Below are 57,671 nucleotides of genomic sequence, written 5' to 3'. Positions count from 1 at the left end.
AATCAAGGGTCCGCAGCGGGATCGGGCGGAGCGCTTCAACCAGGTCGACCGCGGTCCGGCTGCGCGGGACGGCCAGGGTCTCGGTCGTCGATCCGGCCTCGACGATCCGGCCGGAGTCCAGCACGACCAGCCGGTCCGTCACCTCGATCATCGCCTCCAGGTCATGGCTGATCACGAGCAGCGTCAGCGAACGCTGCCGTCGGATGGCGGCGAGTTCACCGAGCACCGCTGCGCGGCTCACCTCGTCCAAACCGGCCAGCGGTTCGTCGAGGATCAGCACCGCCGGATCACGTACCAGCGCACGCGCGAGAGCGACTCGTCGACGTTGCCCGCCGGAGATCTCGTGCGGATGCCGGCGCAGGAAATCACGCTCGGCGGGCAGGCCGACCGCCGCGAGTGCATCCCGGACCTCGCGGCCGGTACGGCTCCGATGCCCCAGCGGCTCGGAGACCAGTGCCGAAATCGACATGGTGGGCGTCAACGCGGAAGCCGGGTCCTGGCCCAGCCAGGCGATCTGTGACCGCCGGAACAGGCGTCGGGCTCGGGGTCGCATGCCCAGCGGATCCAGTCCTGCCACCGACACGTTCCCGGCGATCTGACGCAGCCCGGGCCGTACTTCGCCGAGCAGACTCAGTGCCAGCGTCGTCTTGCCCGAGCCGGAGGGTCCGAGGACACCGAGCCCGGTCCCCCGCTGGACACTGACGTCAACGCCGTCCAGCACGCGATGGCCGGTTCGATCCGCGATGGTGAGAGCTTCGACGCGGATCATCGGATCGGGACCGTTCATCGGCGTGCCGCCCACCGGTCGGCCAGCAGATTGACACCCACGCCGAGGACTCCGATGCCCACCGCGGGGGCGATAACCGCGGCGGGGTTCACCGTGATTCCGGCGAGGGAGTCCGTGATCATCGACGCCCAGTCGGCGCCGTCACCGAGGGACGCGATGCCCAGGAACCCGGCCGTCACCAGGATGTACAGGGCGATCACGAAGCGGTTTCCCAGCTCGCCGAGCAGCGGAGCCCACAGGTTGGGCAGGATCTCGCTGATCGCGATCGCGACCCGACGCTCGCCTTCGACCAGGCTGACCTCGACAAACCCGGCGTCGAAGTAGCCGTCCGCCAGCGTTCGTACGAAGCGGGCCGTGAACGGGGTGTTGATCATGACCGCGATCAGTATCAGCGTCCAGATCCCCGGCGGCAGCACGTACCCGAGCACGATCATGCTCAGGATCGGCGGCACCACCAAGAAGACGTCCAACACCTGCACGGCCTGTCTCCCTCGACCCCGACGAGCCACCAACAGCAGCCCGATACCCACTCCTGCAACGGCCGCCAGGACGACTGCGATCAGCGGCACGACCAACAGCGGCCAGCCATAGCTGAGCAGCCGGCTCAGCACATCGCGGCCCACGGCATCGGTGCCGAGGGGGAAAGTCCCGCCGGGCGGCAGAAACGCCGCGGCCACCGACTGCTGCGGGTCATGCTGCGCGATCAACGGACCCACGATCACGATCACGGCGACGCCGCCAACCAAGATCACCGGGATCAGGGCTCCGGGGTCGACTCTCTTGCTGATCATGAAACACTCCGCCGGAACGGATCGGCCACCCGGGACAGCACATCCGACAGGGCGTACCCGATGATCGTGACCACGCTGAGCAGCAGCACGATGGCCATCACCACCGGCTGGTCCCGCCCACCGACCGCCGTGATCAACATCCGGCCCAGCCCGGGATACCCGAACAGTTGCTCGACCACCACCGCGCCACCGACCAGGTACGGGATGATGATCACGACCGCGCTGATCATCGGCCCGATCACCTGCGGCAGGACGTGCACACCCAGCACCCGGATCCGTCCGATGCCGTCGAGCAGTGCCGCCTCGACGTTCGGCCGCGCAGCCGCCGCGGCGACGATCCCGCGAACCAGCCGAAAGACGTAGCAGCCGGCGACGACCGCCAGCGTCGCCGCGGGCAAGATCAGAATGTCGGGCCGGTCGGCCAGCTGACCAGACGACGGCAGCAGCGAAACAGCCGGCACCGCCTTCAGCCACAGTGCGAACACCAAGATCAGGAAGATCCCGACGACGAACTCGGGCGTCGACAGCACCAGCAGCGCCGCCGCCGACAAGGCCCGGTCAGTCTTCCCGGCCGCGCGGTAGCCGGCTCGCACGCCGCCGCCGACACCGATGATCAACACACCGACAAAGGCCAAAGCGGCCAGGACGGCGGTGCGGTAGGAGGGCGCGGCCAACAGGTCCCCGACTGGTCTCCCCGAGACCAACGAGTGGCCGAAATCTCCGGTGGCGACCCCGCCGACCCAATCCAGGTAGCGCGACCAGGCCGGCCGGCTCAGCCCAAGCTCCTCCCGTAACGCCGCGAGCCGCTCGGGCGTGGCCCGCGGTCCGAGGAACTGAGTCGCCGCATCCCCGGGCGCGGCCTCCAGCAACGCGAACACCAGCACGCTCACAGCGACCGTGACGAGTCCCATCACACCGACCCGGATCAGGACGAACCGACCTAGTGACGCGTGGCCTACCAGCGTGCGATCAGGCGCACCCCCTGCGATGCCGTACATGACTAACCGAGGGTGGCCGAGCCGAACAAAGGCATGCCTTGATTCAGAACCACACCGCTGAACCCCTCGACTGCCCCGGACAGCTGGTTGCGGTAGCCCCAGATCAGGTAGCCGCCGTCCTCCCACTGCAGCCGCTGAAGTTGCTCCAGCGCCAGGGCACGCTCGGCTTCGTTGGCGCTGCCGCGGGCCACAGCGGCCAGCCGGGTGAACTCCTTCGGATCCCATCCGGTCTGCGCATAGGGATTGTCGGCTCCGTACCAGGCCTCGAGCCCCGCCAAGGGTCCCTGGTTGGCCGCGTACCACGCGATGACCTGTGACTCGTGCAGCCGATCCGGATCCGTGAAGAAGCTACTGGGATCCACCTCATTCAGCGTCACGGTCACGCCGACCTCCTGGAGCTGCTGCGCCAGTAGCTCAGCGGAAACCGTCAGGCCCGGGATCGACTCCGAAACCAGCACCGTCAATTCGGTGACGCCGGCAGCCCGCAGGATGCGGCGCGCCTCCGCCACGTCACGCTCCCGCTGCTCGAGTTCGCCGAGGTAGCCGGGCTGCCCCTTGCCGAACAGATCATTCCCGGTCTCTCCGTAGTCGCCGAGGACGACGCCGACCAACTGTTCCCGATCGACCGCGAGCTTCAGGGCCCGCCGAACCTGAGGATCATCGAACGGCGCGACCCTGGCGTTCAACGCGAAGTAGAACGCCCCGGCGTCTGCCACCCCGCTCTCCAGGAGCCGCAAGCCCGGCGAGGTGGCGATCGTCGCCGCCGTGCTGGTCGGAACGTCGAACGCGTAGTCGGCCTCCCCGGAGATCAGCGCGTTGACTCGAGCGGTCGGATCGTTCAGTTTCCTGATCTCGATCCTCGCGAGCTCGGCGGGACTCCCCCAATATTCAGCATGGCGGGTCAGCACCGCGCCACCATCGGAGGAGTAGCTCGTCAACTCGAACGGTCCACTGCACGAGGGCACGTCGGTGCTGCCCTTTCCGTCTTCGAAGACCACGCTCGCAGCCGATAGCACCGAGTCGACGAAGTCCGCCCGCGGCACTTTGAGCGGCACCGCCAGGGTGTGATCATCCACCGCCGCCATGCCATTCAGGTCGACGACGCTGTAGAACCCGCCGAACCCCGGACTCTGCGCGAAGTACCTCACGCTGGCAGCGACATCCGCTGCCGTCACCGGATCACCGTCGTGGAAGACCGCTTCGGGATGCAGCTTGATCATCCACTCGGTCGCGTCGGCGTTCGGCGTGATGTCCTCGGCCAGCACCGGGACGGATCTGCCGGCCTCCCTGATCACCAGGCTGTCGCACACGTTCTGAAGAACGACCCACGGGAAGTACGACTGCGCCGCGCCATAGTCGAGCGTCTCGTTCTCACTACCCAGCATCACGACTCGAACCGAGTCGGCGTCCTGGCCGCCGGCCGTGCCCGTACAACCTGTCAACAACAGCGCGCCCACACACAGCCCGACCGCAGCTGCCCGACCGGACCTCATCGACGACTTGCCATCCTGCCGCACCTCGACAACCTCCCGAGAAGCTCTTTGTACGTGAAAATCATTGTCGATAGCCGATTATGTTACAGATGTCACGAAAGTCCAAGCCCTGTGGCCGGACACAGCAGGACAGTTCGGGTTAGCGGAAGCCGTACGTCCGGAACGCCGTCTAAGGTCGCCGGCATGGAGCACGAGTTCACCGGTGAAGTCGTCGAATGGCGCGGGCCGTCGCCCTATTACTTCGTCCCGGTGCCCGATCGGGAGGCCGCCGAGATCAAGGCCGGGGCGAAGGCAGTCAGTTACGGCTGGGGCATGCTGCCGACCCAGGTCGCCCTCGGCGGCACGCGGTGGAAGACCTCGCTCTATCCGAAGGGCGACGGTTACTGGCTACCGCTACGCGATTCGGTACGCAAGCCGCTGGGCCTCGCCGCCGGCGACCCGGTGCAGGTCCGGCTCACCCTGGTGCTGCAGCCCAAGAAGCGACCACCGGCCAAGCGGCCGCGCACTCCCCGCCAGGTGGGCTCGCGGGAGCCAGTGACCGATGATCAACTTCGGGTCGCACCGGCCAACGAGGCGTCCTGGGACGACCTGCGCGCGATCTTCGACACCGGCGGAGATCCGGGTCGCTGCTGGTGCCAGCGGTTCCGGATGATGCCGAAGGAGTCCTGGGCCTCCGAAGGACCGGACGAGCTCGGTGCCCGGCTCCGGGACCAGACCGGCTGCGGCGACCGTACGGCTTCGGCGACGAGCGGCCTGGTCGGCTACCTCGACAATGAACCGGTCGGCTGGTGCGCGGTCGCGCCGCGGTCCGGCCACGCCCGGTTGCTGCGGGACTTCCGGATCCCCTGGCTGGGCCGCACCGAGGACCGGACCGACCCGACCGTCTGGGCACTGACCTGCTTCGTCACCCGGGCCGGCTACCGGCGCCGGGGCATCAGCCGCATCCTGGCCCGGGCCGCGGTCACCTTCGCCCGGGATCGCGGGGCCCGTGCCCTCGAGGGCTACCCGGACCTCGTCGACGGCGGCTTCGTCGGCACTCCCGACACCTTCACCGAGGCCGGCTTCACCGAGGTCAGCCGCCCCGGCCACCGCCGCGCCGTCCTGCGGATCGACTTCTGACTCAGTAGAGATAGAGCGTGGTCTCGTCGGCGCTGAACTGGGAGTACGGGAACGGCTCCGCGGACAGACCCGCCACACCGTCACCGAGGAACTCGCGGGCGACCGCCGAGCCGGTCTGCGCATAGACCAGCAGCGGCACGCCGCGCTCCCGGCACCGGGCCAGGATCGTGTCGAAGCTGCCGTTGCCGAGCGTCATCCCGGTCGCGACCACGACATCGGCGACGTCGAGCACCTCCCCCATCCGCGGCGTCACCGGGTCGCCCCAGCGGCTCTGCTTCAGGTTCAGGTCGCAGAGCAGCGGTTCCCCGCCGCGCTCGCGGATCGCCGCGACCAGCGGGTTGACCACCCCGATCAGGCCTACCCGGGCACCGGCCGCAGCCGGCAGCAGGCCGGCCACCGCGGCGTCCCGGGCAACGGCCCGGACCTCGGGCGGACCGGCCGGCAGCAGCACCGGCCGCGCCCTCGCGTCGGTTCGGTGCGGCCGCACCGAACCCAGGTAGGCGTCCAGGGCGGCGATCCGGAGCGGCTCCGGCCCGGCCGTCAGTAGCTCGGCGATCGAGCGACCGGAGGCCTCGGCACAGACGGCCGGGTCGACCGCGCCGGCCTCGAACGCGCAGCCGCCGAAGGCCGCGCCGACTCGGGCCAGCAGATAGTGATTGCGGTACGTCACGTCCTCGCCGGCCAGCCTGGTGCCGTGGTGCAGCCAGAACACGCTGGTCGCGTGGACCTCGGCCGGATCCGGCCCGTGCCGACCCGCCAGCACGTCCTTGATCAAACCGGCAACCGGACCCTCACCCATGCGTTCCCCCGTACGCTCGTCGACTCGATCTCCCCCACCATGCTGCCTGACGCAGCCTGGCTCGGGTCGCTCAGTTCATGATCATCTCAGGCCGCCCCACCGGCCCGCGCGAGCCGTACCCGCTCGGCCAGCGGACCGGTCCAGTCGGCCACCGACCAGGGCGGTGCCAGCTCGTCCGGCTGCCGGACCGCGAGCGGTGACAACTCCTCGACGGACGGCACCTCGCGGTGCCCGGCGTAGGCCGCGGAGACGTACCGGTGCCCGGTGTCCGGCGCCAGGAAGACGACGGTGCGCCCCGGTTCGCGGCAGCGCTCCCAGCGGGACACCAGGTAGGCGGCGCCGGCGGACAGCCCGGCGAAGATCGCCCCGTCCCGGAGCAGCCCGATCGCGCCGGCCCTGGCGTAGCTGAAGCCGACCCAGTGGATCCGGTGATAGAGCTCGTGCCGTACGTTCGCGAACTCGATCGAGCTGCCGATGCCCGCGATGATCATGTCCGGATCCTCGGTGTGCTCGGCACCGAAGGTACGGCTGCCGAAGGGCTGGATCCCGATCGACAGCACGTCCCGGCCGGCCGACCGCAACCCCTCGGCCATCGCCCCGGTCGAGGCGCCGGTGCCGATCCCGCCGACCAGCGTGACCGGCCCGGCCGGCAGCCGCCGGTGCAGTCCCGCCGCCACCTCCGCATAGCCGTGGTAGTGGATCGGGTCGTGGTACTGGCGCATCCAGTGATAGCGGGGATGTTCGGCGAGCAGCCGGGTGATCCGGTCCACCCGGCGGGCCTGGTCCAGCTTCAGGTCGCTGGACGGCGGCATCCGTTCCAGGGTGGCGCCGAGGATCTCCAACTGGACGCCGAGTGTCTCCTCGACCGTGGCCGACCCGACGATGTGGCACCGCATTCCATAGCGGTGGCAGGCCAGCGCCAGGGCCAGCGCGTAGATCCCGCTCGAGCTGTCCACCAGGGTGTCGCCGCGGCGGATCCGGCCGGTGTCCAGCAGCTGCCGTACGGCACCGAGGGCCGATCTGACCTTCATCACCTCGAAGCGCAGGCAGACCAGGTCCGGCGCCAGCCGCACCGGATCGGGATCCGCCATCGCATCGGTGATGTGATCATGGATGCCCTGCCGGCCCCATTCATGATCATCGAGGTCCACGCCACCGTCCTTCGCAGAATCGTCCCGCACCGTTCCGTGTGCCGTCCCCCGAGCTTGATCACCATCCGGCCCCACCCATCTTAATGAGAATGGTTGTCATTCGCTCAACAGGGTCACGGAGATAACCCGGGGAACCCGCCTGCTGATCCACCTCTCCGGGTAGATTTGCACCGAAATCCCCACGGCCCAGCAGGTAGACGGCGCGTCAGCGCCGAGGAGAGGAAGCTTGATGACCGACCCGACCCAGCCCGGCGCCGCAGCGCCAGCGCCGCTGACCCCGCCCGCCGGGCAGGCGTTGACGTTGACGCCCCCGGCCCCGGTCGCGCCGATCCAGCACACCTCGGCTCCGGCCATGGCACCGAAGGTGGACGAGGCCCAGCTGCCCGAACTGAACGGGAAGGTGGACGGCTTCCTCGACGCGGTTCTGCAGGCGCAGCCCAAGTCGCCCGAGTTCGAGGCCCAGGCGGCCAACGTCCGGACCATGGGCGACGCCGACATCCGCCGGTCGGCCGAGAGCTCGAACCGGCTGCTGGAGAAGCCGGTCAAGTCGCTCCAGGACGGTGCCCTGGCCGAGGGCTCCAAGGTCGGCAACACGCTGCTCGATCTTCGTCGCACCGTCGAGGAGCTGGACCCGAGCGGTGCCCAGGGCGCGAAGAAGTTCCTCGGCTTCCTGCCGTTCGGCGACAAGATCGTCGACTACTTCCGCAAGTACCAGGACGCCCAGTCGCACCTGAACGGGATCTTGCACAGCCTGCGCAACGGCCAGGACGAACTGGCCAAGGACAACGTCGCACTGAACATGGAGAAGCAGCACCTGTGGGAGACCATGGGCCGGCTGAACTCGTACGTCTACATCGCCGAACGACTGGACGCCCGGCTGTCGGCCAAGATCGCCGAGCTCGAGGTCTCCGACCCGGAACGGGCGAAGGCGCTGAACACCGACGTCCTCTTCTACGTCCGGCAGAAGCACCAGGACCTGCTCACCCAGCTCGCCGTGTCGATCCAGGGCTACCTGGCGATCGACGTGATCATCAAGAACAACATCGAGTTGATCAAGGGCGTCGACCGGGCCTCCACCACCACCGTGGCGGCGCTGCGGACCGCCGTGATCGTCGCGCAGGCGCTGAACAACCAGAAGCTGGTCCTTGATCAGATCTCGGCCCTGAACACCACCACGTCCGATCTGATCCAGCGGACCTCGGAGATGATGCGGGACAACTCGGCGCAGATCCAGCAGCAGGCCGCGTCGTCGACGATCGGGCTGCCGCAGCTGCAGGCCGCGTTCCAGAACATCTACCAGACCATGGACTCGATCGATCAGTTCAAGGCCGGAGCGCTGGACTCGATGGCCCAGACCATCGGCGTGCTGGAGAACGAGGTCGCCCAGTCGCGCAGCTATCTCGACCGGGTCCAGTCCGCCGACCAGCGGATCGCCGCCGGCAGTCTGGAGATCGACGGGGGCGCCCCGGGTGGGGCGCGCTAGCGACGATGGGAATCCGGGACTGGTTCGGCCGGGTCTTCGGGCGCGAACCCGAGCAGCCCGAGCCCGAGGAGCAGCGGCCGAGCGCGCCGACGGCGCAGGACATCGAGGCGGCGCTGCAACGGGTCGAGGAGTTGGTGGCCGGCGGCGCGGTGCCGACCGTGGTCACCTCGCGGGTGCGCCGGGTCGCCAAGACGGTACGGGAGACGATCCCGCGGCTGGCCAATCTCGGGATGGGCAGCCCGCAGGCGTACTCGGTGGTGGCGACGGCGACCGACTATCTGCCCGAGGCGCTCGGCGGCTATCTGCGGCTGCCCCGGGACTGGGCCGACTCGCGGCCGATCGAGAACGGCAAGACGTCGCTGATGCTGCTGATCGATCAACTCGATCTGCTCGGCTCGACTATGGACAAGATCTTCGACGCGGTGGTCCGGGTCGACGCGGACGCGCTGATCGCGCACGGCCGGTTCCTGCAGGAGAAGTTCGGTACGCCGGGCTCGGCACCGCGACCGGCCCCGGTACAACCACCGCCCGAACCTCGCAGCACGTTGGACCTGGGGTGATTCGATGAGCGACTCCGTGACCGACCCGGTGCCGCCGCTGGACCGGGCCCTGGCCCGACTGAGCCGGATCGCCGAGGGCGCCGGCCAGGACGCGGCCGAGGCCAGGACCGAGGGCGAGGCGCTGGCCGCGGCCGTCGCCGAGTCCTCGCCGCGGGCCCACGTCGACTGGTCCCAGCGGACCGGCCGGGCCGAACTGCCGGCCGACCAGCAGGCCCAGGCGTTCTTCGACGCCGCCTCGCGCGGCCGCAAGTGGCGCTCTGCGCCGACCCTGGTGCTGAGCCGGCTGGTCGCCGCCCGGTCCGCCGCGGCCGCCGAGTACGCGGAGGCGCTGGCCGCGGTCACCGCCGCCGCCTGCGATCTCGGCTCCGGCGGCATGCGGGTGGTCGGCAACGCGTCGGTCGCGGCGTCCGTACAACTGGGTGCGGTCCGGCCCAAGGCCCCGATCGCTCCCTCACCGACGCCGCCCGCGCCCGCCGATCTCGCGGCCGCGGCTCCCGAGGCGGACCCGACCGGCACGGTGAACCCGATCCTGACCGCGCTCCGGCTGACCGGGACGAACCTGTCCGAGCTGGCGCAGCCGCTGCTCCGGCGGATGGAGCAGCTGGACCGGCAGCGGAGTACGGGCTCCACGCTCGACCTGAAGCCCGGCGACCCGCTGCTGCCCGTACTCCCGGATCCGTCGGCCGCCCAGCAGCCGACCGCCGCGGCGCCGACCCAGCCGACGACCACCGATCCCGCGGCGGGTGCGGCCCAGCCGCAGACCGAGGCGGCGACCGAGGCCGCGGCCGAACCGGAGCCCGAGGAGGAGCCGAAGTCGCTGGACGAACTGCTCGCGGAACTGGACGCGCTGACCGGCCTGGCCGAGGTGAAGTCGGAGATCCACCGGCAGGTCGCGGTGCTCCGGGTCGAGGGCCTGCGCAGCAAGGCCGGACTGAACTCGCCGACGATCACCCGGCACCTCGTCTTCGTCGGCAATCCGGGCACCGGCAAGACCACGGTGGCTCGGCTGGTCGGCGGCATCTACCGCGCGCTCGGCGTACTCAGCAAGGGCCAGCTGGTCGAGGTCGACCGGTCCGAACTGGTCGCCGGCTATCTCGGCCAGACCGCGATCAAGACCGCCGAGGTGGTCAAGTCGGCGATCGGCGGCGTGCTCTTCATCGACGAGGCCTACAGCCTGTCCGGCGACGAGGACGGCCCGCCGGACCAGTACGGCAAGGAGGCCATCGACACGCTGGTCAAGGAGATGGAGGACAACCGGGACGACCTGGTGCTGATCGTCGCCGGCTACCCGCAGCCGATGAGCGGCTTCATCTCCCGCAACCCCGGCCTGTCCAGCCGCTTCCGGACCACCATCGAGTTCGCCGACTACGCCGACGAGGAACTGCTCGACATCTTCACCTCGATGGCCGAAGAGGCCGACTACGACGTCACCGACCGGTGCCGGAAGCGGTTCGCGATGATCTTGGCGATCACGCCCCGCGGCCCGTCGTTCGGCAACGCCCGGTTCGCCCGGAACCATCTCGAGGCCGCGATCGGCCGGCACGCCTGGCGGCTGCGCGACATCGACGAGCCGACCCTGGAACAGCTGCGCGCGCTGGAGCCGGAAGACTTGGACGACCACGCCGACGACCCGGACCCGGAAGCGGAGCCGGGCGACGCCGGTGAACCGGCGCCGAGCGAGGCGGCGGCGAGTGAGCCGGACAGCGTGAGTGAACCGGTGCCAGACGAAGATCAGGAGCCGGCCGGGTCGACCGACGACCCGCCCAAGGAGGACCAACGATGAGCCAGTCAGCCGCCGGGCCGCCCGCGGCGCAGTCGGCCACCGCGACCGCGCCCGCACCGGCCCCGGCCGGTCAGCCCGCGGCCGTAGTGCCGGTCGGTCAGTCCGCGGTCGCCGTACCCGCGTCCGCCGAGCAGCCCAGCCTGACGCCGCGCCGGCTGCGCCAGCTGATGGTCGCCCTGGTTGTCGGCGCGCTGCTGTTCGGCGTGCTCGGCGCGGTCGGCCTCGGCCTGCAGGCGTACGCGCTCGGCAAGGCCGAGGAGAACACGGCCCAGCTGATCCGGGTGCAGGAGATCCAGACCCACCTGCTCACCGCCGACGCCACGGCCACCAACGCCTTCCTGGTCGGCGGCCTGGAACCGCCGGCCCAGCGGGAGACCTACGACGCGGCGATCAGCAACGTGAACCGGCTGATCGTCGACGCCTCCGACGCGCAGCCGGCCGACGCCGAGGTACTGCAGGCGCTGAACACCCAGGTCAACCTCTACACGGTGGCGATCGAGGAGGCCCGGGCCAACAACCGGCAGGGCTTCCCGGTCGGCGCCCAGTACCTCCGCGAGGCCAGCGCCCAGCTCCGCACCGACGCGCTGCCGATCTTGGACAACCTGGTCGCCGCCAACACGGAGCGGGCCGACCGGGAGATGTCGGCGACCCACCCGCTGATGTTCCAGATCGCGGCCGTCCTGATCTTGATCGGGTACGTCCTCGCGATGATCTGGCTGGCCCGGCGGTTCAAGCGGACGATCAACATCGGAGTGCTGGTCGGCGGGATCACGCTGCTGCTCTCCTTGATCATCGGCGGGATCGTCGTCAGCGCTACCGGAAGCGCGGTGAACGGCCTGCGCGACGGCGCCTTCACCGACGTCACCGCCGCTGCCGAGGCCCGGATCGAGGCGGGTGACGCCAAGTCCAACGAGAGCCTGACCTTGATCGCCCGCGGCAGCGGCTCGGCGTTCGAGAAGGCCTGGCAGGAGTCGTCCGCCGAGGTGGCGAAACAGTTGCAGGGACTCGGGGTCAACGATCTGCGGCAGACCTGGACCACCTACAGCGGCGTCCATGAGGAGATCCGGAAGCTCGACGACGGCGGCAACTGGGACGGGGCCGTCGAGGTCGCCACCGGCACCGGCGAGGGCACCTCCAACCACGCGTACAACGCGTTCGACTCGGCCCTCGCGAGCTACATCTCCGACACCGGCCAGGAGACCCGGAGCGGCCTCAACGGGCCCGGGGTCGTCTTGATCATCGGCGCCGGACTGATCTTCGTCGGCGGCATCGTCGCCGCCGCGTTCGCCCGCCGCGGCGTGGCCGTCCGACTGAGGGAGTACCAATGATCACCGGGAGCCGGCTGGTCCGGCTGACGCTGGCCGCGCTGAGCGGGCTGGCGATCATGATCGCCGCTGGCTGCGGCTACTCCGCCACCCAACTGCCGCAGCAGACACCGAGTGCGGCACCGAGCACCGGCGCACCGACGCAGGCGCCGCAGTGCAGCAATCCGCTCGCGTCGTACCAGCCGGAGGGCGCCCTGCCGAAGGCGGGCGCGATGCCGGCCGGCAGCACGATGAGCAAGATCGTCCAGCGCGGCCGGGTGATCGCCGGAGTCTCGGCCGACACCTATCTGCTCGGATCACGGAACCCGCTCACCGGCAAGATCGAGGGCTTCGACATCGACATGGTGAAGGCCGTCGCCAAGGCGATCTTCGGCGACGAGACCAAGTACGAACTGCGGGTGATCACCGCCGCCGACCGGATCAAGGTGCTGACCGAGGGCGACGTCGACATCGTGGTCCGCAACATGACGATCAACTGCGACCGCTGGGAGCAGATCGCGTTCTCCACCGTCTACTACCAGTCGGGCCAGAAGATCATGGTCCGCAAGGGATCCGAGGCGACGACGCTGGCCGACCTCAAGGGTCAGAAGGTCTGTGCCCCGAACGGGACGTCGAGCATGCAGAACCTGGTCGAGCAGGCGCCGGACGCGATCCCGGTGCCGGCGAACAACCACACCGGGTGCCTGGTCCTGTTCCAGCGCGGCGAGGTGGACGCGATCACCGGTGACGACACCGTGCTGGCCGGGCTCGCCGCCCAGGACCCGTACGCGTTCGTACCGAAGCAGAAGGCGTTCACGGCCGAGCCGTACGGGATCGGGATCAACCCCAGCCAGGTCGACCTGGTCCGCTTCGTCAACGGCGTGCTGGACCAGATGCGCACCGACGGCGCCTGGGCCAAGACGTACAACCGCTGGCTCGCCGCACCGCTCGGCCCGGCGCCGCAGCCGCCCAAGGCCACGTACGGCAGGACCCCGTGACGGTCGACCCCGCGCTGCAGGTGAGCGGAGCACCGGCCGTCGCGCCGCCCGCACCGGGCCGGCTCGGCGAGCCGCTGCCGTTGTCCGCCGCCGCGAAGTACGTCGAGGCGCTCGGCCGCTGGCGGGACGGCCGCCGGCTGGAGCTTGATCAACTCGACCGCGCGGCGTTGCAGGGCGCGGCCCAGCAGAGCGCCGGCGGCAGCATCGACGTGACCCACGACATCACGCTGTCGATGGCGCTCTGGAAGGCCGCCTCGGACCGGTACGAACTGCTCCGGGCCACCTGGGACGGCGGCCGCGCCGGCGAGGCGGAACGGGAGCGGATGGCGACCCTGATCTGGGGCCGGCTGGACGCGACGGTCGACCCGGCGCTGCTGGCCCGGGCGGGCAGCTCCGGCCTGGCCGTCTCGCTGCCGGAGGCGTGCCGGCTGTCCGACGCGCTGGCCGGGCAGCTGCGCGAACGACTCGCGCTGGAGACCTCCGGGCTCGAGGTGGCGGAACGGATCCGGCAGCTGCGGATCCAGTTGGAACGGATCCGGGACCAGGTCGGCCTGGAGCCCGCCGGGGCCGGGCAGCAGCAGCTGGCCGGGCAGCAGGCCCGGCTCGGCCGGCGGCTCAAGGAGATCGGCGAGAAGGCGGCCCGCGGCGGCGACGTCGGCGGCCTGCTCGGGCCGATCGAGATCGAGGTCGCGACCTTCGAACGGGACCTGATCGTCGCCGCGGCGACCCGGCGCGAGGCCGGCGCCAAGGTCGACCAGGCGCGCGACCTGCTGGCCGAGCTGACCGCCCGCGAGCAGGCGCTGCGGACCCTGGTCCGGCGCTGCGTCGAGACGGTCGACCCGGCGCCGCACTACGCCGTGCCCGAGGTGTCGGCACTCGGCCCGGTGCCGAACACGCTGGCCCGGCTGGACCCGTTCCTGGAGCGGCTCGGCAAGGTGTCCCAGGCGATGAACGTGGTGGCGGACGCGTACACCGGCGCGCTGCGGGACCACGAGGAACTGGTCGGCCGGCTGGACGCGTTCCGGGCCAAGGCGACCAGCCTCGGCCATGCCGGGACGGCCGAGCTGCAGGAGGCGTACCGGTGGGCCGAGGGCGAGCTGAACCGGGGCCCGGCGCGGCTCCGGATCGCCCGTCAGCTGGTCGAGCTGTATCAGAGCTATCTCGAGGTGCAGGCGCCGAGGAGGAGCGAATGACCGCGTGTTCCCAGCCGGGGTGTTCCGGCACGATCGTCGACGGCTACTGCGATGTCTGTGGCTCGCCGGGCAGCGTGCTCGGCACCGCGACCCTGCCGAGCAGCTGCACCCAGCCGGGCTGCGGCGGCACCATCGTCGACGGCTATTGCGACGTCTGCGGTTCGCCGGCCGACGCCTCCGCCTCGGCCGCGGCGCCGGCCACCGAAGCCCCCGGCCCGTCGACCGCCCCCTCCCCGGACGGCGGGGTCGCCAACCCGGCCTGGACCCCGACCACTCCCCCGGTCAGCCCGCCGTCCGTACCGACCCAGGCCGGATCGGGCGACGGTTCCGGCGCGGCCGCGACCGCCGGCGTCGGCTCGACGATCACCCGCAGTTCCAGCCGGCTGGACTCGACCGCCCTCGGCTCCAAGCGGGCCCGCGGCAGCGGCTCCACGACGACCCGGCGCACCCACTCCGGCTCGACCCGGCTCCGGGCCGCCCGGCTCGGCGCCGGCCTGACCCGGGTGCCCCCGGCGCCCAAGGTCGACGCGTCGAAGGTGATCATGCGCAACCCGGAGGTGCCGGAGAACAAGCGCTCCTGCCCCTCCTGCGGCGCCGCGGTCGGCCGCTCCCGGGACGGCCGTCCCGGCCGTACCGAAGGGTTCTGCGCGAAGTGCCGCAACCCGTTCTCGTTCACCCCGAAGCTGCAGCCGGGCGAACTGGTGGCCGGCCAGTACGAGGTCGCGGGCTGCCTCGCCCACGGCGGCCTGGGCTGGATCTACCTGGCCCGGGACAAGAACGTGTCGAACCGCTGGGTGGTCCTCAAGGGCCTGCTGAACAGCGGCGACAAGGACGCCCAGCAGGCCGCGATCAGCGAGCGCCAGTTCCTGGCCCAGGTGCAGCACCCGTTGATCTTGGAGATCTACAACTTCGTCGAGCACGACGGCGCCGGCTACATCGTGATGGAGTACGTCGGCGGGTCGTCGCTGAAGGACATCCTCAAGCAGCGGATGCGGGACAACGGCGGCGCCTATGACCCGATGCCGGTGGACCAGGCGATCGCGTACATCCTCGAGGTGCTGCCGGCCTTCCAATATCTTCATGATCACGGACTGGTCTACTGCGACTTCAAGCCGGACAACCTGATCCAGATCGGCGACGCGATCAAGCTGATCGACCTCGGTGGCGTCCGGCGGATCGACGACGAGGAGTCGGCGATCTACGGCACGGTCGGCTACCAGGCGCCCGAGGTCGCCGAGGTGGGCACCTCGGTCGCCTCCGACGTCTACACGATCGGCCGCACGCTGACCGTGTTGATCATGGAGTTCCGCGGCTACCAGACCGCGTACGTGAACCGGCTGCCCGAGGTGCAGAACACCCCGGTGTTCCAGCAGTACGACTCGCTCTACCGGCTGCTGGCCAAGGCCTGCGCGGCGGACCCGGCGGACCGGTTCGCGACCGTCGACGAGTTGCGGGTCCAGCTGCTCGGCGTACTCCGCGAGGTGGTGGCGTCCAAGACGGAAGGCACCGCGCTGACCTCCGCGCCCTCGGTGCTGTTCGAGACGCCGGCGATCACCGGCGACCGACTGGAGTGGCACGAGCTGCCGCACCTGCGCCAGGACACCACCGATCCGCAGTACCCGTGGCTGGCCAACCTCGCCGTGGAGGATCCGGGCGCCCGGCTGCAGGCGCTCGAGCTGGCCCCGGGCGACTCGGCCGAGATCCGGCTGGCGCGGGCCCGGGCGGCCCTGCAACTGAACGATTCGGCCCTGGTCGAGCGGTACACGAACGAGATGCTCACCGAGGATCCCTGGGAATGGCGGGCGCTCTGGATCAGCGGGCTGTCCGCGCTGCAGCAGGAGGACTTCCCGTCCGCCCAGGCCGCGTTCAACGCGGTCTACGGCCAGGTGCCCGGCGAGTTGGCGCCGAAGCTGGCGCTGGCGGCGGCGTGCGAGGAGGACGCGTACGACATCGCCGAGGTGCTCTACCAGGTCTGCGCCAGCACCGATGCCAACTATCTCGGCCCGGCTGCGTTCGGGCTGGCCCGGATCCGGGTCGGGGTCCGCGGCGACGTGACCGGCGCGGTCGCGGCGCTGGACCTGATCCCGTCCACCAGCCACGGCTACACCGAGGCGCGGCGGCAGCGTGCCGAACTGCTGTACCAGCACGGTTCCGACCTCAGCTCGCTGTCCGCCGCGGCCGACAGCCTGCGCGGCGTCCGGATCGACCGGCGCGAGCGGTCCCAGCTGACCGCGATGATCTTGGTCAAGGCGCTCGACCTGGTCCAGAACGGTGCCAAGTCGACCGTCCGGATCGGCGACATCCCGGCGGACCCGAAGTCCCTGCGGGACGGGCTCGAGACCGCCTATCGTGATCTCGCGCGGTCGGCCCCCGATGAGCCGACCCGGTATCGCCTGGTCGACGAAGCCAACCGTGTACGGAGGTGGAGCCTGCAATGAGCCCGGAGCCCGAGACAAGCCCAGTCGAGGCCGGTGCGCCCGCGGCAGCGGGTTCGCAGACCTGTCCCAATCCCGACTGCCGGGCCGAGGTGCCGGCGGACGCCTCGTACTGCGAGGTGTGCGGGGCGGAACTGAGCCCGACCGCGGCGCCGGCCGATGCCGGCGACTCCGGGGAGGAACTGCCGATCACGCTGTCCCGGTCGTTCCGGGCCGAGCAGACGGACGAGCCCGTCGTGGCTCCGCCCCGTACCTGCAAGGAGTGCGGCGGCGAGATCGGCGCCGACGACTACTGCCTGACCTGCGGGACGAAGGCGCCGCGGGAACGGGACCACTACACCGAGCAGCCGGCGCCGTGGGTCGCGGCCGTCTGCGACCGCGGGATCCGGCACCACCGCAACGAGGACGCCTCGGCGATCGCCGCCGACCCGGAGCCCGATTCGCGGGCCGTGCTGGTCGTCTGCGACGGTGTGTCGACCTCGCCCAACTCGGACGTGGCCAGCCTGGCCGCGGCGCGGGCCGCGCGGGACGTGCTGGAGGCGCACCGGGCCACCGGGATGGGCACCCTGGAGAGCCGCGCCGCGGCGCTGACCCAGGCCCTGCAGGCGGCCGCGGTCCAGGCCAACGCCGCCGTCCTGGACGCGTCGGCGGCGCTCGAGGCCGAGGCCAAGGCGCGCGCCGCCGAGCAGGCCGGCGGTCCGGATGACAGCGCCGCTCCGGAGCCGACCGAGCCGGTCAACACGCCGTCCTGCACGTTCGTCGCGGCCGTCGTCGAACCGGATCTGATCATGGTCGGCAACGTCGGCGACAGCCGCGCCTACTGGATCCCGGATCCGGGCACCGGCGAGCCGCAACTGCTGAGCGTCGACGACTCGGTGGCCCAGGCCCGGATCGACATGGGCGTGCCGCGGGAGCAGGCCGAGAACGGGCCGCAGGCGCACGCGATCACCAAGTGGTTCGGCCGCGACTCACCCGATGTCATGCCGCGCACCGCCAAGGTGACCGTGACCGGGGCGGGCTGGGTGATGGTCGTCTCCGATGGCCTCTGGAACTACGTGTCCGAGGCGGCCGATCTGCAGAAGCTGGTCGGCGAGCTGGCGATCACCGAGCCGTTGCCGCTGGCCGAGGCGCTGGTCGCCTGGGCGAACGAGCAGGGCGGCAAGGACAACATCACGGTCGCCCTCGCTCGTCGTACCGGCTGAGAAATCCGCCGACCGATCTCGGCCGGCGGCAGCGCGGGGCCCCGCGCTGCGCCCGGCGGGACGGCATACTGTGAGACCGACCACTGAGGGGACGAAGGGGAGCCTGATGGCCGAGTTTTCTGCCGCTGTTTATCAGAACGAGTTCCTGCCCGACGGCGGCACCGACGTGAACGCGATCGTCACCGTCACCTGCACCGGAGCCGGTCAGGCCGGACAGAGTGGCGGTGCGGCGGGCGAGATCATCATCGTCGACACGTCCGGGTCGATGGGGACGACCAACATGAACGCGGCCAAGGTCGCCGCGGCCGCCGCGATCGACCAGATCATCGACGGCACCTGGTTCGCGGTCGTGGCCGGGAACCACCAGGCCTACCTGGCGTACCCGCCGGTGCGGACCGGCGCCGGCATGGTCCAGATGGACGCCGGTACGCGAGCGGCGGCGCACCAGGCGGTCAATGACTTCACCTCCGAGGGCGGCACCGCGATGGGCACCTGGCTGACCCTGGCCGGGCGGCTCTTCGACTCGGTGCCGGGGCTGGCCCAGAAGCACGCCATCCTGCTCACCGACGGCGAGAACCACAACGAGCTGCCGGAGCAGCTGACCGCCGCCATCCACAACGTGACCGGCAAGTTCCAGTGCGACTGCCGCGGCGTCGGGATCGACTGGCAGGTGGCCGAGGTACGCCGAATCGCGCAGGCGCTGCTCGGCACCGTCGACATCATCCCGCAGCCGGAACAGATGGCCGACGTGTTCGCCGAGCTGATGCAGCAGGCGATGGGCCGCGGCGTGGCCGACGCGCAGCTGCGGGTCTGGTCGCCGCAGGGCGCGCAGGTGCAGTTCGTCCGGCAGGTGTCGCCGCAGCTGGAGGACCTGACCCATCGCCGGACCGACGTGAACCCGCTGACGGGGGCGTACCCGACCGGGGCCTGGGGCGACGAGTCCCGCGACTACCACGTCGGGATCCGGCTCGCCGCCAAGGGAGTCGGCCAGGAGCAGCTCGCCGCGCGGGTGCAGCTGTCCCTCGGCGACGAGGTCGTGGCGCAGGGTCTGGTCAAGGCCCGCTGGTCCAACGACGATGCCCTGACCACCCGGATCGACCCGGCGGTCGCCCATTACACCGGGCAGACCGAGCTGGCCGACGCGATCAAGGTCGGCCTGGAGGCGAAGGCGGCCGGCGACGACGCGACGGCGACCGCGAAGCTCGGCCGGGCGGTCCAACTGGCCGCGCAGACCGGAAACGACGAAGCGACCTCGCGATTGCGGAAGGTCGTCGACATCGACAACGTGGAAACCGGTACCGTCCGGTTGAAGCGTTCGGTGGACAAGGCCGACGAGATGGCACTGGACACCGCCTCGACCAAGACGACCAGGATCAAGGGTTGATTCCATGACTGTCACCTGCCCGGACGGGCACGTCTCCACCTCGGACGACTACTGCGACGTCTGCGGCGCGCCGATCGTCGCGTCCGGCGGAGCCGCTGCCGCCCCGGCACCCGCCCAGCCGGCGGCGTCCTCGGGCACGCCAGCGAGCAGTACGTCGGCTCCGGCCGCCGAGGTGAGCTGCCCGAACTGCTCGGTGCCGAACCCGCCGGAGGCCTTGTTCTGCGAGGCTTGCGGGTACGACTTCACCACCGGCACCATGCCGCGGACCGCCGAGGCCGGCGGCGCTGGCGGCGGCGAAGCCGGAGCTGAGGGTGCCGACAGCGCGGGCAGCGGCGAGGCCGGTGCCGAGGCGGGCGGCGGCGATGATCAAGCCGGTGCAGGTGATCAGGCCGGTGCGGCGGCGAGCGGCGCAGGTGATCAGCCGGACGCCGGCACATTCGACTGGGTCGCCGAGGTGTGGATCGACCCGGACTGGTACGCGGTGCAGCAGAGCTCGGACCCGCTGCCCTCCGCCGGTCCGCCCGAGATCGTGCCGCTGCGCGCGAAGTCGATCTTGATCGGCCGTACCTCGCGGAGCCGGAACATCCACCCCGAGCTGCCCTGCGAGAGCGACACCGGGGTCAGCCGGCGCCAGTCCCAGCTGACCACCGACGGCACCCGCTGGTGGGTCGAGGACCTCGACTCCAGCAACGGCACCTTCGTCGGCTCGGCCAGCGGCCCGCTGCCGGAGCAGCCGATCCCGGTCGGCCCGAAGCACGAACTGGGCAACGACGACCGGATCTACCTGGGCGCCTGGACCCGGATCGTGATCCGCGAGGCGACCGACGACGAGAAGACCGTCGGCTGACGTACTCCGCCTTCGGCGAACAGGTTCTCGCCGCGGTGATCAACTGTGGCACGGTTGACGGTACGGTGTCCCACCCGGGCAGTGTCGGTAGGCAGAGGGTTTCAGGAGGAAGCGTGGAGATCAAGGTCGGCATCAAGCAGGTCACGCGGGAGATCGTGGTGGACACGAGCGACTCGGCCGACGACGTCGCGGCAGCCTTCACCAAGGCCCTGAGCGACGACGGCCTGCTCACCCTCACCGACACCTACGGCCGCAAGGTCCTGATCCCCGCCGCCTCCGTCGGCTACCTCGACCTCGGCGAGGAGAACGCCCGCACCGTCGGCTTCGGCAACGTCTGAACCCCGGCCCCCAAGCTCCGCCGACCGGGCACAAAAGCAGCCGTTCTAACGGCGTGTCGCTGCTCTTGTGCCCGGTCGATTGCGGGTCGGGCCGGAATCCGCGGCCCGGTCACCGGACGCGCGGACGCTCCCATCCCGATCGTGGGCACTCTGGAACCGTCCCGCGGGCGGCACGGGCTGCGGATCGCATCGATCGATAGACCCAGCACCGCATGCCGCACGGCGACCGCACCGCGCGTTGATGGCAGCCAGAACAGCTCCGCCCCCTCCTGCTCGAAGGCGAGTGGCGTCGAGTATCGAGACATCGATAGGGACCGCGCCGGTCGGGCTGACTCGCCACTCGAGCTGATCCGCTCGCTGTGACGCCGTGATTGATGGTCGCGCGCCCGACGATGTCAGTCGATGAGGCGGTCCTCCGGCGCGGCTCGTTCCGCCGCCGATGATCATCCCGCGCCGCCGCGAGTGGACGCTCTGACCGGCGAAATCCGCCGAAACCGAGGTCATAGCGTCCATTCGGCGATGACTCCAGGACGTCGCGGCGCCAAGGGCGGGCTGGTCCTGAGGGGGACGCGGGCCATCCGTGTCGGGCGCGCAGGAGGTCCTTGATGATCTTCGCCCGACCTTCCCGCCCATCTCCGGCGTCGCACGTCGACTCATCTCGGGCCCATCCCTCTCGCCCGACCACCAGCCAACCTTCACGGCCCGATCCTCCGGCCCGACGCCCCTGATCACATGGGCCGACCCCGACACCTCCTGCCCGTGCCCGACCCAGCCCGACACCCGCCCGAGTCCAATCTCAGCCCGAACCCCCCAGCCCGAACCCAACCCCAGCCCGAACCCCCAGCCCGAGCTCAGCCCAGCCCAACACCCCGCGCCGAGCCCTCGCAGTCCGTCCCACGCCTCCCGAGCCCTACGGATTCCGCCGTGAGTGCCCTGAGCCCCGCCCGCGCTGGCCCGACCCTTCCGAGTCCTTACCGCCCAGCCCTTCCGAGCCCTCACCGCCCGACCCTTCCGAGTCCTTACCGCCCAGCCCTTCCGAGCCCCGGCACCTAGACCCCATCCCCCATCCCTCTCGCTTCGGCTGTCGGCCCACGCGTCCGTACAGACTCTCGGCCCGACACCGCCCAGGCCCCAGCCCACCGGACTTCCCCATCACCGCCGCCCCTCCCCCGAATCGACCCGGCACAAGTGCAGCGACACGCCGCAGGAACGGCTGCTGTTGTGCCCGGTCGGCGGATGGGGGTTATTCGGCTTGGCGGAGGGCGGCCATGGGTTCGATCGCGGCCGCTTTGAGGGCCGGGTAGGCGCCGGCGGCGAGGCCGATCAGGGCGCCCAGGATCGGGGCCGCGACGGGGAGGGCCGGGTGCAGGACGGGGGTCCACTGCTGGGCCACCGACACACCCAAGATCACCAGCACGGCGAGGGCGGTGCCGATCAGGCCGCCGACGCCGCCGAGCAGGCCGCTCTCGACGAGGAACTGGGTGGCGATGTGCCGGCGGCGGGCCCCCAGGGCGCGGCGCAGGCCGATCTCGCCTGCGCGTTCCATCACGGACAGCAGGGTCACGTTGGCAATGCCGATGCCGCCGACGACGAGGGCCACCGCGCCGAAGGCCAGCAGCAGGGTGTTCAGGTCCGCCTGGACGTCGGAGCCCAGGCTGCCCGGCGGGGGCGGCGCGGTGACCCGGACCGACGTCGGGTCGTTCGGCGACGCGGCGATCGCGGCCTGGCCGGCGACCTGCTGGGCGGCGCCGAGCACGGTCCGCACCTCGACCTCGCTGGGCGACTCGAGTCCGTACCGATCGACCGCCGTCCCGTACGGCATGATCACGGCGTCGAGCAGTTCCGGCCGGCTGCCGGCGTCGCCGACGATCCCGATCACCGAGTACGGATGATCACCGATGAAGATCACCGGCCGTTGGTCGACCCGGGTGATCCCGAGCCGCTCCGCCGCCCGCTTCCCCAGGACGACCACCGAGTCCGCCCGCCGGTCGTGGCCGGCGTCGAAATAGCGTCCGGTGCCGAGCGATCCGCCGGTGGCCGCCAGCAGCTCGGCGCTGGTGGCGTACACCTGAAGATCAACCTGCTCGGAGCCTGCCGGATCGTTCAGGAGCACGCCGCTGATGGTCTGGTCGCCCAGGTCGACCTCGCTGATCGTCCCGGCCGCGACCACCCCGGCCAGCCGGGCGATCCGTTCGGCGACGTCCTCGGCGAGCTTCGGCCCCGACCCGTCCATGGAACCGAAGCCGGAGTCGGTCGGCTTGATCACGACCCGGGTGGCGGCCGCCGCGTCGAACCGTTCGGCGATCTGCCCGCCGGCGGTCTGACCGAGGCCGATCGTCGCAACCAGCGAGCCGATCCCGATCACGGTGCCGATCATGGTCAGCAGCAGCCGGGCCGGCCGGGACCCGATGCCGAGCACGGCCTCGTCCAGCAGGTCGGCCGGCCTGATCTTCGAGTTCACGAGGCTTCCTCCCGTTCCGGTCCCAGCACGCCGTCGGTCATCCGTACCCTCCGGTCGGCCCGGCGGCTGACCACGTCGTCGTGGGTGATCACCGCCAGCGTCAGTCCGTCGGCATGCAGGTCGTCGAAGAGCTCCAGTACGCCGGACGCGTTGGCCCGGTCCAGGTTGCCGGTCGGCTCGTCGGCCAGCAGCAGCGACGGCCGGCCGGCCAGCGCCCGGGCGATCGCGACCCGCTGCCGCTCGCCGCCGGACAACGTGCGGGGCGTGAACTCGCGCCGGTGATCAAGGCCGACCCGGTTCAGCGCCTCCATCGCCCGCTCCCGGCGCTGCCGCCGCGGCACCGCCTGGTAGAGCATCGACAGCATCACATTGTCCAATACGGTCCGGCTCTGCAACAGGTGGAATGCCTGGAAGACAAAGCCGATCCGGCTCCCCCGGACCGCCGAGCGTCGCCGCTCGGTCAGCGCCGATACGTCCTCCCCGTCCAGCCGGTACGTTCCGCCGGTCGGCTGATCGAGCAGGCCGAGCAGATGGAGCAAGGTCGACTTCCCGGAGCCGGACGGCCCGATGATCGACACGTACTCACCGGCCCGGACGGTCAGGTCGACTCCCCGCACGGCGTGCACCTCGGGCGGCCCCGGAAACGACCGGCGCAACCCGATCAACTCCACCACCGGCGCGCCGCCGACAGCATCAAGATCAGCATCGGGATCGAGATCGGTGATCATCGGCCGACCACCACCAGACTGCCCTCGGTCAGCGTCGCCTGCCCTTCTTCGACATCGGCGCCCGACTCGTCGACCGGATGCACCTCGGTCTGCCCGTCCGCGGTCAGCCCGGTCCGGACCCGCTGCATCCGGGTGCCACCGCCCTCGGCATCCTGCACCTCGACCTGGGTCGCGCCGTCCGCGGTGGCGAACAGGGCCGCCGACGGCACCGACAGCACCTCACCGTCACTGCTGCCGACCGAGATGGTGATCTTGACGTTGGCCCCGCGCAGCTCGGCGGCCTGCTTCGCGGTGACCTTGTCCGGCACCAGCGTGATCTCCCGGCCGTCGTCCTCGCCGTCGGTGATCTTGGTGACCCGGGCCTTCAGCTCGGTGCCGTCCGGCAGCTCCAGGGTCGCCTTCATCCCCTTCTTGAGCAGCTCGGCCTCGGCCGCGGTGACGGTCGCCACCACCTCCGGCTCGGTGCCGGCGACGGTCATCAGCGAGCCGGAGCTGGCGCCGCCGAGCTTGGCCGCCACCTCGTCGACGCGACGCGGCAGGTCCCGCAGCACGACCACCTCGTCCTGCGGCAGCGGCGTCGCGGCCGCGTCCCGGGCTTCGGCCAGGTCCTCCTCGGCATCGTCCACCGCTTCCTCGGCGTCCTCGACCGCCTTCCGTTCCGCCGTACCGGCTGAACGCTCCAGCAGCTCGTCATACTGCGCCTTCGCCACCGCGAGCCGATTCTTGGCGGCGGCGATGGCGGCCGAATCGCGCGGCTTCGCGTTCCTGGCCTTCTTCAGCTCCGCCTCGGCCTGATCGACCTGGCCCTGCGCGGACAGCCGTTCGGATCGCTTCGGTCCGGCGGTCGCGTCGGCCAGCGCCTTCTTCGCGGCGGCCCGCTTCTCCTTCGCGGCCTTCAGCGCGCCCTCGGCGGACTTCTCCGCCGACGACCGGTCACCGGCCGGTTCCGGCGGTTCATAACCAAGATCACGATAGAGCTCGGCGACGGCCTCGCCGACCCGGCTGTCGTACCGGCCGTCGGCCTCGCCCGGGTCGTAGCCGAGCCGCTTCAGGGCGTGCTGCAGCTGCTTCACGTCGGCGCCCTTGGAACCCGGCTGCAGGGTCCGGTAGTTCGGCGTCCGGCCGGTCAGCGCGATCACCGGTCGGCCGGACACCTCCAAGATCACCATCCCCTCGTCGATCATGGCGCCGACCTTGGGAATCTTGCCGGTGACCACGCCGGGTCCCCCGCTCCCCGGCGTGATCGTGATCTTGGTCGTGTCGTTGAAGCCGACATCGCCGCGGGTCACCACGGTCGAGTTCAGCGGTCCCTTGCTGACCGGTACGGTGACCGGCCCGGCCGCCGGCGGTTTCAGGTCTGCAGCGCGGTCGGCCGGCGACTGGATGAACTGGGCCGCCCCGAACCCGGCGCCGGCGGCCAGTACCGCGGTCGCCGACACCGCCACAACGAGTCGTCGTGCCGACACCCGATCACCCTCCCTGGTTCATCGTGTCGCGGTAGCGCTCCAGTTCGGACCGGTGCTCCTCGATGAAACGCTGCTCCAGCTCGCGACGTACGGTCTCGGAGGTCTTCGGGTAGTCGCCCCGGCAACCGACATCGGCCAGCGCCAGCTTGATCTCCTCGGCCCGCAGCTTCGCCGCCTTCTCCGGGTCCGGGCCCTTGCCCTCACTCGAGCCCGGGAATCCCATCGACACCCCGCCACGGTCGCCGCCCTCGTACTTCCAGCCGTTCAGGTCGGCCCACTTCTTCATGATCGAATCCTGCGCATCGTTGATCTTGGCGAAGCCGCTGTAGCCGGCGCCGGCCAGACAGCCCGCCCATTCGGTGATCAACGGCGCGACCCGCGAGTCGGCCGCGACCTGTTGATCAAGCTTGCCGATCGCTTCGAACAGGTCCTGGAACTCCTGGAAGTCGACCGGCTTGGAGTTCGGGAACACCTCCTTCTGCGCGGTTCCGCTGCAGCCGGTGTCGCCGCCTCCCGTGTTCATCGGGATACCGCCGCCGCCCCCACGGGTGACCGCCATTCCGCCGCCCTTGCCGTACAAGGCCTTCTGGTACGCCTCGCGCTGCTTCTTCGACATGCCATCGAGCCGCTTCTGGTTCGGATCGTCCGGCATGATGATCGGTCCCTCGTCCCGGGTGGTGATCCCGTAGCCGTACTTCTCCACCCAGCCGCGGTCGGTCAGATCGATCTTCGGCGGCTCGATCGGGTCCTGCGGCGGAACCGGTGTGTAGTCGAAGCCCTGCCCCTTCATGCAGCGGGCCAACGCCTCCTGGTAGGCCTGCTGATCGGCCTTCGACTTGTCCTTGTCCACCGGCGGGTTGAGGTAGGCGTCCAACGGGCGGCTGGTCGGATCGGCGCCCGGATCCTGGCCGGGGGCGGGGCCGGAGCAGCCGGCGACGAGCGCCAGCGCAGACGCCGCGATCGCCGCCCGGACCAGGTGGGTGACCTTCATCGTGATCTCCTCGATCGTTCGTGTCGATTCGGTGAGGTCAGGTCTATCGACGCGCCGGTTAGGCGGCGGTTCGGTCGCAACTAACCGCGGGCTAACCAGGCCGGTGGCATCCTGGGTGAGCCTGTCCAGGAGAAGGGACGTCCGGATGCGGATCCTGATCGTCGAGGACGAGACCGACCTCGCCGAGACGCTGACGACCGGTCTGCGCGGCGAAGGCTTCACCGTCGACGCGGTGCACGACGGGGACGCCGCGCTGACCTACCTCGGTGATCATGATGTCGACGTCGTGCTGCTGGACCGGGACCTGCCCGCGCTCTCCGGCGACGCCGTCTGCCGGGCCCTGACCGCGATCGGTCACCCGGCCCGGATCCTCATGCTGACCGCCGCCGGTACGCTCTCGGACCGGGTCACCGGGCTCGACCTGGGTGCCGACGACTACCTGGCCAAACCGTTCGCCTACCTCGAACTGCTGGCCCGGATCCGCGCTCTCGGCCGGCGCGGCGGCAGCTCCACCGCGGCGGCGATCCTGGAGCACTCCGGGGTACGCCTCGACCCGGCCCGCCGGCTGGCCGAGCGGGACGGCAAGCCGCTCCGGCTGACCCCGAAGGAACTCGGGGTGCTGCAGGTGCTGCTGGAGTCGGCCGGCGGCGTGGTCACGCCGGCCGAGCTGCTCGACCAGGTCTGGACCGACGACGGCGAACGGTCCCGCAGCGTGGTCAAGGTCGTGGTGCACGCACTGCGCCGCAAACTCGGCGAGCCCTCGGTGATCACCACCGAGTCCGGGCTCGGTTACCGGATGGGACGATGATCATGGGCCTGCGCTTCCGTACCCGCTTGACGATCATGATCACCGGCCTGGTCGCCCTGACCGGCCTGCTGCTGCTCGGCGTCGAGTACGTGATCATCAACCAGCTCTTCCGCTACTCCATCGCGGGCGCGGCGCGGGCCGCGCCGTCCTCGGTCTATCCGGCCGATCCGTCCTACACCGAGCCGTTCCAGACGACCACGCGCTACGCGGTCGAGACGCAGTTGGCCGACACCGTGCTGGCCGGTCTGATGCCGTGGTCGGTGGCGGCGCTGGTGGCCTGCACCGCACTCGCCGCGGTGCTGTCGTACCTGCTGGCGGGCCGGGCCGTCGGCCGGATCGCCGAGGTCACGACGATGGCCCGGGACCTGTCCACCCGGGACCTGCACCGGCGGCTGTCACTGCCCGGTCCGTCGGACGAGATCAAGGAACTGGGCGACACGTTCGACGCCATGCTGGACCGATTGGAGGCGGCATTCACGGCGCAGCAGCGGTTCGTCGCGAACGCCTCGCACGAGCTGCGGACCCCGCTCACGGTGAGCCGGACCGCACTGGAGATCCCGCTCCACCAGGGCCGGGTGCCGCCGACCATGGAAGGTTCGGTACGGACCGCGCTGAAGGCCGGCCAGCAGAGCGAACGGCTGATCAACGCCCTGCTCGCGCTGACCCGGTCCGACGACGTGGCGATCAAGGTCGAGCCGGAGGACCTGTCGGCGATCGTCGACGACGCCGTGTTCGACCTGGCCGAGCAGGCCGAACGGGCGGGCGTGACCATGATCAACCGGCAGCCGCCCGGCCTCGTCGTCGAGGCCGACCAGACCATGCTCGGTCAGGCGGTGAGCAACCTGATCGACAACGCGATCACGCACAACGAGGACGGCGGCACGGTCTGGATCGACGCGAGCCGGACCGGGGACAGTGTCGAGCTGCGGATCGAGAACACCGGCACCCTGCTCTCCGGGCACACGGTCGACCTGCTGAGGGAGCCGTTCTACCGCGGTACGGAGACCAGGCTGGCCACGACCCGGGGCCGGGCCGGCCGCAACGTCGGGCTGGGCCTTTCGATCGTCAACTCGATCGCCGCCCGGCACAACGGGACGCTCGAACTGACCGCGCGCAACGGGGGCGGACTCATCGCCGTCCTGAACCTGCCGGCGGGCGCCGGGCCGGCGCCTCGGCCGAAGGAGTCAGGCCTGCAGGCCGAGCCGCGCCATCCGGGCCGTGTGCCGCTCGACCAGCCGGGTGAACATCCGGCTGATCGCCGCCAGGTCAAGGCCGGGGCGGTCGACGGTGCCCGTCAATAGGCTGGTCAGCGCGTCCCGGTCGGCTGCGACCCGCTGGGCCTGACTGAGCGCCTCGCCGACCAGCCGCCGTCCCCACAGCGCCAGCCGGCCGGCGACCCGGCGGTCGGCCCGGATCGCGTCGGTCACCCGGGTCACCACGTACTCCGCCTGCAACTCGTCGGCCAGCACCTCGTTGACCAGGGCCCGGGTGTCGGCGTCGACGAAGGCGGCCACCTCCCGGTAGAAATCCGCGGCGAACCCGTCGCCCACGTACGTCTTGAGTAGGCCCTCCAGCCAGTCCTTCGGCGCCGTGTGGGAGTGGAACGCGTCGAACGGGGCGTGGAACGGCCGCATCGCCGTCATCACGTCGCTGCCGAGGTCGGTCAGCCGGGCCGCGACCCGGTCGAAATGGTCCATCTGCCGGGCCGCGAGCTGCGCGATCTCCACCTTGTCCGAGAGCGTCGGCGCGGTCCGCGCGTCCTCGGCCAGCCGCTCGAACGCGGTCAGCGTGCCGTACCCCAGAACACCCAGCAGATCCACGGCTCCGGCGAGATATTCCGGATCGGACGGTACGGCGGCGGTCATGGCAGTAGTCTGCCCGGTCGGCCTGGATTCGCGGGTTCGCTAGGTCGGCGGGTTACAATGCGACCTGGTGCGGGGTTTGTGCGCCTGCCGTACCGGCGACATCGTGCGCTGGAGCTGAGAGGCTCCCCGATGCTGCTGCCGGACCCGCCGCATCACGAAGACTTACACGGAATCGCAGACTGGCAAAGGGAAGATCCTGACTAACGAGACGCTAGCGGAGAACGAGCCGGACACCGGCACACCGCAGACCGACCGACCCGAACCGATCGCCGAGCAGACCTTCGCCGACCTCGGCGTGATGCCGGCCATCACCGAGGCCCTGGACAAGGTCGGCATCACCCACCCGTTCCCGATCCAGGCGATGGCGCTGCCGATCGCCCTGACCGGGTCCGACCTGATCGGTCAGGCCCGCACCGGCACCGGGAAGACCCTCGCGTTCGGCATCACGATGCTGCAGCGCGTCGTCGCGCCCGACGAGCGCGACTTCGAAGAACTGGCCAAGCCCGGCGCGCCGCAGGGCCTGGTCGTGGCGCCGACCCGCGAGCTCGCGAGCCAGGTCGCCAAGGACCTGACGACCGCATCGACCTCGCGGAAGGTGCGCCTCTGCACCGTCTACGGCGGCGTCGCGTACGAGCCGCAGTTCGCCGCGCTGGCGGAGGGCGTCGAGGTCGTGGTCGGCACGCCCGGCCGGCTGCTGGACCTGGTCGACCGGCGGGTCCTCGACCTGAGCCACATCAAGGTGATGGTGCTGGACGAGGCCGACGAGATGCTCGACCTGGGCTTCCTGCCCGACGTCGAGCGGATCCTGTCCAAGACCCCGGAACTGCGCCAAACCATGCTGTTCTCGGCGACCATGCCGAGCGCGATCGTCAACCTGGCCCGGCGGCACCTGCGGCACCCCGTGAACATCCGGGCCGAGGCGAGCGGCGAGGAGGCGACGGTCCCGACGACGGCCCAGTTCGTCTACCAGGCACACGATCTCGACAAGCCCGAGGTGGTGGCCCGGATCCTGCAGGCCGAGAGCCGGAACCGGGTGATGATCTTCAGCCGGACCAAGCGCAGCGCGCAGCGGATCGCGGACGACCTCGTCGACCGCGGGTTCTCCGCCCGGCCGATCCATGGTGATCTCTCCCAGATCGCCCGGGAGAAGGCGCTGAAGCAGTTCCGCGGTGGCGGCGTGGACGTGCTGGTGGCGACCGATGTCGCGGCCCGCGGCATCGACGTCGAGGGCGTCAGCCACGTGATCAACTACGAGTGCCCGGACGACGAGAAGACCTACATCCACCGGATCGGCCGGACCGGCCGGGCCGGCGCGACCGGGGTCGCGATCACGTTCGTGGACTGGGCCGACCAGACCCGCTGGAAGGTGATCAACAACGCCCTCGGGCTGCCGTTCGAGCAGCCGCAGGAGACGTACTCGACCTCCGATCACCTCTACCACGACCTCGGCATCGACCGGACGGTCAAGGGCCGGATCGGTCCGCCCAAGGACGACGAGGATGATCGCCCGGCCCGCTCGGAGCGGTCCGAGCGTGGTGACCGCGCCGAGCGTGGCGATCGCGGAGAACGGAAGCGGGAGCGGAATCGTTCGACCGACCGGCAGCGCCGGACCCGGACGCGGCGCCGGCTGCGCAACGGCGAGCCGGTCGAGGCCACGGCCAACGACAGCGACTCCTGACGGTCCTCAGGCCTGCTGCCGGCGCACCATCTCGGTGATCCAGATCGGTGCGTACGGCGACGTACACCCCGGTGACGTCGGATAGTCCTTGAGCACCTCGAGCCGCTCGCCGATCATGATCGCGCGGGCGCGAAGCTCGGGGTGCTCGATCCCGATCTGGGCCAGACAGGTGTTCATGGCCCACTGGAGCCGGTCCGGAGCGCCCTTCAACTCGGCCTCGATGGTGTCGAGCAGACCGGGCAGGTCGAGGCCTTCCGGTTGCTTGGCCACCCGGTCCGCGGTCAGCGTCCAGCCCGCGCCGGCGACCACCGGATCGGGATCGGCGGACCAGGCCACCCGCAGTTCCTCGCAGTACGGACTCTTCTTCACCACGTAGCCGACCAGCCAGTCGTGCACCTTCGGCGCCCGCGCCTCTCGCAGCATCGCGTCGAGTTCTTCCCTGCCGTACGCCTTCGGGCGGCAGATCAGCAACGCCAGCAACCGGGCCGCGGTGTCCCCCGTCGCCCAGAGCTCACCGGCGAGCTCATGCTGCGTCTTGAGCCGCTTCGCGACCGCCCGCAACTTGCTCAGGTTCACGCCGTGATCATCACCGTGCTTGAGGTTGACCGCCCGCACCTTCGGATCCTCGAGCGCCCGCAACTCACCCATCACCGCATCCACATCCACGCCCCCAATCCTGCCGACTCGGCACAAAAGCAGGCGATCTGGCGGCGTGTCGCTGCAGAGGTGCCGGGTCGGCGGGAGCGGATGGGGCCGGCAGGAGCGGATGGGTCGGCGGCAGCGAATGGGGTCGGCGGCAGCGAATGGGGTCGGCGGCAGCGGATGGGGTCGGCGGCAGCGGATGGGGTCGGCGGCAGCGGATGGGGTCGGCGGAGACGGCCGGTGGGACGGGGACGGGTTGCGCGAGGGCGAACGCTCCGCGGGAGGTGAACGGGTCGGCGCCGAGAGGAACGGGTCAGTCGATCAGGTTCCTGGCGACGAGGGTGGCCATCACCTCGCGTACCGCACCGGTGACCCGGTCCCCGTCGGCCGTGGTCACCCAGTCCAGTTCCTCGACCTCGCTGTGCGGCGCGATCGTGCCGTCGTGCAGCGCCGTGTAGGCGATGTAAGTCAGCAGATCGTCGCGGCCGTCCCGGGTCGGCAGATAGGTGCCGACGTGACTGACCGTGTGCAGCCGGATCGTCACGCCGAGTTCCTCGGTCACTTCACGGGCCAGCGTCTGCACGTCGGACTCGCCGGGTTCCCGCGCGCCGCCGGGCAGGTAGAACAGGGTTCGTCCCCGGTTCCGGCCGACCAGCAGCCGCCGCTCGACGACGTGCACCCAGGCGACCTTCTCCACACCGCTGTGCCTCGGAGTCATCAGGCGATCCTGCCCCACCGGGTTCGGTCTCAGTCGATCAGATCACGTTCGACGAGGGTCGCCATCAACTCGCGTTCGGCCGCGGTGACCCGGTCGCCGTCGGCCGAGGTCACCCAGGCCAGTTCCTCGACCTCACTGTGCGGCGCGAGTTCGCCTTCGTGCTCGGCCGTGTACGCAATGAAGGTGAGCAGGTCGTCCCGGCCGTCGCGGAGCACCACATAGGTGCCGACATGGCTGGCCGTCTCGAGGTGGATCGTCGCCCCGAGCTCCTCGGTCACCTCGCGGGCCAGCGTCTGCAGGTCCGACTCCCCCGCCTCCCGGGCACCGCCCGGCAGATAGAACAGTGTTCGTCCCTGGTTCCGGCCGACCAGCAGCCGCCGGTCGGCGACGTGCACCCAGCCGACCTTCTCCACTCCGCTGTGCTTGGCCGCCGTCGTGTCCAACTGTCCCGAGGTCATGCCGTCATCCTGCCCGGAGGTCCGCCGGAATCCGGTCCGAACGGTCGTTCTTCTCTGGCACCGGACAGGTCGCGACGTCTCGCAGCGCGCTCGTCCCTCTTTGGTTCCGGCAGGTCCCGACGCCTCGCAGCCAGCCCGACCAGGCCGGGTCCGCACTCGCCCGCGTCACCGACCGGGCAGTTCGGCAGCGACACGCCGCCAAAACGCCTGCGTTTGTGCCCGGTCGGCGGTTGGGTTAGCTGCTGACGTCCTTGCCGGTGAAGCGGGCCCAGGCGGCGAGCCAGAAGACGAGGGTGTAGCCGGCGGCGGTGAGCAAGCCGCGGCCGATCGAGTCGAACGCCATCGGGTCTCGGATCAGGTCGCCGAAGGCGGTCCACCAGTGGGTGAGCAGCCAGGGGTGCAGCCAGTCCAGCTGCGGGATGGTGTCGCAGACGAACATCACGACGTTGATCAACACCGTGGCGATGGTCGCGGCGATCGGCTGCTCGGTGAGCACCGAGACGAACAGGCCGATCGCTCCCAGGGCAGCGAATCCGGCGGCCAGGTAGCCGATGATCACCACCAGCCGGCCCAGTCCGGCCAGGAAGCCGAGCTGCGTACCGGAGAAGGTGATCATGGGGCCGGCGCCGAACAAGATCACTCCGATCAGCACACCGGTGCCCGCCACCAGCACGGTCGCGGCCAGCGCGAAGATCACGATCGAGGCGTATTTGATCAAGAGCAGCCGGGTCCGGCCGACCGGTACGGTGAGCAGGTAGCGCAGCGTGCCGAGGTTGGCCTCACCGGCGATGGAATCCCCGGCGATCGTCGCGACCGCCAGCGGCAGGAACAGCGGCAGTTCGATGGCCAGCGCCGCCAGGGCGACGAACAGGCCGCTCGACGTGATCGAGGAGATGAAGTCCGGACCGCCACCGTCGCCGCCCCAGACCTTGACCGACACGGCGAGCAGGATCGGGACCGCGGCCAGCACGCCGAGGCCGGCGATGTTGCGCCGGCGGGTGAAGATCAGCCGCAGCTCCGAAACGAGCAGCCGGCCGGGCCACCCGAGCCGCCCGCCGGTCTCGAGACTCTCGGCCCGCCCCTGCTCGACCGCCTCAGCCGCTGACATCGAAACCCTCCCCGGTCAGCTCGACGTACACGTCCTCGAGGCTCGGTACGTCGACGGCGAACCCGAGCACGGGCACCTCGGCCGCGACCAGTGCCGGGACGATCTCCCGGACCGCCACCGAGGGCGAGTCTGCTCCGTCCTCCGGACCGTCCAGTTCCGCCCGTACGGTCGCCGCCTCGGTGCTCACCCGGCGCAGCCCGAGCCGGTCCAGCACCGCGGCCGCCTCGGCCGGCCGGTCGGTGTCGACCCGGACCGTCCGTACCGCCGCCGAACCAAGATCACCGGTCAGGCCCTGCGCGATCAGCCGGCCGTTGTTCATCACCCCGACGTGCGTGCAGAGCTGCTGCACCTCGGACAGCAGATGCGACGAGACCAGGACGGTGACGCCTTCGGCGGCCAGCCCGGCGATCAGGTGCCGCACCTCCCGGGTCCCCTGCGGGTCGAGCCCGTTGGTCGGTTCGTCGAGCACCAGCAGGTCGCGCGGCATCAGCAGCGCGGCCGCCAGCGCGAGCCGTTGCCGCATGCCGAGCGAGTAGGCGCGGAAGTTCTTCCGGGCGGCGCTGAGCAGGCCGACCCGGTCCAGGGCGGCGTCCACCCGACGATCGCTGGTCCGCGGATCGGCGGCCCGGTCGGCGGAGTCGAGCCGGTGCAGGTTGGCCCGCCCGGAGAGGTACGGATGGAAGGCCGGACCCTCGACCAGGGCCCCGACCCGCGGCAGCACCGTCCGGGTCGACGCCGGCATCGGCTGGCCGAACAGCTGATGGCTGCCCGCGGACGGCCGGATCAGGTCCAGCAGCATCCGGATCGTCGTCGTCTTGCCGGAACCGTTGGGCCCGAGGAAGCCGTACGTCGAGCCGGCCGGCACCACCAGATCGATGGCGTCGACGGCCACCTGCCGGCCGAAGCGTTTGGTCAGGCCCGACGTGACGACCGGATCGGTCACCGGGACCGGCCGGTCATCGGCCGAGTGCGTCGTAGAGCACTTCCGGCCGTACCGCGCCGGCTGCGACCCGGCCGTCGTCCGTGATCACCGCCGAGACCAGCCGGGAGCTGAACAGCCGGCCGCTGCCCCAGGCTCCGGACACCCGCGGCAGCGCCTCGAGGGTCGCGTTGTCGGTGAGCTCTCCGGCGTCGCCGCCGTCCGCCAGGTACACCGCGGTCCAGCCCTTGCCGATCACGGTCGGCTCCCCGGCGTCCTTCGAGCCGCGGTCCCGCTTCGCGTTCTTGTCGTGGTCCGGGCGGGCCGGCTTCTCGTTCCGGTCGGTCGGCTCACGCTTGACGTCGGTGCCGGGCGGAGGGGTGAAGTCGAACACGCTCGGGTCCGGCGCGGAGAAATCGATCTGGGTGAAGGCCGCCTCGACGGACGGCTGGTCCGCGCCCTCCCCGTACACCTGGACCCGGAGCGGCAGGAAGCGCTCGCCGTCCACCGCGATCCGGACCTGCTCGATCAGGGACCGGTCGTCCTTGGGCTGCAGGACGAGTTCGTAGGCGGCCCGCCCGGCGACCGTCACGTTGCGCGCGACGCTGACCTCGGTGGTCGGCTCGATGGCGGCGATCGCCTCGGCCGCCAGCTGCTGCGGCGTGAGCGCCGGCTCGTCGGAGGGCCGCTCACCCCGGTCCGAGATCGTGCTGTGGACCGCCGTCTTCTCCTGGCTGTTCCAGAGCCAGACGTCGGAGCCGTTGCGGATCAGGTCGGATTCGCCGAACGTCCCCTGCACGGCGAGCCGGCTCTGGTCCTCGTTGCCGGCCCAGACCCGGATCGTGTTCTTGCCGGCCAGCAACGCCTCGAAGTCGCTGCCGCGGCGGCTGCCCGGCAGGGCCGGCAGGCCGAGTTCGGCGCGGGTCTCCGCCGTTCCCGAGAACTGGGTCGGCCGGGTCTGGGCGACCTCGGCGACGAGTTGCTCGGCGGACCGTTCGGGCAGCGACGGCTCGGCGACTGCCGTACCGGCGACCGCGCCGCCGGCCACCAGGGCCGCGGCTGCAACCGCCGGGATGATCCACCGCAGACGGGGACGGGACTGGAAAGCACGCATGCGCCCATTGTTGTTCGGGATCAACGCCTATTCCACCCCCCAGCGGGTGAACTCGCCGGACCGGGTCCGACCGTGGTCGTACCGCGTCCGACCACGGTCCTCGGGTCAGCCCGACCTCGGATCCGGCGGCCTGCCCGATCGCGTGCTGCGGCGGCATCAGTCACTCTTGACGCATGCCGAACGCTCTCGGACCGGAACAACAGCCGAATCGGGCCCTCTCGCACTGGGCCCCGCCGGCCGTCGTGATCGCCCTGGCGATGCTGTCGCCGCTGCCGGTGTTGGCCGGCCAGTTCTCCGGTACGAGCCTCGACCCGTTGTCCGCGCCGATCAGCCAGTACGTCCACCTGCCCGGCGGCTACCCGATGGTCCTGCTCGGGGCCTGGCTGCTGGCCGGCTGCGGCGCGGTGATCGCCGTCGACCTGCTCCGCGACGCCGACAGCCGGCAGCAGCAGTTCGCCGCCGGCGTGCTGGCCAGCTTCGCGGTCGCGCTGATCGTGGTCGGCGTGGTGCCGACCGACCCGGCCGGCAGCACCGTCGTCTCCAGCCGCGAGCTGGTGCACCGGGTCGCCGTCGGCTGGGCCTTCCTCTCCCTGCCGCTGGCCGGTCTGGTGCTCGCCCGGGCGCCCCGGCTGCTGGGCGCCGTCAGCGCCGCCGCGCTGAGTCGGCTCGCGGTGGCCCTGCTCGGCGGAGTGCTGGTCTTCGGCTCGGTCCAGTTGCCGCTCCTTGCCGTCGGGGCGGGGATCCCGGCCCTCGGCCTGGTCGAGCGGATCGCCTTCGGTTTCATGATCGGCTACCTGATCCTGCTCGCCGTGGTGCTGCGCAGCCCGGCCCGGATCGCCGTACCTGTTCCATGATCATCCGGTCCGCACCACGTCGCAGGTGGGGTTAACCCGACGTCCGGTTCGGGTGGCTGCCTGATCGATCCGGACGGCGAATTCCGGAACGCTGTTGATCATGCTGATCACCCGCTCCGCAAGGCCCGGCCCGACCTCCGCGACCTCGTCGGTGGTGGCGACGCTGTCGCTGATCTCCCTGGTCCCGATGGCGGTGCTGCACCTGACCGGGACCGGGCTGAACCCGGTCGTCGCGCCGATCAGCCACTACGTCTTCGTACCCGGCGGCTACCTGATGGTGCTGCTCGGCTCGCTGCTGCTGGCCGGCTGCGGTCTGGTCATCGCGGCCGACCTGATCCGGCGGTACGGCAGCGTCCGGGCCCGGGGCCCGCTCGCCGCCGCGGGGTTGTTGATCAGCTTCGCGGTCGCCCTGATCCTGGTCGGGCTGTTCCCGACCGACCCGCCGGGGAGCGCCGCCGGGGCCGCCACGGCATCCGCCGTCATCCACCGGATCGGCGCGGCCTGGTCGTTCCTGGCGCTGCCGCTGGCCGGGGTCCTGGTGGCCCGTACCTCCGGCTGGTGCCGGGCCGGGCACGCCCGCTCCCTGGTCGGGCTGGCGGCCGGCCTGCTCGGCGCGGTGCTCGTCTTCCTGTCGATCCACCTGCCACTGGCCCTGGCCGGCTCCGGGCTGCCGGCCTTCGGTCTGCTGGAGCGGATCGGGTTCGCGTTCCTGATCGGCTATCTGATCCTGCTGGCCGTGGCGCTGCGTCCGGTGGCCGCGCAGGATCGCCCCGCCGTGATCTCGGTGTCCGCCCGGGAAGCCGTACCGGCGCTCAGCGGCGCGGCCCGGAATAGCGCCGAGGCGGCGTGAGTTGATCCAGATGTGCTGCCGGAAAGCGTGACGATCCTCAGGTTGTCGCGACATACGGAACGGGGAGCGGCGAGCGTACGCCGCACGGCGATATCCTGTCCGAGGTCTCCAGTGGCTGAACGTCCGGGCGGACCGGAAAGGGGTCGTAGCTGAGGCTCATGTCGAACGCGTCGAAGGCTTCTCGCTCGGCCCGGTCGAAGCAGTCGCGGTCGAAATTCTCGCAATCCTCGCTGCGGACCCAGACCTGGGTGACGGTCAGCGCTTTGCTGGCCATCCCGCCCATGGTGATCGCCCATCTGACCGGGGCGGCGACGATCAATCCCCTGTTTGCGCCGGTGAGCGACTACGTCTGGATCCCCGGCGGCTACCTGATGGTCTGGTTCAGCGCCTCGCTGCTGGCCGGCTGCGGCGTCATCCTGGCGCACCGGGTACACCGGGCGGCCAAGCTGTGGCCCGAGTTGCGCGGCCGGCTGCGCTGGGTGGTCGGTCTGTTGATCAGCTTCGCGGTGGGCCTGTTCGTGTCCGGCGTGCTGCCGACCGACCTGCCGGAGGCGGTCAGCCCGACCGTCAGCTCGATGATCCACCGGATCGGCGCCGGCTGGGCCCTGCTGGCGCTGCCGGCGGCCGGGCTGGTGCTGGCCCGCTCCGCGCCGGCCGTGGTGCAGCCCGGTTATGCCGCCCGGCTGAGCACGGTCGCCAGCTGGCTCCTGTACGGAGTGCTGGCCGCGCTGGTGGTGCACTTCGGCATGTTCCTGATCACCGGGACCGGGCTGCCGGCCTTCGGCCTGTTCGAACGGATCGGCTTCGGGGTGCTGATCCAGCACCTGATCCTGCTCGGGTTCGCGTTCGGCAACCAGACCGCGGCCGAACTGAACGCGGCCGCCGCTGCCGCCGAGGAACGGCTGATCGCGGCGAACGGCGGCCTAGTGGAAATCGCGGGAGCTATGCCGGGCCGGGATCATCGTGCCGAGCTCACCGAGCACGTCGGCGAGCGTTTCGATCCGGTCCGCGACCAGGTTGGTGACGCCCGACGTGTGCTCGATCACGCCACGGACGACCAGGCTGTTGCTGCCCCGCGCCGGCCGCCGATATCTGGACCACAGGGACGCTGAACAGACCACGTTGAGCATCCCGGTCTCGTCCTCGAGATTGAGGAACGTGACCCCCTTCGCCGTGCCCGGCCGCTGCCGGTGCGTGACCAGGCCGGCGACCCGGACCCGGCGCCGGTCGTGCGTCGCGCCGAGCGCCGCGACCGGCAGGATGTCGTGGCCGTCCAGCAGCTCCCGGAGATGGTCCAGCGGATGATCATCGGGCGAGATCCGGGTCGCCCACAGGTCGGCCAGGGTGAGCTCGGCCGCGCTCATCCCCGGCAGCGTCGGCGGCGCCGCGTCGATCGCCGAGCCCGGCAGCTGGTCGGCGCTGTCGGCGTACCCGGCGTTCCACAGGGCCTGCCGCCGGCTCAGGCCGAAGCTGTCGAAGGCGCCCGCGGTGGCCAGCACCTCCGCCTGGGCGGTGGACAGGCCGGCCCGGCGGATGACGTCGTTCATCGAGACGTACGGCCGCTCGGCCCGGGCCGCGACCAGCCGCTCGGCGACCTCCTCGCCGATCCCGTGCACGTCGGTGAACCCGAGCCGGACCGCGAAGCCGCCGTCCCGGCGGTGCTCGGCGGTCCGGTCCGGCGCGTCCGGGTCGAACTTCTCGACCGGCGGCTGGTGCTCGTCGAGGCAGCCCGGATCACCGGTCGCGCGGAGCGGAGGCACCTTGCCCGGCCCTTCGACAGGCTCAGGGATCGACACCTCGCGCTCCCCCACCTCGAGGGGTTCGAGGTCGGAGTCGACGCCGGACCGGACGATGTCGGGCCGGAGCACCCGTACCCCGTGCCGGCGGGCGTCGGCGGTCAGTGACTGGACCGAGTAGAAGCCCATCGGCTGGGCCCGGAGCAGCCCGATCAGGAACGCCCCCGGATAGTGCAGCTTCAGCCAGGACGAGGCGTAGACCAGCAGCGCGAAGCTGATCGCGTGCGACTCGGCGAACCCGAAGTTGGCGAAGGCTTGGATCCGGGCGTAGATGTCGTCGGCCAGCGCCCCTTCGATGCCGTTGTCCGCCATCCCCTCGTACAGCTTGTCGCGCAGCCGTTCGATCTTCTCGGTGCCGCGGCTGGAGCCCATCGCGCGGCGAAGCAGATCGGCGTCGTCACCCGTACAGCCGCCGACCGCCACCGCGATCTGCATCAGCTGCTCCTGGAACAGCGGCACGCCGAGGGTCCGTTTCAGCACCGGCTCCAGCAGCGGGTGCGGATAGCTCACCGGCTCGGCGCCCGTCTTCCGCCGGATGAACGGGTGCACGGCGCCGCCCTGGATCGGGCCGGGGCGGATCAGCGCGACCTCGATCACCAGGTCGTAGAACTTCCGCGGCTGCAGCCGGGGCAGGGTGCCGATCTGGGCCCGGCTCTCCACCTGGAAGACGCCGACCGAGTCGGCCCGGCAGAGCATGTCGTACACCCCGGCCTCCTCCTTCGGCAGGCTGGCCAGGGTCCAGCTCTCGCCGAGCTGCTCGGCGACCACGGTCAGGGTGTGCTGGATCGCGTTCAGGATGCCGAGGCCGAGGAAGTCGAACTTGACCAGGCCCATGGTCGCGCAGCCGTCCTTGTCCCACTGCAGCACGGTGCGGTTCTCCATCCGGGCCGGCTCGATCGGGCAGACCTCCGAGATCGGCCGGTCGGTCAGCACCATCCCGCCGGAGTGGATGCCGAGGTGCCGCGGCCCGCCCAGGAACTGCTCGGCCAGCTCGAGCACCGGCTTGGGAATGTCATGATCATCGGCCGTGCCGATCGCGGCCCAGCTGTCCTGCTGCTTGGACCAGGCGTCCTGCTGGCCGGTGGAGAAGCCGAGCGCCTTGGCGGCGTCCCGGATCGCCGACCGCGGCCGGTAGCTGATCACGTTGGCCACCTGCGCGGCGTTGCGCCGGCCGTAGCGGTGGTAGACCTCCTGGATCACCTCCTCCCGCCGGGCGGCGTCGAAGTCGACGTCGATGTCGGGCTCCTCGTCCCGGGTCGCCGACAGGAACCGCTCGAACGGCAGACCGAACTTGATCGGGTCGACGGCGGTGATCTCGAGCACGTAGCAGACCACCGAGTTGGCCGCCGATCCCCTGCCCTGACAGAGAATCCCCCGGTCCCGGGCGTACTTCACCATGTCGTGCACGATCAGGAAGTAACCCTCGAAGCCCTTGCTCTCGATCACCGCCAGCTCACGCTGCAGCCGCTCCTCCGCTTCCTCCCGGTTGGCCCGGTAGAGCTGGTCGGCGCCGATCCGGGTCAGCCGCCGGAGCCAGCTGGTCGGCGTGTGGCCCGGCTCCACCATCGCCAGCTTCGGCAGCCGCGGCTTGGCCAGGCTCAGGTCGAAGCCGCACTCGGCGGCGATCCGGACCGACTGGCGCACCGCCTCGGGGTGCCGCCGGAACTTCGTGATCATCTCCTCGCCGGACCGCAGGAAGGCCGTCGGCGGCGGCAGCCAGCCGTCCATCGCGGCCAGGTCGCGCCGGGCCCGGACCGCCGCCATCGCCGTCGCCAGCCGGTAGTCGTCCGAGGTCGCGTAGTGCACGTTGTTGGTCGCCACCACCCGCAGACCATGATCATCGGCGAGCCCGGCCAGCCGGTCGTTGATCAAGGAATCGTCCGGCTGATCATGGTCGAACAGCTCCACCGCGACGTTGTCGGCACCGAACAGGGCGACCAGCCGGTCCAGCTCAGCGGCCGCCGCGGCCTCACCGCCGGACACCAGGGCCCGCCGCACCAGCCCCTTCCGGCAGCCGGTCAGCACGGTCCAGTGATCACGGCCGAACTCGGCCAACTGCTCCAGCTGGTGCACCGGCCGGCCCTTCTCCGGGGTCCGCAGGTGGGCCTCGGTCATCGCCGCGGACAGCCGGTGATACCCGTCGACGCCGCGGGCCAGCATCACCAGGTGCGAGCCGACGGGATCGGCAACCCCGGCCTGCTGCTCCGGCAGGTCGAGCGAGAGTTCCGCGCCGTAGACCGTACGCAGCTCGCACTCGGCCGCCACCTCGGCGATCCGCGGCGCGGCGTAGAAGCCGTCGTGGTCCGTGATCGCCAGCGCCGACAGCCCGAGCTCGACCGCCGTCGCCACCAGGTCCTCCGGCTCGGACGCGCCGTCCAGGAAGCTGAAATTGCTGTGGCAGTGCAACTCCGCGTACGGCACCACGGGGCCGACCGGCCGGCTGATCTCCCGGATCGGCCGGCGCGACTTCCGTAGCTTCCAGCCGGGCGCCGAGTCGGTCTCCGGAGTCGCTCCGGGATGCGGCTCCGGCCGGCCGGACAGCCGCCGCTCCAGCTCCGACCACGGGATGTCCGGGTTATGCCAGCCCATGGCTACTCATAACAGGCCTCCGCATACCAGTCGTCGTTCTCCAAGATCAACAACCAGGCGGTGCCGTCGGTGCCGACGACCTGGAACCGGGCCAGCTTCCGGTGCTTGCCCGGGTCCCACCACTGTTCCTCGATCGGCCAGGGCCCGGCCCAGGCCTCGATCCGGCGGGCCCGGTCGGAGTCGGTCCGGAAGCTGGTCGGCTCGGTGGTGATCAGGCCGCGGTCGGTGAGCCGGACCGGGCGGCCGTCGTGGCCGTACACCATGGCGGGGCGGCGGTCGGCGAACACCCGGCTCGGGGCTGGCGGCGGGATGCTGCCCGGCCAGGGCAGCTCGGCGGGCCGGCGACCGACCGGCTGCTCGCCCCACGCCGTCGCCGACTGCCGGTCGGCGGGACCGCGGCCGCCCTGCAGACCGACCGCCTGGACTCCTTCGGGGCCGAGCATGCTCTGCAGCCGGGCGATGCCGCGCTCGATCCGTTCGTCCGGCGCACTGCCCCAGAGACCCTCGCCCTGATCGCTGAGCGGTTCGATGCCCTCCGGGATCAGCCGGAGTTCGATCACCGGCGCCGGGGCCGGATCGGCCTGCAGCTGCCAGCGGACCCGGTCGATCAGGTCGGCCGAACCGAACCAGCGCGGATGCGCCCAGCGGCGGATACCGACCCAGCCGTCGGCCGGCCCCGACTCGGACCAGGACGGCTCGGCCTCGACCTCGATCCGAACCGTGGTGCAGACCAGGCCGTGCCGGGACAACTCGGCGACGAAGGCATCCGCGGTCTGCCGGATGCTGAAGCCGATCGTCTCGACCGAGGTCAGGCCCGGCTCGAACCGGCAGACCCGGGTGAACTCCAGCGGCGGGGTGCGGCTGGCCAGCAGGCCGGCGTCGGCGCCGGCGGCCAGCCGGTGCAACCTTCCGCCGGGCTTGCCGAACCGGGTCACCACGTCCCGGGCCGACAACCCGGCGAACGCGCCGAGGGTCTTGATCCCCAGCCGGGACAGCAGGCTGACCAGTTCCGGTTCGTCGAGCGCCCGGATCGGCAACGGCGCCAGGAAGGCCGCCGAGCCGCCCGGCGGCACCAGCCGATGTCCCTGCTGATCGGCCAGCCGGGCCGCCTGCTCGGCCGCGAACACTCCGTCGGCGATGCCGATCCGGCAGTCCCAGACCCCGGACCGGACCAGTTGTTCGGCGATCACCGCGGCCGCCTCGCCCTCGCCGCCGTAGAAGCGGCTCGGCACCCGGACCGCACACCGGCCCGGGGCGATCGGCATCACGCCGGTGCTGACCTCCTCCATCGCCGACAGGACCGCGCCGAAGACCCGGAGATCACGGTCGGGTTGATGGTCCAGCAGGGTCAGCTCCGGGCACCGCCCGACCGCGTCCCGGCGCCGCTGCCCCACCCGTACCCCCTCGGCCCGGGCCGCCGCCGAGCAGGCGTGCACCTCGCCCCGCGCGATCACCGCGATCGGCACGTCCGGCGCGAGTTCCTCCTCGGTCCGGGCGGCGACCACCGGCCAGTCCGGGCACCACACGACCATGACCCGCTCCAGAGCGCGCGCCACCTCAGACCGCCTCCGCGATGCGTGCGTCGGCGTCCTCGGGAACCGTGTCGATCCGGAGGTCCGGGCCAGGCAGCCGGAGCTCGATCCGGCTCACCGGGCGGCCGGCGCGGCGCACCGTCACCACGGTCCGGCGGCCGGTGATCCGCCCATGGCCCCGGCCCAGTCCGTCCCAGGCCGAGGACTCGATCCCCAGCCTGGCCTCGCTGCGCGGCCAGTCGCCCCAGCTGATCAACATCGCGTCCCGCTGCCGCAGCCTGGTCCGCAGCCGGGCCGCCTGGTGCTCGGTCACCCGCGGCGGCCGGACCATGATCACCGAGACGATCTCGGCCAGCCCGGCGACGACGTCCGGCCAGCGCTCGCCGGGCTCGGGCACCGCGATGGTCCGGGTCAGATCGACGCCGAATCCGGCCGCCGCCGCGAGCCCGAAGTCCGCCGCCCCGACCACCGCGACCCACTCCCCGGCCTGCGACGGTGCCGCCATCAGCATCATCGCCAGGCTCGGGCTGTCCACCGCGTACGCCCCGCCGGTCCGGGGCACCAGCAGCGGTTCCAGCGGTGCGACCACCGGCAGGGCCCGGGAGACTCCACTGCCCTGCATCCGCAGCACCCGATCCTGCAGTTCGCGGATCCGCGCGGAGTTCGGGAGGCGGGCAACACTCATGACCCCATAATCGAACACAAGTTCGATAGAGTCAATTCTGAACGAGGCGGCGATCAGCGCGTGGAACAAGCCAGCCGGGACCGATGATCAAGGACGACACTGCCCCGATCGAGCAGACCTAGAGCGCCTCGCCGGGAGTGTACGGACGCTCGAGCCGGGTCCCCGCGCTCTGGCCGCCGTCGACCGGCAGGGTCACCCCGGTGACGTAGGACGCCGCGTCGGAGCACAGCCAGAGCACGGCCGCCGCGATGTCGTCGGTCGTCCCGACCCGGCCGATCGGCACCGCCGCGGCGGCTCCCTGCTGCGCCGTCGGCCCGGCCGCCACGAGGTGTTCGGTGAGGATCGGGCCGGGTGCGACCACGTTCACCCGTACCCCTTGCGGGGCGTAGTCGAGCGCCGCCGTCCGGGACATCCCGATGATCCCCGACTTGGCGGCGACGTACGCACTGAAGTGACTGATCCCGCCGAGCGCGGCGACCGAGGCCAGATTGACGACGGCACCACCGCCGGATTCGATCATGGCCGGGATCTGGTGCCGCATCCCCAGGAAGGTCCCGACCAGGTCGACGCCGATCGAGCGTTCGAAGTCCGCCGGAGTCAGCTCGGCCAGCAACCGCGGCGGCGGACCGTCGGCCGCGTTGTTGACCGCGACGTCGAGGCGGTCGAACTCCCTCAGCGCCGCCGCGACGGCGGCCCGCGCCGAGTCGTCGCTGGTGACGTCGCCGACCATCGCCCGCGCCTTCCCTCCGGCGGCGGCGATCCGGTCCGCCACCTCGGCCAGCCGCTCACGCCGCCGGGCCATGATCACGACAGCGGCCCCGGCGGCCGCGAAGGCCTCGGCCAGCGCCGCCCCGATTCCCTGACTCGCCCCGGTGATCAGGGCCACCCTGCCGTCGAATGCACTCGGCATCGTCGCTCCCCTCGAAAGACTCCCCTCACCGTGTCACCCGGCCGGCCCCGCCACATCGGCCGGACAGCGGCTTACGACTACGTACGCGGGCGTAGCCCGATGCGGCAGAGACAGGGACGGATGTCACATCCGGCGGGCCAGCTCCTCGGCACACTCGACGGCGAGGTCGACGGCCCGGGCCGCGAGCGGCGACTGGGTGCGGCCGACCGGCCAGTACAGGTACCAGATGCTGATCGGCGACGGCTGCAGCGGGTGCAGGGTGAGCCGGTCGTCCGTCCAGGCCTCGGATCCGTCCAGGGCGAGCCGGGGCAGCACGGCCGAGCCGATGCCCGCCCGCACCATCGACACGATGGAGTCGTGGCCGGCCGTACGGAACACGATCTTCGGCCTGGCACCGGCGGCGAGCAGTTCCCGCTCCAGCCAGAGCTGATGGGCGTTCTCGGGCCACGCCACCAGACGGGCGCCGTCCAGTTGCGGCACCGCGACCGGCCCCTCCGGAAAGACACCGGCGCCGGCCACCAGCAGGTACGGCTCGTGCAGCAGCTCGACGTGCTCGACGTCGCCCTCGATCCGGGCGTAGTGGAACAGCAGGTCGAGCTCTCCGAGCTGCGGATCCTGCGGCCCGACCTCGGTCAGCCTGATGTCGCAGCCGGGGTGCTCGTCGAGCAGCCGGCTCATGACCGCCGGCAGGATCAGCCTGGTCGCGCCCAGGAAGGTGCCGATGTCGATCCGGCCGTTGCCCGCCCGGAACCGGTCGACGGCGTCCGTCAGGGCCCTCGCCCGGCTGAGCACCTCGCGCCCGTGGGCCAGGATCACCTCGCCGAGCGGCGTGACCCGGACCGGCCGGGGTCCGCCGGGCCGGTCGAAGACGGCGGCCCCGACGGCCTTCTCCAGCGCGGCGATCTGCTGGCTGACCGACGACTGGGTGTAGCCGAGCCGGTCCGCCGCCCGCCCGAACGTCCCTTCCTCGGCGATGGCCACCATGGTCCGCAGATGGCGCAGCTCCAGGTCGACCACGCCGGTGAGCATAGCCAAGGGCGATCGACTTGATCGCAAATCATCGCTTTTACGCATGCCTGGCTGCACCTAGCGTCCCTCTCATGACAACCAAGAACCCGACCGGTGACGGCTCCGCACCGGCCGAGCCCCTCGCGAGTCCTCGCGGCGCGCCGCTGACCGGCCTCGACTGGTCGGACGTCGAGACCAAGATCGCCGCGGCGGGCGACTATCTGGTGGCGACGACGAACCGGGACGGGCGGCCGCACGTCGCGCCGGTGCTGGCGGTGTGGCAGGACGGGGCGGTGTGTTTCGCCACCTTCCGGCAGTCCCGGAAGACCCGCAACCTGGAGCAGCGCGACGGCTGTACGGTCACGGTGCCCGGCGCGGAGGTCGACATCGTGATCGAGGGCGTCGGGCACCAGGTCCGGGATGCCGAGCGGCTGCAGCAGATCGCGGACCTGTTCCCCGCCAAGTACCCGTGGTGGCATCCGGTCGTCCGGGACGGCGAGTTCTACGACCCGGCGGACCTCGGCGACCCGCGCCACGTCTACGCGGTCGATCCGGCGCGGGTCTTCGCGTTCGGGAAGGCGGACGGCTTCAGCGCCACCCGCTGGCGGTTCAGCTCACCCGGCCAGGACCGGAAGGACCTCCATGGCTGAGCGCATGATCGACATCGGCACCGCCGAGCTCTGTGTCGAGACCTTCGGCGAGCGGGAGCGACCCGCCGTCCTGCTGATCGCGGGCGCCGCGTCCTCGATGCTGTCCTGGGCCGACGGGTTCTGCGAGCGGCTCGCGGCGGCCGGTCACCACGTGATCAGGTACGACCAGCGCGACACCGGCCGGTCCACCTGCGACCCGCCCGGCAAGCCTTCCTACGCGGACTCGGACCTGGTCGCCGAGACCGTCGCCCTGCTGGACGCGCTCGAACTGCCCAAGGCCCACCTGTTCGGGATGTCGATGGGCGGCGGGATCACCCAGCAGGTCGCTCTTGATCACCCGGACCGGGTCGAGTCGATCATCCTCACCGGTTCCACGCCGGGCGGCCCGGGCCCGTCCTACGACGACCTGCCGAGACCGGCCCCGGTGATCATGGCCAGCTTCGCCGAGGAGCAGACCGAGCCCGACTGGACCGACCGGGACGCGGTGATCAACTGGGTGATGGAGGCCGAGCGTCCGTACGCCGGATCGGCCGGGTTCGACGAGGCGGCCTGGCGCGACATCGCCTCCCGGACGTACGACCGCGCCCGGAGCATCGCCAGCCTGAACAACCACTTCCTGGCGGGCGGAGGCCCGCCGTGGCGGCACCGGCTCGGCTCGCTCCGGACGCCGACCCTGGTGCTGCACGGCGCCGACGACCCGTTCTTCCCCGGGCACGGGGAATTCCTGGCCCGCGAGATCCCGGGAGCGGAGTTGATCATGCTCGATGGGGTGGGCCATGAGACGCCGCCGCGGTTCACCTGGGACCGGGTCGTCTCCGAGATCGGTCGCCGTACGGGAGCCCGACCCGACTGAGGTAAGGTCACCCTGACTTCGAACGGGGAGACTCCATTGCGCATCCGGTACGCCCTCCTGGCGATCCTGCTCGTGCTGGCCACCGCCTGCCAGTCCACCACCGGCGAGGAGCCGCCGGCCGGGCCGGCCGGCGGCACATCCGACGCCGGCTTCCCGCGGACGATCAAGCACGCGATGGGTGAGACCGAGATCCCGGCTCGGCCGCTGCGCGTGGTTGCGCTGGATCAGACGTTCGTGGACGCGGTGCTCACCCTGGACACGGAGCTGGTCGGCTACACCACGTACCGGGCGATCGAGGGCGGCAAGCTGCCCGACTATCTCGAGCCGGTGCTGGACCAGGCCGCGCAGGCGGTCCCGGTCGGCTCGCTCGAGGAGCCCAACCTGGAGGAGATCGCCAAGCTCGATCCGGATCTCATCCTGTCCGCGAAGGTCCGCCACGAGAAGTTGTACGAGCAGCTGTCGGCGATCGCCCCGACGGTGTTCAGCGAGACCACCGGGGCGCTCTGGAAGGACAATCTGAAGCTCGCCGCGACCACGCTCGGCCAGGAGGAGCTGGCCGAGCAGCGGCTGGCCGACTACGACCAGCGGACGAAGGCGATCGGCGCGGCGATCAAGGAGAAGGCCGGCACGATGCCGGAGATCTCGATCGTCCGGTTCGCCGGCGAGCCGACGATCCGGCTGTACGTGGAGAACTCCTACTCCGGCCTGGTGCTGTCCGACGTCGGGTTCGTCCGGCCGAAGGACCAGCCGACCACGCAGGACTCGATCGTGGTCGACGTCAGCCCGGAGAACATTCCCGATCTTGATGCCGCACACATCTTCATGGCCACCTGGGACGACCCGACGGCCCGCGAGGCACAATCCAAGATCATCGCGAATCCCTTGTGGGACAGGCTGACCGGGACCAAGCACGAGGTGTCCGACCTGATCTGGATGAGCTCGGTCGGACTGCAGGGCGCGCATGCGATCCTGGACGACGTGGCGAAGATCTTCGAGGTGGACCCGGCCGCCGACGCCCGTTGATCATGGTCGTGTCGATCGTGGAGACGAAGAGGTGATCATGGAACTGACCGAGACGTTCGACTGGCAGGGCCGGACCGTGCGCTGGCAGCGGTTCGGGTCCGGGCCGGCGGTCGTGTTCTGCCACGGCACGCCGTGGTCCTCCTGGCTCTGGCGGCCGTACGCCGAGGCGCTGGCGGCCGAGTTCACCACGTACCTCTGGGACATGCCCGGGTACGGCGGCTCGTCCAAGCACCCGGACCACCGGGTGTCGCTGGACGTCCAGGGCGAGCTGCTGACCGACCTGATCGACTTCTGGGCGCTGGACCGACCGCACGTCGTGGCGCACGACTACGGCGGCGCGGTGTCGCTGCGGGCCACCCTGCTGCACGGCGCCCGCTACGCCTCGCTGGCCCTGGTCGACGTGGTCGCCCTGGCTCCGTGGGGATCGCCGTTCTTCCGGCTGGTCGGCGAACACCCGGACCTGTTCCCGCAGCTGCCGCCGTCGGTGCACGAGGGTGCGCTGCGCAGCTATCTGGCCACCGCGAGCCACCACGGGCTGACCGCGGAGCAGGAGTCGGCGCTGGCCGGGCCGTGGCTCGACGCGGAGGGGCAGGCCGCCTTCTACCGGCAGATCGCCCAGGCCGATCAGGCCTACACCGACGAGATCGAACCGCGGTACGGCGAGCTCGACCTGCCGGTGTCGATCGTCTGGGGCGGCCAGGACCGATGGATCCCGGTCGACCGGGCGCACCGGCTGGCGGCGACGATCCCGGGCGCCCGGCTCGAGGTGATCGACGGCGCCGACCACCTGATCCAGCTCGACCAGCCGGTCCGGTTGGCGACCAGCCTGCACCGCTGGCTCACCGAGCAGCGCTGAACCTGATCATGGTCAGCCGAGCCGGTCGGCCAGCTGGGCCTGGTACAGCGAGCCGGGGTTGAGCCCGGTCCGGTTGGCACCCTCGATGTGCCCCGCCGGATGGTCGAACGGGCCGTCGCCGGTGATCACGCCGCGACAGCCGATCGCGTAGTTCTGCCCGGTCGGCGGCCGCTGCACGACCAGCTTCTTCCCGGCCATGTCACAGTTCCAGCCGACCGAGTGCACGGCCGCCCAGCCGTGACCGGTGCCGTAGTCGCCCCGGTTGTAGATGCCGAGCGTGATCGAGGTCGCCGGCTCCACCTCGCGGTGGTTGTCCCAGAGCATGCCCTGGCTCCATCTCCGGTGCCCCTCCGACGAGGCGAGGCTGCCGACCGAGGTGCCGCGGAGGAAGACCAGGCCCGATGCGCTGCTGGTGCCGTTGGAGATGAACGCGTGCCGGGCCTTGGTGGCGTAGCAGTCGGTGAACAGGATCTGCTGCGAATACCCTTCGCTGTTGAAGTTGTAGCGCAGCCCGCCGGTGATCACCGAGGCCGGGTCCAGCGCCCGGCAGTCGGCGACGGTGACCCGGGTGGTCTCGTTGGTCTCCACGCCCGCCTTGGCGAAGTGCAGGAACGTGCAGCCGGTGACCCAGCCGTCCTGCAGCCCGCGGAGCCGGACCGCCACCCAGGCGTGAGCTTCGTCGACGTCCGGATCGCCGGCGAATTCGATCATGATCCGGAGGTCCTCCACGCCGGACTCGCTGACCAGCCCGGCCCGGTCCCAGCGGTGCACGGTGGAGGTGGCCAGGGACCGGTCCAGGTGGTTGTAGACCGGGACGTCGACGGTGATCGACTTCCCGGAGACCCCGGTGACGAAACGGTTGTACGTGATCGGCTGGCTGCCCACCGTCCAGCCCGCGTCGGCTCCGGTCGCCCCATGATCGACCGCGGCCAGCCACTCCGCCGTACACGGGTGGACGATGATCACGTTGTCGCCCGGCCGGTACGCCGACGGATCCGCCACCGAGAACGTACGCGCTCCGACGGGGACCAGGTCGGAGGTCACCTCGGTCCTGGTCCCGGCCACCTCGCCGGCCCACTTCGTGTTCGCGCCGCTGCCGACGACCAGCACGTCCCGGTGTGTCGGGGTGTCGCCGGTGGCCCGGATGATCGTGCTGTCCGACGGGTCGTCGCCGTCGCCGACCCCACGCAGCACCACGCCGCTGTACGGGATCCGCAGGGTGCCCGCCACCGGATACGTCCCGGCCTCGAGCAGCAGCGCTCCGCGGTGCCCGTCCGGATCCGGCGGGCGGGCGCCGACGGCGTCGATGGCGGCCTGCAGGTGGGCCGTGTTGTCGCCCTCCACCGGCCGCACGGTCGCCACCGCCGGCAGCTTCGGCAGGTCCACACCGCCGCCCCGATAGCCGGCATGGCTGAAGTCGGGGATCTCGTTGCCGTCGGCGTCGGCCTGATAGCTGAGCCTGCCCCGCGCGTCCGTACGGACCAGCCGGGACTGCCAGCCGGCGGCCGAGGCCGTCGTCGTTCCGAGGATGGACAAGGCCGCCACTCCTCCGCCCGCTGCCAGGAGACTTCGTCGAGTCAGTTCGTTCATGATCGGCCGCACCTCACCACGTTGTCGAGACGGTCTGGGTGCGCTCAGTCTCCGCAGAACCACAGACCTCGGGCAAGCGTTTGCCAGGAGTTTCCGATGCCGGGGTGGCCCGTTCGCGTCGCAGCCAACCATCGCTGATGTCGTCATCCCGAACGCCCGGATGTGCCGGCCGTTGATTCCAGATCGTCATCATGTTCTTCGGGGGAATGAGTGCGTACACGAGTAGTCATCGCCGCGGCCGCCGTCGCCTTCGCGGCGCTCGCCACGGTCCAGCCCGCGGCAACCGCCGACCCGGCGGCAGCCGATCCACGCGTACCCGCCGGCTATCTCGCCGACGCGAGTGACCCGGCCGTCACCTCGCTGGCCGCGGACTTCGGCCTCACCATCGGCGAGGCCCGGGCCAGGATCGGCTGGCAGGAGGCCGCGATCGAGCTCCATGATCAACTGGCCACCGACGACGTCGATCACTTCGGCGGCCTCTGGATCGACCAGGCCGACGGCGGCCGGGTCAAGATCGGCGCCGTCGGCGATTCGGCCAAGATCGACACCGTCGTCCGGGCGGCCGGGATCGGCAAGGTGACCGACGTCGTCAAGGTCCGGAACACCTGGTCGCAACTCAACGCGGACCTGCTCGAACTCAAGCCGACCGTCGCACAGCTCAACCAGGCCGCGGCCGGCCCGGCGCGAGCCGTCACCATGGCGACCAAGCCGAGCGAGAACCGGAACGTCCTCTACGTTGCCGACGCGGCCGCCAAGGTTCCTGCGGTGGCGGCAGCGGTCGACGGGCTCAGGTCCCGCGGTGCCGAACGGCTGGTCGTCGACACCACCGAGGCGCCGGTCATTGCCGACGAAGCGTGCCTGCTCAGCCCGCGCACCTGTGATGCCCCGCTGCGCGGCGGGATCTACTTCAAGCGCCCGGTCGCCGGCGGCTTCTGCTCGACCGCCTTCAACGCGCGGAGCAACTCCGATGGTGCCTGGTACATGATGACCGCGGGCCACTGTGGCGGCACCGACACCGTCTACGACGTGTATCAGCCCTCGACCGGGCAATGGCACCGAGTCGGACACGTGCACGCGTTCCGGGACTCCCTGAACAACGACCACGCGATCGTCACGATCAACAACGTCGCCGGCTGGCGGCCGACCAACTGGGTCCGGGTCTATGAGTCGAGCGACACCGTGGCGAACAACAGCTACCCGATCACCGGAACCTCGACCAGCCCCGAAGGCACCCGGGTCTGCCTGTCCGGTGCGACCACGGGCTCGTCCTGCGGCGACGTCGTCGAGCTGAACTACAACGGCCCCGGCGGCTGGGCTCGGGCCCACTACTGCCACGGACCGGGTGACAGCGGCGGCGCGGTCTACTCCTACAACAAGGCGCGCGGCATCCACGTCGCGACCGGCAACGGCGACGACGACGCCTGCCACTGGGCCCTCTTCCAGGGGATCAGGGAAGCGGAATCCCACCTGAACGTGCACGTCCACACGGGCTGAGGTCGGGCGCGCCGGGGCACTAGGGTTGGCCTGTGCCTCGGCCTCCGATCCCGATCATCGTGCTCGCCGGATTCCTCGGGTCCGGCAAGACCACCGTGCTGAACCATCTGCTGCGGAACAGCCTGGACGTCCGGATCGGCGTCGTCGTCAACGACTTCGGCGCGATCAACATCGACGCCATGCTGGTCGGCGGTCAGACCGACAGCATGATCACCACCAGCGGCGGCTGCCTCTGCTGCGTCTCCGACGGCGGCGAGGTCGCCGGCATGCTGGACCGGCTGGCCGCGCCGTCGGCGAAGATCGACGTGATCGTGATCGAGGCCAGCGGGATCGCCGAACCGGGCGCCATGGTGCAGCTCGTGTTCCAGGCGCTGGACGACCGGATGGCGTACGGCGGCCTGGTGGAGGTGGTCGACGCGGCCGCCTTCCCGGACTCCCGGCAGGAGCACCCGGAGCTGGACCGGCACGTCGAGGTGGCCGACCTGGTGATCGTCAACAAGATCGACCGGATCGACGAGGCCGAGCGTTCCCTGCGCCGCAAGGAGATCCGGGAGCTGAACCCGATCGCGCCGGTGCTCTGCACCACCGAGGGCCGGGTCGACCCGGAGCTGCTGTACGAGCTCGAACTACGCCCGCACCATCAGCCGACGCTGGCCCTGGCCGACGACGACCATGATCACCACGACCATGATCATCTGCACGACCGGTTCGAGTCGGTGAGCTTCGACACCGAACGGGCCCTGCATCCGCGGCGCTTCATGGCGCTGCTGGACGACGACCTGCCGGGGGTGTTCCGGATCAAGGGCTTCGCGACGTTCGCGGTGCCCGGCCATCGCCGGCGGTACGTGATCGGCAAGGTCGGCCCGTCGCTGCGGATCGACCCGGAGCGTCGCGGCACCGAGCGGGCCAGCCGGCTCGTCCTGATCGGTGCCGGGATCGATCGGGACCGGCTGACCGAGCGGCTCGAGGCCTGCATCGCCACCGACGAGGAGGCCGCGGCCCTGACCGAGGACGACCTGATGGGTGTGCTGCGGTTCTCCGGCCAGAACTAGCACCCGTCCCGGAGCGCTGGGCAGCCTCGGTCAGGGGCCGTCGCGGCGCGGTTCGTCGTCCAGCGGGAAGACCGTGTCCCGTTCCTCGGCCGGCCGATCCGGCTGCCCCTGTTGATCTTGCTCCGGCAGGTTCTGCTGCTCCGGCGCCTCGGCCTGGCCCTGGTCGGGTCCGCCCTCCGGCGGTCCGGCCGGCTGCTCCGCCGCGGCCTGCGCGGGCGGCTTGTAGCCGATCTTGGACACCAGGCTGTAGAGGACCGGGACCAGGAGCAGGGTCAGCAGCGTCGACGAGACCAGGCCGCCGATCACGACCACGGCGAGCGGGCGGGAGATGAAGACCCCGCCACCGGTCAGCCCGAACGCCATCGGGGTCAGCGCGCAGATCGTCGCCGCGGCCGTCATGATGATCGGCCGCAACCGCAGCCGGGCACCGTCGACGATCGCGGCCCGAGGCTCGGCGCCGCGCTCCCGATAGTGGTTGATCAGGTCGATCAGCACGATCGCGTTGGTCACCACGATGCCGATCAACATCAACAACCCGACCATCGCCGGTACGCCGAGCGCGGTGTTGGTGGCCAGCAGCCCGACCAGGGCACCGGTCGCCGCGAACGGGATCGACACCAGCAGGATCAGCGGCTGCAGCAGGCTGCGGAACGTCGCCACCATGATGATGAAGACCAACACGATCGCCAGCAGCATGGCCAGCCCCAGCTGGACGAAGGCCTCCTGCTGCTCGGCCGAGGCACCGCCTTGTTCCTGGGCGATCCCGGGCGGCAGCTCGACGCCGTTCACCGCGGTCGTCAGGGCGGCCGACACTGCGCCGAGATCGGAGCCGGTCGGCGTCGCGGTGATCGTCACCGCACGCTCGCCGTCCACGTGCTTGACCGCGATCGGGGTCTTCTGCTCGACCACCTTGGCGAGGCGGCCGACGGTGATCGCGCCGGCCTTCAGGTCGGCCAGGTCCTGCTGCTCCTCGGCGAGCTTCTTCTGGTCGTCGGCCAGTTCCTCCTGCAGGTCGGCGATCCGCTCCTGCTCGTCGGCCAACTCCTCCTGGTCCTGGGTCTGCTCGTCGCTCTTCTCCTGCTGCTCGTCCATCGCCTCGAGCTGGTCGTTGATCTGCTCCAGGCCCTGCTGCGCCTGCTTGACCGCCGACTCGAGCTGGGCGATCGCCTGCGCCCGCTGCTCCATCTGCTTCTGCCAGGCCAGCTGCTCCTGGGTGACCGGCACCCCGCCCGGGCCGGGCGGCTGGCCCGGCGACGGCGGCGCCGGCGGCGGGGGCTCCGGGCTGTCCTTCAGCTCACGCAGCTGATCGCGCAGGTCGTCCAGCGACTCCCGGGCCTCGTCCCGGGACTCCTCCAGATCGCGGCGCTGCTGCTCGCCCTCGTCCTCGGCGTCCCGCTTGGCCTGATCGGCCTGGTCCTCCTGGGTCTTCTGCAGGTCCTTCTGCCGCTCCTGCAGGTCCTCCTGCCGCTTCTCCAGCGCGTCGGACTTCTTCTCCAGCGCGTCCTGCGCGTCCTCCTGCGCCTTCTGCTGCTGCAGCTGCGACACCGGGAGCTTCAGCTGCTCGATGTCCTTCGGCCCGGCAGTGCCCTTGAACGTCCGCAGCACCAGGTCGTGCGTCTCGCCGTCCAGGGTCACCTCGCCGATCGGCGTACCGCGCAGCGCACCGGCGACCGCGGCACCGATCTCGGCCTGGGTGAAGCCGTAGTCGGCCGCCTTCTGCTGATCGATCTGGACCCGGAGCACCGGACGCTGCTCGGACAGGTCGGTCCGTACGTCGCTCAGGCCCGGCACCGCGGCCACCGCGGCCCGGACCGCCTCCGCCGCGGCGTTGAGCTGCTTCTGATCATCGCCGGTCAGGGTGACCGTGACGTCGTTCGAGGTGTACGCGGCGGTCGCCGAGGTCAGCCGGACCTCGCCGGCGTCCGGGATCGCGGCCAGCTGCTCCCGGATCCGGTCGGTCGCCGCGCCGGCGTCGGCCTCGTCGGAGAGGGTGATCGAATAGGTCGCGACGTTCGCCTCGCCCGGCTGGCCGATCGTCGACTGGTAACTCTTCACGTCCGGGTCGTCGGCGAGCACCTTCTCGATCTTGGCCGCCGACTTCGCGGTCGTCTCGAGCCGGGTGCCGGACGGCAACTCCTGGTTCACCTGCAGCGCGCGGTCGTCCCCGAGCGAGCCGAGGAAGTCGGTCTTCAACAGGGTCGACGCGCCGAGCGTGCCGAGGAAGATCACGAAGGAGATGATCAAGGTGATCACCGGGTGCCGCAGGGTCCAGTTGAGGACCGGCAGATAGCCCTTCTGCAGCGGGGTGATCCGGTCCGGGTTCTCCTCGGCCCGGGCCGGCGCGCCCGCCTTCGGCTTGCGGCCGCGGAAGAACCAGAACGCCAGCAGCGGCACGATGGTCAGCGACACGAGTAACGACGCCGCCAGCGCGATCGCGACGGTGACCGCGAACGGCCGGAACAGCTCGCCGGTGGAACCGGTGACGAAGGCGACCGGCAGGAACACGGCGATCGTGGTCAGGGTGGACGCGGTGACCGCGCCGGCGACCTCCTTGACCGAGTCGACCACCTGGTCGATCGACAACCGGCGCTCGCTCATGCCGAGGCTGTGCCGTTTGATGTTCTCGACCACCACGATCGAGTCGTCCACCACCCGGCCGACGGCGACGGTCAACGCGGCCAGCGTGAACAGGTTCAGCGAGAACCCGCCGATCCAGAGCCCGATCATGGCGATCAGCAGGGACAGCGGAATCGAGATCGCGGTGATCAGCGTCGACCGCGCGGACAGCAGGAAGAGCAGGATCACGATGATCGCGAAGACCAGGCCGAGCCCGCCCTCGACGGCCAGGTCGTGCAGCGACTGCTCGATCATCGGCGCCTGGTCGAAGACCGTACTGAACGCGGCGTTGTTGCCGAGTTCGGTCTGCAGGCCCGGCAGGGCGGTCTGGACCGCGTGCGAGACCCGTACCGTGTCGGCGTCGGGGGTCTTCATCACCGCGAGGCCGAGCGACGGCCGGCCATCGGCCCGGGCGATCGAGCTGCGGGCGACGGACTGCAGCTTCACCTCGGCGATCTCGCTGAGCCGGACCGGACCGTCGGAGGTCGCGATCGCCAGCTTCTTCACCGCGTCCACCGAGCCCGGCGCTGCGCCGACCTCGACCGACATCTCGGTGCCGCCCCGGTAGGTGGTCCCGGCCGGCAGCGAGCTCAGCTGGGCCTCGATCGTCTGGCTCACCTGCTGCGCGGTCAGCTCATGATCATCGAGCTTCCGCTGGTCCAGCGTGATCGCGAGTTCCTTGGTGTCCTGGCCGGACAGCGTCACGTCGCGGACGCCGGGCAGCCCCTTCAGGGCGTTCACCGCGACGTCGTCGACCAGCGGCCCGAACTTGTCCAGGGCCAGGTCGGAGGCGACCGCGAGCTGGATCACCGGGATGTCGTCGGTGCTGCCGGCGAACACCTCGGTCGTCACCTGCTCGGGCAGCGTCGACTTCGCCGCCGAGACCGCGGAGTTGATCTCGCCGAGCACCTTGTCGTCGTCCAGCCCGTACTCCCACATCACCGTGATCTGGGAGGAGTTGGTGGACGAGACCGAGTCGACCTTGGTGACGCCGGAGACGTTGCGGAGCGCCTGCTCCAGCGGGGCGGCCGCCTCGTCGGCGACGATGTCGGGCGCCGCGCCCGGGTACTGCACGATCACCGCGGCCTGAGGCGCGGTGATGCTCGGCAGCAACTCCTGCTTGAGCGAGGTGGTCGCAACCACGCCGAAGGCGACGATCGCAAGCGAGATCAGCGCAACGACCAAACGGTTGATCAAGCTGAGCCGAGTCAGCAGGGCCATGACAGGCGGGTCCTCTCCAACACCTGGGCGGCACCCAGGTGAGACGCTCCCCCGAGGCCATGGTCGGCACCCTAGCGTTGCCGGTACGGGTGCTGGCAAAACCCTACGGATCAGGGGCAACCCTGGCGCGGCCCAGGGTCCGACTCACCCTTTCGGGGGAGGCGGTTCAGGAGGCTCCGCCGCGCTCCCCCGGCAGCACCTCACGCAGCGCCTCGGCGGCCGCCATCACCTCGTCCTGCAGCGGCCCGATCTGCTCGAGCTCGGGCGGGATCGGACCGGTGAAGACGGGACGTACCTCGAACACGAGATCGAGCAGCCGGTCCCGGGCCAGCGTCGCCTGGCGCTGCGTCATCGCCTCGCCGGCCAGCCGCCCGTACTCGGCGACCCGGGCCCGCCAGCCGGGGTTCTCCAGCCGGGTCCGGTCCTCCTTCATCGCGGCGACGAGCGCGTCCAGGGACTGCTCCAGACGCA

At 70.8% G+C, this 57,671-nt stretch carries 49 protein-coding genes and 1 pseudogene (2 of these 50 running past the window's edge); 24 read left to right on the top strand and 26 right to left on the bottom strand.

The window, feature by feature from the left end; all coding sequences use genetic code 11:
• The 4 genes in view from ACFQU4_RS24905 to ACFQU4_RS24890 are tightly spaced (at most 59 nt apart) and all read right to left on the bottom strand, a layout consistent with a single transcriptional unit that may run on beyond the window.
• Window positions 1-769 carry the 5' portion of an ABC transporter ATP-binding protein gene (locus ACFQU4_RS24905; RefSeq protein WP_377497158.1) on the bottom strand. It extends 701 nt beyond the left edge of the window, so 769 of the gene's 1,470 nt are visible here — the first part of the coding sequence; the start codon lies at window positions 767-769; its stop codon lies beyond the left edge, outside the window.
• 14 nt (window positions 770-783) lie between these two features.
• A complete protein-coding gene (locus ACFQU4_RS24900) occupies window positions 784-1,515 on the bottom strand; it encodes an ABC transporter permease (protein ID WP_377497156.1) in 732 nt (243 codons plus the stop codon).
• Window positions 1,516-1,574: 59 nt separating this feature from the next.
• Window positions 1,575-2,576 (bottom strand): ABC transporter permease, encoded by a 1,002-nt coding sequence (locus ACFQU4_RS24895; RefSeq protein WP_377497154.1) that lies wholly within the window; start codon window positions 2,574-2,576, stop codon window positions 1,575-1,577.
• Window positions 2,577-2,578: 2 nt separating this feature from the next.
• Window positions 2,579-4,093, bottom strand: coding sequence for an ABC transporter substrate-binding protein (locus ACFQU4_RS24890; RefSeq protein ID WP_377497152.1), 1,515 nt, complete (start codon window positions 4,091-4,093; stop codon window positions 2,579-2,581).
• A gap of 159 nt (window positions 4,094-4,252) precedes the next feature.
• Between ACFQU4_RS24890 and ACFQU4_RS24885 the strand changes: the two genes are divergently transcribed.
• Entirely contained in the window at window positions 4,253-5,188 is a 936-nt protein-coding gene (locus tag ACFQU4_RS24885) for a GNAT family N-acetyltransferase (protein ID WP_377497149.1), read from the top strand.
• A 1-nt stretch (window position 5,189) separates the two neighbouring features.
• Here ACFQU4_RS24885 and ACFQU4_RS24880 read toward each other — a convergent pair whose 3' ends face one another.
• Window positions 5,190-5,987, bottom strand: a complete 798-nt coding sequence (locus ACFQU4_RS24880; RefSeq protein ID WP_377497147.1) for a Rossmann-like domain-containing protein — start codon at window positions 5,985-5,987, stop codon at window positions 5,190-5,192.
• An 86-nt stretch (window positions 5,988-6,073) separates the two neighbouring features.
• Window positions 6,074-7,168 carry a pyridoxal-phosphate dependent enzyme gene (locus tag ACFQU4_RS24875; RefSeq protein ID WP_377497145.1) on the bottom strand — a complete coding sequence of 365 codons (1,095 nt, stop codon included), beginning with the start codon at window positions 7,166-7,168 and terminating at the stop codon, window positions 6,074-6,076.
• 199 nt (window positions 7,169-7,367) lie between these two features.
• Between ACFQU4_RS24875 and ACFQU4_RS24870 the strand changes: the two genes are divergently transcribed.
• From ACFQU4_RS24870 to ACFQU4_RS24820, 11 genes are all read left to right on the top strand, one after another.
• Window positions 7,368-8,621 carry a toxic anion resistance protein gene (locus ACFQU4_RS24870; protein ID WP_377497143.1) on the top strand — a complete coding sequence of 418 codons (1,254 nt, stop codon included), beginning with the start codon at window positions 7,368-7,370 and terminating at the stop codon, window positions 8,619-8,621.
• Between the two features lie 5 nt (window positions 8,622-8,626).
• Window positions 8,627-9,181: a hypothetical protein gene (locus tag ACFQU4_RS24865; RefSeq protein ID WP_377497140.1), complete on the top strand. Its 555-nt coding sequence runs from the start codon at window positions 8,627-8,629 to the stop codon at window positions 9,179-9,181.
• 4 nt (window positions 9,182-9,185) lie between these two features.
• A complete protein-coding gene (locus ACFQU4_RS24860; RefSeq protein WP_377497138.1) occupies window positions 9,186-10,964 on the top strand; it encodes an AAA family ATPase in 1,779 nt (592 codons plus the stop codon).
• Window positions 10,961-12,292, top strand: coding sequence for a hypothetical protein (locus ACFQU4_RS24855; RefSeq protein WP_377497136.1), 1,332 nt, complete (start codon window positions 10,961-10,963; stop codon window positions 12,290-12,292). Before ACFQU4_RS24860 ends, ACFQU4_RS24855 begins: the two co-directional genes overlap by 4 nt.
• Window positions 12,289-13,266, top strand: a complete 978-nt coding sequence (locus ACFQU4_RS24850; RefSeq protein ID WP_377497134.1) for a glutamate ABC transporter substrate-binding protein — start codon at window positions 12,289-12,291, stop codon at window positions 13,264-13,266. The genes ACFQU4_RS24855 and ACFQU4_RS24850 overlap by 4 nt, the downstream gene beginning before the upstream one ends.
• Complete coding sequence (locus ACFQU4_RS24845; protein WP_377497132.1) at window positions 13,263-14,459, top strand: hypothetical protein; 1,197 nt, start codon at window positions 13,263-13,265, stop codon at window positions 14,457-14,459. Before ACFQU4_RS24850 ends, ACFQU4_RS24845 begins: the two co-directional genes overlap by 4 nt.
• Window positions 14,456-16,897: a tetratricopeptide repeat protein gene (locus ACFQU4_RS24840; RefSeq protein ID WP_377497130.1), complete on the top strand. Its 2,442-nt coding sequence runs from the start codon at window positions 14,456-14,458 to the stop codon at window positions 16,895-16,897. Before ACFQU4_RS24845 ends, ACFQU4_RS24840 begins: the two co-directional genes overlap by 4 nt.
• Complete coding sequence (locus ACFQU4_RS24835; RefSeq protein ID WP_377497128.1) at window positions 16,894-18,096, top strand: protein phosphatase 2C domain-containing protein; 1,203 nt, start codon at window positions 16,894-16,896, stop codon at window positions 18,094-18,096. Before ACFQU4_RS24840 ends, ACFQU4_RS24835 begins: the two co-directional genes overlap by 4 nt.
• Before the next feature lie 106 nt (window positions 18,097-18,202).
• Window positions 18,203-19,480 (top strand): VWA domain-containing protein, encoded by a 1,278-nt coding sequence (locus ACFQU4_RS24830; RefSeq protein ID WP_377497126.1) that lies wholly within the window; start codon window positions 18,203-18,205, stop codon window positions 19,478-19,480.
• Between the two features lie 4 nt (window positions 19,481-19,484).
• Window positions 19,485-20,327 (top strand): FHA domain-containing protein, encoded by an 843-nt coding sequence (locus ACFQU4_RS24825; RefSeq protein WP_377497124.1) that lies wholly within the window; start codon window positions 19,485-19,487, stop codon window positions 20,325-20,327.
• A gap of 113 nt (window positions 20,328-20,440) precedes the next feature.
• The gene (locus ACFQU4_RS24820) at window positions 20,441-20,665 is read left to right on the top strand and encodes a DUF3107 domain-containing protein (RefSeq protein WP_377497122.1); all 225 of its coding nucleotides are present in this window, start codon (window positions 20,441-20,443) and stop codon (window positions 20,663-20,665) included.
• 1,243 nt (window positions 20,666-21,908) lie between these two features.
• On the opposite strand, the gene ACFQU4_RS24815 is transcribed toward ACFQU4_RS24820, so the two are convergent.
• Genes ACFQU4_RS24815 through ACFQU4_RS24800 form a run of 4 tightly spaced genes read right to left on the bottom strand, consistent with a single transcriptional unit; the run spans window position 21,909 to window position 26,311 of the window.
• On the bottom strand, window positions 21,909-23,126 hold the full coding sequence (locus tag ACFQU4_RS24815; RefSeq protein ID WP_377497120.1) for an ABC transporter permease: 1,218 nt from the start codon (window positions 23,124-23,126) through the stop codon (window positions 21,909-21,911).
• The gene (locus ACFQU4_RS24810) at window positions 23,123-23,854 is read right to left on the bottom strand and encodes an ABC transporter ATP-binding protein (protein ID WP_377497118.1); all 732 of its coding nucleotides are present in this window, start codon (window positions 23,852-23,854) and stop codon (window positions 23,123-23,125) included. The genes ACFQU4_RS24815 and ACFQU4_RS24810 overlap by 4 nt, the downstream gene beginning before the upstream one ends.
• On the bottom strand, window positions 23,851-25,320 hold the full coding sequence (locus ACFQU4_RS24805; protein WP_377497115.1) for a peptidoglycan-binding protein: 1,470 nt from the start codon (window positions 25,318-25,320) through the stop codon (window positions 23,851-23,853). The genes ACFQU4_RS24810 and ACFQU4_RS24805 overlap by 4 nt, the downstream gene beginning before the upstream one ends.
• Window positions 25,321-25,324: 4 nt before the next feature.
• Complete coding sequence (locus ACFQU4_RS24800; protein WP_377497113.1) at window positions 25,325-26,311, bottom strand: hypothetical protein; 987 nt, start codon at window positions 26,309-26,311, stop codon at window positions 25,325-25,327.
• Window positions 26,312-26,456: 145 nt separating this feature from the next.
• Here ACFQU4_RS24800 and ACFQU4_RS24795 point away from each other — a divergent pair, with 145 nt between their 5' ends.
• Window positions 26,457-27,119 carry a response regulator transcription factor gene (locus tag ACFQU4_RS24795; RefSeq protein ID WP_377497111.1) on the top strand — a complete coding sequence of 221 codons (663 nt, stop codon included), beginning with the start codon at window positions 26,457-26,459 and terminating at the stop codon, window positions 27,117-27,119.
• Window positions 27,116-28,420 carry a sensor histidine kinase gene (locus tag ACFQU4_RS24790; RefSeq protein ID WP_377497109.1) on the top strand — a complete coding sequence of 435 codons (1,305 nt, stop codon included), beginning with the start codon at window positions 27,116-27,118 and terminating at the stop codon, window positions 28,418-28,420. Before ACFQU4_RS24795 ends, ACFQU4_RS24790 begins: the two co-directional genes overlap by 4 nt.
• Here the strand turns inward: ACFQU4_RS24790 and ACFQU4_RS24785 are convergent.
• Window positions 28,304-28,984, bottom strand: a complete 681-nt coding sequence (locus tag ACFQU4_RS24785) for a ferritin-like fold-containing protein (protein WP_377497107.1) — start codon at window positions 28,982-28,984, stop codon at window positions 28,304-28,306. The genes ACFQU4_RS24790 and ACFQU4_RS24785 overlap by 117 nt on opposite strands.
• A gap of 298 nt (window positions 28,985-29,282) precedes the next feature.
• Here ACFQU4_RS24785 and ACFQU4_RS24780 point away from each other — a divergent pair, with 298 nt between their 5' ends.
• Window positions 29,283-30,662 (top strand): DEAD/DEAH box helicase, encoded by a 1,380-nt coding sequence (locus tag ACFQU4_RS24780; RefSeq protein ID WP_377497105.1) that lies wholly within the window; start codon window positions 29,283-29,285, stop codon window positions 30,660-30,662.
• A 6-nt stretch (window positions 30,663-30,668) separates the two neighbouring features.
• Here the strand turns inward: ACFQU4_RS24780 and ACFQU4_RS24775 are convergent, their stop codons facing one another.
• From ACFQU4_RS24775 to ACFQU4_RS24750, 6 genes are all read right to left on the bottom strand, one after another.
• Entirely contained in the window at window positions 30,669-31,328 is a 660-nt protein-coding gene (locus ACFQU4_RS24775; protein ID WP_377497103.1) for a DNA alkylation repair protein, read from the bottom strand.
• A gap of 289 nt (window positions 31,329-31,617) precedes the next feature.
• Complete coding sequence (locus tag ACFQU4_RS24770; RefSeq protein ID WP_377497101.1) at window positions 31,618-32,022, bottom strand: NUDIX domain-containing protein; 405 nt, start codon at window positions 32,020-32,022, stop codon at window positions 31,618-31,620.
• A 29-nt stretch (window positions 32,023-32,051) separates the two neighbouring features.
• Entirely contained in the window at window positions 32,052-32,480 is a 429-nt protein-coding gene (locus tag ACFQU4_RS24765) for an NUDIX domain-containing protein (RefSeq protein WP_377497099.1), read from the bottom strand.
• Between the two features lie 235 nt (window positions 32,481-32,715).
• A complete protein-coding gene (locus tag ACFQU4_RS24760; RefSeq protein ID WP_377497097.1) occupies window positions 32,716-33,588 on the bottom strand; it encodes an ABC transporter permease in 873 nt (290 codons plus the stop codon).
• Window positions 33,575-34,531, bottom strand: a complete 957-nt coding sequence (locus ACFQU4_RS24755) for an ATP-binding cassette domain-containing protein (RefSeq protein ID WP_377497095.1) — start codon at window positions 34,529-34,531, stop codon at window positions 33,575-33,577. The genes ACFQU4_RS24760 and ACFQU4_RS24755 overlap by 14 nt, the downstream gene beginning before the upstream one ends.
• A gap of 13 nt (window positions 34,532-34,544) precedes the next feature.
• Window positions 34,545-35,621 carry an outer membrane lipoprotein carrier protein LolA gene (locus tag ACFQU4_RS24750; RefSeq protein WP_377497092.1) on the bottom strand — a complete coding sequence of 359 codons (1,077 nt, stop codon included), beginning with the start codon at window positions 35,619-35,621 and terminating at the stop codon, window positions 34,545-34,547.
• A 173-nt stretch (window positions 35,622-35,794) separates the two neighbouring features.
• Here ACFQU4_RS24750 and ACFQU4_RS24745 point away from each other — a divergent pair, with 173 nt between their 5' ends.
• Both ACFQU4_RS24745 and ACFQU4_RS24740 read left to right on the top strand, forming a co-directional pair.
• Window positions 35,795-36,475 carry a DUF998 domain-containing protein gene (locus tag ACFQU4_RS24745; RefSeq protein ID WP_377497090.1) on the top strand — a complete coding sequence of 227 codons (681 nt, stop codon included), beginning with the start codon at window positions 35,795-35,797 and terminating at the stop codon, window positions 36,473-36,475.
• Window positions 36,476-36,575: 100 nt separating this feature from the next.
• Window positions 36,576-37,325, top strand: coding sequence for a DUF998 domain-containing protein (locus tag ACFQU4_RS24740; RefSeq protein WP_377497088.1), 750 nt, complete (start codon window positions 36,576-36,578; stop codon window positions 37,323-37,325).
• 37 nt (window positions 37,326-37,362) lie between these two features.
• Here ACFQU4_RS24740 and ACFQU4_RS24735 read toward each other — a convergent pair whose 3' ends face one another.
• Window positions 37,363-37,599 carry a hypothetical protein gene (locus ACFQU4_RS24735; RefSeq protein WP_377497465.1) on the bottom strand — a complete coding sequence of 79 codons (237 nt, stop codon included), beginning with the start codon at window positions 37,597-37,599 and terminating at the stop codon, window positions 37,363-37,365.
• Between ACFQU4_RS24735 and ACFQU4_RS24730 the strand changes: the two are divergent.
• A pseudogene (locus ACFQU4_RS24730) lies at window positions 37,484-38,104 on the top strand (DUF998 domain-containing protein); the annotation flags it as partial. The gene ACFQU4_RS24735 and the pseudogene ACFQU4_RS24730 overlap by 116 nt on opposite strands.
• Before the next feature lie 144 nt (window positions 38,105-38,248).
• Here the strand turns inward: ACFQU4_RS24730 and ACFQU4_RS24725 are convergent.
• From ACFQU4_RS24725 to ACFQU4_RS24705, 5 genes are all read right to left on the bottom strand, one after another.
• Window positions 38,249-41,710 (bottom strand): error-prone DNA polymerase, encoded by a 3,462-nt coding sequence (locus tag ACFQU4_RS24725; protein WP_377497086.1) that lies wholly within the window; start codon window positions 41,708-41,710, stop codon window positions 38,249-38,251.
• A gap of 2 nt (window positions 41,711-41,712) precedes the next feature.
• Entirely contained in the window at window positions 41,713-43,266 is a 1,554-nt protein-coding gene (locus ACFQU4_RS24720) for a DNA polymerase Y family protein (protein WP_377497084.1), read from the bottom strand.
• Between the two features lies 1 nt (window position 43,267).
• On the bottom strand, window positions 43,268-43,927 hold the full coding sequence (locus tag ACFQU4_RS24715) for a hypothetical protein (protein ID WP_377497082.1): 660 nt from the start codon (window positions 43,925-43,927) through the stop codon (window positions 43,268-43,270).
• A gap of 118 nt (window positions 43,928-44,045) precedes the next feature.
• Window positions 44,046-44,837, bottom strand: a complete 792-nt coding sequence (locus ACFQU4_RS24710; RefSeq protein WP_377497080.1) for an SDR family NAD(P)-dependent oxidoreductase — start codon at window positions 44,835-44,837, stop codon at window positions 44,046-44,048.
• Window positions 44,838-44,960: 123 nt separating this feature from the next.
• Window positions 44,961-45,854 (bottom strand): LysR family transcriptional regulator, encoded by an 894-nt coding sequence (locus ACFQU4_RS24705; protein ID WP_377497078.1) that lies wholly within the window; start codon window positions 45,852-45,854, stop codon window positions 44,961-44,963.
• A gap of 83 nt (window positions 45,855-45,937) precedes the next feature.
• Here ACFQU4_RS24705 and ACFQU4_RS24700 point away from each other — a divergent pair, with 83 nt between their 5' ends.
• From ACFQU4_RS24700 to ACFQU4_RS24685, 4 genes are read left to right on the top strand one after another with little or no spacing between them, the layout of a single operon-like run.
• Complete coding sequence (locus ACFQU4_RS24700; protein ID WP_377497076.1) at window positions 45,938-46,495, top strand: pyridoxamine 5'-phosphate oxidase family protein; 558 nt, start codon at window positions 45,938-45,940, stop codon at window positions 46,493-46,495.
• The gene (locus ACFQU4_RS24695) at window positions 46,488-47,348 is read left to right on the top strand and encodes an alpha/beta fold hydrolase (protein WP_377497074.1); all 861 of its coding nucleotides are present in this window, start codon (window positions 46,488-46,490) and stop codon (window positions 47,346-47,348) included. The genes ACFQU4_RS24700 and ACFQU4_RS24695 overlap by 8 nt, the downstream gene beginning before the upstream one ends.
• Window positions 47,349-47,384: 36 nt before the next feature.
• Entirely contained in the window at window positions 47,385-48,371 is a 987-nt protein-coding gene (locus tag ACFQU4_RS24690; protein WP_377497072.1) for an ABC transporter substrate-binding protein, read from the top strand.
• A gap of 37 nt (window positions 48,372-48,408) precedes the next feature.
• Window positions 48,409-49,227, top strand: a complete 819-nt coding sequence (locus ACFQU4_RS24685) for an alpha/beta fold hydrolase (RefSeq protein ID WP_377497453.1) — start codon at window positions 48,409-48,411, stop codon at window positions 49,225-49,227.
• A gap of 12 nt (window positions 49,228-49,239) precedes the next feature.
• Here ACFQU4_RS24685 and ACFQU4_RS24680 read toward each other — a convergent pair whose 3' ends face one another.
• Complete coding sequence (locus ACFQU4_RS24680) at window positions 49,240-50,763, bottom strand: hypothetical protein (RefSeq protein WP_377497070.1); 1,524 nt, start codon at window positions 50,761-50,763, stop codon at window positions 49,240-49,242.
• A 264-nt stretch (window positions 50,764-51,027) separates the two neighbouring features.
• On the opposite strand from ACFQU4_RS24680, the gene ACFQU4_RS24675 reads away from it, so the two are divergent.
• Together ACFQU4_RS24675 and ACFQU4_RS24670 are read left to right on the top strand one after the other, a co-directional pair.
• Complete coding sequence (locus tag ACFQU4_RS24675; RefSeq protein WP_377497068.1) at window positions 51,028-52,311, top strand: S1 family peptidase; 1,284 nt, start codon at window positions 51,028-51,030, stop codon at window positions 52,309-52,311.
• 32 nt (window positions 52,312-52,343) lie between these two features.
• Window positions 52,344-53,363 carry a CobW family GTP-binding protein gene (locus ACFQU4_RS24670; RefSeq protein ID WP_377497066.1) on the top strand — a complete coding sequence of 340 codons (1,020 nt, stop codon included), beginning with the start codon at window positions 52,344-52,346 and terminating at the stop codon, window positions 53,361-53,363.
• Between the two features lie 30 nt (window positions 53,364-53,393).
• Here ACFQU4_RS24670 and ACFQU4_RS24665 read toward each other — a convergent pair whose 3' ends face one another.
• Both ACFQU4_RS24665 and ACFQU4_RS24660 read right to left on the bottom strand, forming a co-directional pair.
• The gene (locus tag ACFQU4_RS24665) at window positions 53,394-57,200 is read right to left on the bottom strand and encodes an efflux RND transporter permease subunit (protein WP_377497064.1); all 3,807 of its coding nucleotides are present in this window, start codon (window positions 57,198-57,200) and stop codon (window positions 53,394-53,396) included.
• 166 nt (window positions 57,201-57,366) lie between these two features.
• Window positions 57,367-57,671, bottom strand: partial view of a hypothetical protein gene (locus tag ACFQU4_RS24660; RefSeq protein WP_377497062.1) — the 3' portion only. Its footprint extends 100 nt past the window's final position; 305 of the gene's 405 nt are visible here — the last part of the coding sequence; the start codon falls outside the window, past its right edge — the gene reads right to left on this strand; the stop codon is at window positions 57,367-57,369.

Source organism: Microlunatus sp. GCM10028923 (genome assembly GCF_042666975.1).
In the GTDB taxonomy this organism is placed as follows: Bacteria; Actinomycetota; Actinomycetes; order Propionibacteriales; family Propionibacteriaceae; genus Microlunatus.
This window is presented reverse-complemented; position numbering and strand designations above follow the sequence as displayed.

Coding starts and splice junctions, on each gene's coding strand:
- ACFQU4_RS24885 (WP_377497149.1), top strand. CDS start 4,253: ATGGAGCACGAGTTCACCGGTGAAGTCGTCGAATGGCGCGGGCCGTCG.
- ACFQU4_RS24665 (WP_377497064.1), bottom strand. CDS start 57,200: ATGGCCCTGCTGACTCGGCTCAGCTTGATCAACCGTTTGGTCGTTGCG.
- ACFQU4_RS24765 (WP_377497099.1), bottom strand. CDS start 32,480: ATGACCTCGGGACAGTTGGACACGACGGCGGCCAAGCACAGCGGAGTG.
- ACFQU4_RS24735 (WP_377497465.1), bottom strand. CDS start 37,599: ATGGCCAGCAAAGCGCTGACCGTCACCCAGGTCTGGGTCCGCAGCGAG.
- ACFQU4_RS24710 (WP_377497080.1), bottom strand. CDS start 44,837: ATGCCGAGTGCATTCGACGGCAGGGTGGCCCTGATCACCGGGGCGAGT.
- ACFQU4_RS24760 (WP_377497097.1), bottom strand. CDS start 33,588: ATGTCAGCGGCTGAGGCGGTCGAGCAGGGGCGGGCCGAGAGTCTCGAG.
- ACFQU4_RS24785 (WP_377497107.1), bottom strand. CDS start 28,984: ATGACCGCCGCCGTACCGTCCGATCCGGAATATCTCGCCGGAGCCGTG.
- ACFQU4_RS24880 (WP_377497147.1), bottom strand. CDS start 5,987: ATGGGTGAGGGTCCGGTTGCCGGTTTGATCAAGGACGTGCTGGCGGGT.
- ACFQU4_RS24870 (WP_377497143.1), top strand. CDS start 7,368: ATGACCGACCCGACCCAGCCCGGCGCCGCAGCGCCAGCGCCGCTGACC.
- ACFQU4_RS24685 (WP_377497453.1), top strand. CDS start 48,409: ATGGAACTGACCGAGACGTTCGACTGGCAGGGCCGGACCGTGCGCTGG.
- ACFQU4_RS24795 (WP_377497111.1), top strand. CDS start 26,457: ATGCGGATCCTGATCGTCGAGGACGAGACCGACCTCGCCGAGACGCTG.
- ACFQU4_RS24860 (WP_377497138.1), top strand. CDS start 9,186: ATGAGCGACTCCGTGACCGACCCGGTGCCGCCGCTGGACCGGGCCCTG.
- ACFQU4_RS24770 (WP_377497101.1), bottom strand. CDS start 32,022: ATGACTCCGAGGCACAGCGGTGTGGAGAAGGTCGCCTGGGTGCACGTC.
- ACFQU4_RS24835 (WP_377497128.1), top strand. CDS start 16,894: ATGAGCCCGGAGCCCGAGACAAGCCCAGTCGAGGCCGGTGCGCCCGCG.
- ACFQU4_RS24700 (WP_377497076.1), top strand. CDS start 45,938: ATGACAACCAAGAACCCGACCGGTGACGGCTCCGCACCGGCCGAGCCC.
- ACFQU4_RS24780 (WP_377497105.1), top strand. CDS start 29,283: ATGCCGGCCATCACCGAGGCCCTGGACAAGGTCGGCATCACCCACCCG.
- ACFQU4_RS24740 (WP_377497088.1), top strand. CDS start 36,576: ATGCTGATCACCCGCTCCGCAAGGCCCGGCCCGACCTCCGCGACCTCG.
- ACFQU4_RS24725 (WP_377497086.1), bottom strand. CDS start 41,710: ATGGGCTGGCATAACCCGGACATCCCGTGGTCGGAGCTGGAGCGGCGG.
- ACFQU4_RS24825 (WP_377497124.1), top strand. CDS start 19,485: ATGACTGTCACCTGCCCGGACGGGCACGTCTCCACCTCGGACGACTAC.
- ACFQU4_RS24840 (WP_377497130.1), top strand. CDS start 14,456: ATGACCGCGTGTTCCCAGCCGGGGTGTTCCGGCACGATCGTCGACGGC.
- ACFQU4_RS24810 (WP_377497118.1), bottom strand. CDS start 23,854: ATGATCACCGATCTCGATCCCGATGCTGATCTTGATGCTGTCGGCGGC.
- ACFQU4_RS24830 (WP_377497126.1), top strand. CDS start 18,203: ATGGCCGAGTTTTCTGCCGCTGTTTATCAGAACGAGTTCCTGCCCGAC.
- ACFQU4_RS24715 (WP_377497082.1), bottom strand. CDS start 43,927: ATGAGTGTTGCCCGCCTCCCGAACTCCGCGCGGATCCGCGAACTGCAG.
- ACFQU4_RS24865 (WP_377497140.1), top strand. CDS start 8,627: ATGGGAATCCGGGACTGGTTCGGCCGGGTCTTCGGGCGCGAACCCGAG.
- ACFQU4_RS24800 (WP_377497113.1), bottom strand. CDS start 26,311: ATGAAGGTCACCCACCTGGTCCGGGCGGCGATCGCGGCGTCTGCGCTG.
- ACFQU4_RS24745 (WP_377497090.1), top strand. CDS start 35,795: ATGCCGAACGCTCTCGGACCGGAACAACAGCCGAATCGGGCCCTCTCG.
- ACFQU4_RS24750 (WP_377497092.1), bottom strand. CDS start 35,621: ATGCGTGCTTTCCAGTCCCGTCCCCGTCTGCGGTGGATCATCCCGGCG.
- ACFQU4_RS24790 (WP_377497109.1), top strand. CDS start 27,116: ATGATCATGGGCCTGCGCTTCCGTACCCGCTTGACGATCATGATCACC.
- ACFQU4_RS24895 (WP_377497154.1), bottom strand. CDS start 2,576: ATGTACGGCATCGCAGGGGGTGCGCCTGATCGCACGCTGGTAGGCCAC.
- ACFQU4_RS24850 (WP_377497134.1), top strand. CDS start 12,289: ATGATCACCGGGAGCCGGCTGGTCCGGCTGACGCTGGCCGCGCTGAGC.
- ACFQU4_RS24695 (WP_377497074.1), top strand. CDS start 46,488: ATGGCTGAGCGCATGATCGACATCGGCACCGCCGAGCTCTGTGTCGAG.
- ACFQU4_RS24855 (WP_377497136.1), top strand. CDS start 10,961: ATGAGCCAGTCAGCCGCCGGGCCGCCCGCGGCGCAGTCGGCCACCGCG.